This window comes from Dysgonomonas sp. PH5-45 (genome assembly GCF_029893235.1).
GTDB lineage: Bacteria > Bacteroidota > Bacteroidia > Bacteroidales > Dysgonomonadaceae > UBA1309.
Map to the genome: position 1 here is coordinate 1 of NZ_JARXWE010000023.1, position 49,122 is coordinate 49,122.

Genomic DNA, 49,122 nt, shown 5'->3' on the forward strand with positions numbered 1-49,122 from the left:
CGTGGGAGATATTAAGTTCTTTATGTACAGACTGGCGATGCTATATTCGTGATATGTGACAAGGTTTATCAACCGGGAAAATCCGCTGACCCCAAAAGAGTCTATCCACCCTTTCAAAAAACATACTTACAATTACGATGAATCGGGCAAAGTAGTAGGCCGCAGTGTTTACTCATGGAATCCTTTCAAATACAAATGGGAACTCAAAGCCGAATATGGCATTACAAAACAAGAGCTAAGCAATGCTACCGTAAGCCAAACAACCAAAACAAACTCGACCTTGCAGGCAAACAATAACAAATAGAGTAAGCCATAAAGACTTTTGACTAGTCCTAAAAAGCCGTTATAGGTTTTTATTTGCTAAAGTTGATACTCGATCATACAATTTCTACTGTCAGATGAAACTCAACCTCAAAATACATTTTTTTCTTTCAAACCCCTCCCCAAAAGCCCTTAGAGGGCGTTTGGAAGAGAAAAACGCTATCAGATAGCCAATACCATAAATCAGAAAGATGAGAGGTCCTTTATGATCGAACAAATCGCGGTATGGCAACAGCCCATTCATCCATCCTTTGCCTATTGTGAAATATACATTTATGTCCGACCACGCATTAAAATCATAAAGCGGCGACATCCGCGAACACAAAAAGAGTAGTAGGGCGTTATACACAAACAGGCATAAAAGAATGCCTTTTTCCGATAATATCTGTTCCCTGAACGAAATACCCTTTTGTGCCATTATGCAATAATATTATCTTATTTAAAATTTCAGACTTACGCCGCCCATAACGTGGAATTGCTGATGAGTATATCCGTAAAATGTTTCATATTTCTGATTCAGCACGTTATTGAACGAGATATTGATGCCCAGCCACTTCAGCAATTGATATTCTCCGCGTAGGTTCAATTCGTTGATGTCGTTCATTTTTACATCCTTTCCGAAATATGTTTTGCGTCCGCCTTGCAGAGTATAGTTAAGTGAGAATAACAATTTTTCGAAAGGACGGATTTCGGCATTCACGTCTACCGAGAATGTGGGCCTGCCCCAAGCCTTTTTTACATAAGGAGTCCTGATTAAACTGAAAGGATGGTCTACATATTTTACATCATAGAAATAGCCCTTTGCCCTTACCGAAAGGTCAACATACGGAATGAGCGATGTTTTAACGGCAGTGCCCACATGACCCTCGCCCATATTTGCATACACAAGCATTGGGATATTTCCCCAGCTGTATGTTCCCATATAACGGGTACGTCCAACATACAAATGATTGTCTTTCGTATATTTATAGCCTCCAAAAATATCGAATTCAAATCCGCGCACAACACCCGATTTTACACCTACCACAGCATCGTAGAGGGTATTTGAATATCCTACCCGCGCCAAAGGAGCCAAGTAGCGGTTCTCTTGCAGTGTCTGCAAAAAGTTGTTTTCATTGATTCCTCCCGTCACACCGGCGTAAACCCTGCTTGTGGGGGCAAAAGTGTACGAGGCCTGCACATCGGGAGCGATGGCGAACTTATTTTTATGATCGAAGGCATAGCTTATCTTAGCGCCCAAGCTTACCTGCCAGTCGCCTCCGTCCATCGCAAAGAAGGCTCTTCCTTTAAGTACTGTCAGATTATCATAAAGCCCATCAATAGAAAGGCTCTCTAACTTATCGAATGTTTGGTGCATAGCCCAAACATCTACTCCTACTTTTTTATCTTCTACCAAAGCCCCTAAAAACAGGTGTCCGTCAAGGATGCCGCCCGAAGTTCCATCTTCATTCAAGAACAAACCATACTTATTGTTGAAATGATTGTATCTGGCATCTACTGCGTATTGCACTCCTTGCAACGACTCTAAAGACTTAATCCCGGCATCCACCCCGAATACATTTACAGTTTGTTGTTCTTTCGGATCAATCCGGGGAATGTATAGTGAAGGATATTGTGGAAAGTCGTTTCCATAATAATTATAAGTATTATTCAGATAATTACCGTTCACGAAGAGCGATAGCTTATCAAAATCGTGTTGGTATTTCACCTTGAAGAATCCATCCGAATATTTAGCTTTTTCTTTCTTCGATAAGAATTCCTTTTCGGCATAATCAACATCACTGTTTGCCGAGTTGTAGCCTGCAAAAACATCCAGACGGTCGGTCTTTGTGTTTAGCAAACGATAGCCTATACGGCCATCCAGATTCAGATTGCTACCTACACCCAGTACCAGATACCCGCGGTCTTTGCTGTAATCTATTTGCGAGCCGATAGTAGCCGCACCGGTATCCATAACCGGATATCGCGACAAACTGAGGCGGGGTATATCGGTTGCAAACCGCACATTTGTATTCGGCTTTGCCGACTGCTGCACAGCGGGCAGGGTATTGATTTTTGAGGCATCCTGAATGACGGGTGTATAGTCTCGCTCGATAGAAACCTGCCTGTTCAGAGTAGAATCTTTTTGTGCATTTGCATCCAAGCAGAATCCTGCCACGGTGCAAAGGCTTAACAGTATTGATTTATATATTATCTTCATTTTCGGGTTGTTTAATTAAAATGGAAATCAGTAAAACAGCGCCTTACTTCAAGGCAGCCAATCGTTCGTTAATCATTATCGTAATATCAACTTCGGCTGTCTTATAGTTTGCCTGCAAGCTTTCCAGATATTGACGGGCTTGGAATTTATCGCCTTTAGCGGCATATATATCCGAAAGCAGTATCAAGGCTCGTGCCATCCAATATTGGTGGGGTGTTCCGGCTGTCATGAAATCTTGTATCTGTTTCTCAGCTTTATTGTACGACTTAGCTTCGTAATACGATTCAGCTATCAGGTATTGTGCTTCGGCTCCGTAGACGCTGCGAGTATCTTTTGCAAGAATCTGCAAATCGGTAAGCGCTTTATCTTTTTGTCCCAAATTCAGATTTGCTTTTGCACGCAGGAAGCGGGCTTCGCTCGCAACCTCGGGCAACAGTTTTACGTCCGTAAGCAGGGCATCGGCTGCCGATACCACTTCCTTATCTTTTTTCAGGGCAGAAGCGCATTTTAGCATACCTGCCTGCGCGGTTTGTTTTTCTTCGCTGTTTTTGGCCGAAAGCTGTAACTGACGGTAGAGGTCGTATGCCTGCTGATTGTTTCCGGTTTCGAGTTGAAGTTTTGCCGCATATTCGAGCGACTGGCTCCGGTAGCGCGAATTACTGTTTTTGATTGCCTCCATAAACTCCGGCAATGCCGTTTCATTATCCTTCTGGTTATAGGCCAAGCTTCCCAAAACGAAGTGGGCATCGCCCACAAAAGCACCTTTAGGGTACGATTGCAGATATGTTTGCATAGCACTTCTGGCAGCATCGGCCTTACCTTTCATAAACACGTTTTCGGCTGCCATATAAGAAAGTGAATCCTGACGGGAAGGCGATATAACCACCGCACCGCCCAACGAATTGACGTACGCTACATATTCGTTTACGTTATTCGTTTCCTTATAGATATTTTCCATGCTTTGTATGGAAGTGCGAGCCTCTTCGCTGTTGGCGTTTGCGGCAACCACCCGTTTGTAAGCGGCAAGTGCCTTCGATGTGTTGTTGTGATTGTAGTATAACTGCCCTAACAAAACTCCCGCTTGCTGAGCAAGATTTGTTTGTGAATTTGTTTTCAGCATACCTTCCAGAACGTTTATGGCATCGTTATCTCTGTTGAGCATAACATAAGCGCGGGCTTTTTCGTACAAGGCATTTTCTTTATACTGCGAGGCAGGGTATTTTGCCATCATGGCATCCAATGCCGATATCTTACCTGTGTAATTACGTTGAAGCCCCAGCACAAACGCTTTCTGAAAGTCGGCATAGTCGGCTACCGATTGCCCACTGGCGGCCGCTTGCGAGTATGACTTTTCGGCTGCCGAGAAATTACGGTTATACAGATAACAGTCGCCCAAACGGTTGAGGCCATCGGCATAAGTTGTTTTTGTTTTATCTTTTTCGGCTGCCGCATACTTCTGAAAGTTTGCAAGCGCCGAGTTATAGTTTTTGAGCTGGAAGTGAGAATATCCCAGATTGTAAAGGGCAAGACTGTGGTTGGGGTCGCTAACCGGTGCTGACGACAGAAAGCTGTTGTAGTCGCCGGCGGCAGCACTGTAATTGCCCATACGGTAGTAAGTCTCTCCACGCCAGAAGTAAGCCTGACGGCGAGCCGTAGCATCGTGGCTACCCATATTGATACTTGCCGAGAAGTTGTTTAATGCCGAAGAATAGTTGGAGTTCACAAAATCGTTATTCCCCAGTTGAAACAAGATTGATTGCTTGGCGGCAAGAATCTGGCTGTCGGGCGACTTGATTCTGCCGATAGCCTCCAAAGCCGCTTTATAGTTCTTGGTAGACATGAAGGTAGAAGCCAACAAACCGTTGATTTCTTTCTTGCGTGCCGATTGCGGATATTCGTTTATGAAGCGTTCGAGAACGGTTACCGATTGGTCGAACACCGAAAGCGATGTGCGATGCACCAGCACGGCATAGTTATAGAGCGCCGCTTCGCTGACGGAGGTATCATATTTCTCGCGCGAAGCCGCGTCGAATGCCATTAGGGCATTTGCGTTATCGTTCAAGGCCAGATAGTTTTGCCCTAAAAGCAGATAAGCAGCCTGCCCCAGTTGGTCGGTTGTGGATGCCACATTTTGTAGGACATTGGCGGCCTTTGCGTTTTCGTTACGGGCAGAATAAGAACTACCCAACAGGAACATATCTTCGCGGATAGGTTTTTTATCTCCTAAAAGCGACAAATACTTCTCGTAATGCTGAATAGAAAGCTCTACCCGTCCTGTGCGGTTATAACCGTTACCCAAAATACGCTGAACCTCAACCGCATTCTTACTGTTCGGGTATTTTTTCAGATAGGCGTTCCCTTCGGAGATAGCCCCTTCGAGGCGGTCGTTCAAGAAATCGCTCTGTATGAGGTAAAATGTAGCTTCTTCTGCATATTGCGGATTATTCTGATATTCTCGGAAAACAGAAACCACCTTATCGTAATCGCCTCTCTGAAAGTCGATATATGCTAAATAGAATTTGGCCGGGGTTTTGTATTTTTCGCTATTCTGAGAAAGAAGTCCAAAAAGCTGGCGGGCAACGTCGGGCTTCCTGTTCTGCAACTCGGCATACGCCCTGCGGAAAGCATAATCTTCCTGCTCGTTGGTTGGCAGGTAATCTACATCCACATCCGAAAACCAAAAAGCGGCTTTCGCCCATTCTTTTTGTTCGTAGTGGGTGGAGCCAATGTAAAAGCAAAGCTGGTCGCGATGGTAAGTTTCGGGGTTAGCATCCAGAAAATCCTTCAGCATCAAACCCGCTTTTTCGTTCCCCTGGAAGTATTCCGAGCAAACGAGCAGATAATCGGCCTCGGTAAGCAAGGCAGCATCGTCCGATGCGCGTTTAAACTCTTCCAGATAATTCTGACTACCAACATAGTTTCCGTTCATAAACATTTCCTTCCCTTGTAGGAAAAGCCTATCGGGCAAATCGTTGGTTACCGGTTTTTGTGCGTGCACAAGTTGCAGGCTACATGCTGCGGCTAATGCTATAATTGTTTTTTTCTTCATCATATAGAGTCTCTATTTTTTCTTTTTGTCATTTCAAAATACCTTCGTCTATAGCCCTGATTATACCCTTACGAACGGATACCAAACCGAATTTATTGGGGTCGAGGTCTTTTATTTTCACAAACTCCAGCTTAGCCACATCGTCTTTGGCCTGAAACGAACCGGTATCATCAACTTTGCAAAGGAAGAAAGCATCCACCGTTTGCACTTCGAAGTCCGAATACACGTATCTGTTGGGGATAGAAAACAGATACTCTGCCCGGGCAACTGTTAGCGAAGTTTCTTCCTCCACTTCGCGAACAACGCATTCCTCGAGCGACTCGTCGAGGTCTACAAAGCCCCCCGGCATATCGAGCGTTCCTTTAGCGGGGTCGAAAGCCCGTGTGGCAACAAGTAATTCTCCGTTTCGGTTTACGATAAAGGCTACAGTAGCCGACGAGGGATTGAAGTAGTAAATGAAGTTACACTCCTCACATTTTTTTGATTTAAAATTGTTTTCCACAAAGCGGGGCGAACCACACTTGGGGCAAAACCTGAACTGCGCAAGCGGATGCATCTGTGCTGTCTGTTTATATTAAGAATATATAATCCACAAATATAACAATATTAACGAATTATACCTCTCGAATTAACACTCCTTATTGTTTCGGCACAAAACGAAGCCCCCAAAAATGAAAAAGCAAAATAGGGTAACTTGTGGTGCATTTAGAAAAAAAACCGATTGTCTAAAAAATAACATATATTCATTTTGTCATCCTAAGTGAAACGAAAGATCATAAGTAAAAATACAGAGATTCTTTACTTTATTCAGAAGCAACGTTCGAGGAGCGTAGGCAACTCAATGATGGATATTATAAATATTTTATAATAAGCTATTTGATATAAATTTTCTAAATGCACCACCAGTATATTATTATCGTAAATTAAGCCATACGGACGGCGAGGGAGCATCTTTATTTATAACGGACATCCACCTTTTGGGTAGGAGCCATATCTGTGTTGCGGCGGCCTACGGCTTCCACAAAGTTGTTGGCAAAGGCCGAAAAAGCAGCTCCTGTTACAGTGTTTTCGTTCAGAGCTACGGGAGTGCCCTTGTCACCCCCTTCGCAAATGCTCTGCACAATAGGTATCTGTCCTAAAAGAGCGATGCCCATTTCCTCAGCCAGATTTTTAGCCCCGTCTTTGCCAAAGATATAGTATTTGTTTTCGGGCAATTCAGCGGGAGTGAACCATGCCATATTCTCGACCAAGCCAAGGATAGGTACATTTACCTTTTCGTTGGTAAACATATCAATCCCCTTGCGGGCATCGGCAAGCGCTACTTCTTGCGGGGTACTCACCACCACAGCTCCCGTAATGGCCAAGTTTTGCACCAGGGTAAGGTGTATATCGCTCGTGCCGGGCGGAAAGTCTATCAGGAAATAATCCAGCTCGCCCCAAGCGGCATCTGTTACCAATTGCTTCAAGGCATTGCTCGCCATTGCTCCACGCCACACTATGGCACTTTCTTTATTCACAAAGAACCCGATGGAAAGCATCTTTACGCCGTATTTTTCTACGGGGATAATCAACTCCCGGCCATCAACGGCTTCGAGCATAGGGCGGGCATCTTCCACACCAAACATTTTGGGTACGGAGGGTCCGAATATATCGGCATCCAGCAATCCCACTTTATACCCTTTGGCAGCTAAAGCCACAGCAAGATTTGACGTCACGGTACTCTTGCCTACGCCCCCTTTGCCCGACGATACGGCTATTATATTTTTAACTTCGGGCAGCAACTTAGGCGGAGCCACCGGTTCTACCTTTTTGGTCACAACCTCGATGTTCCCCTTTATGTCTATACCGGGGTCGGCAAATGTAAGGATGGCTGTTTCGCAAGCCTTAACAACCGACTTGATGAAGGGGTCGTTTGGTTTATCGAACACCAAAGAAAAACTAACTTTATTGCCGTTTATATGGATATCTTCCGATACCATTCCCATCTCTACAACGTCTTTGCCCGTGCCGGGATAACGAACATTGCGCAAGGCATCGAGAATCAGTTTAGGATATACTTTTACACTCATTTCTATCTTATTTTTTCTTGTTTTCTGTTTAGTAAAAAATTATTCCTTAGGCAGTTGGCGTGTGTTGTTCCGTCCGTAACTGCGATAAGGGTCTTGTTCTATTTCTATATCGGGTTCAATCCAACTTTGGCGGTCTTGGCAAGCAAATTTCAGATATTTGATAGTTAAACCACGCGATAGCCACTGTTGTTCGTAATAGGTCTGTATTTTTAACACATCGTCGGCCAAGTCCGAATTATATAAATCTTCCGTTTTATACATAACCGGAAGGTGGTTTGCTTCGACCATCGCTGCCGTATATGTGAACATAAAATTACTGTCCGACTTCAGGTGTATCACCCCATCGGGACAGAGTATCCGCCTATAAAGCCGCATGAAGCGGGTAGAGGTCATGCGCTTGTTTACCTTGTTCATTTGCGGGTCGGGAAAAGTTATCCAGATTTCCGAAACCTCGCCTTCGGCAAAAAAATGGTCGACCAACTCTATGTGGGTTCGCAAGAAGGCAACATTGTTCAGCCCTTCGGCAAGCGACTGCTTTGCTCCCGCCCACATACGTGAGCCTTTTATATCGATACCGATAAAATTCTTCTCCGGAAAAAGCCGGGCCAACCCTACCGTATATTCGCCCCGTCCGCAACCCAGTTCAAGAACTATCGGATTCTGGTTCCCGAAAAATTGCTCGTTCCACTTGCCCTTCATATCAAAGCCTTTTTCTTTCAGAGCCGCAAAAGGGAATTGAAATACATGGCGGAAACCCTCCATATCGGCAAATTTAGCCAACTTGTTTTTACCCATATCCTGAATATAAATTAATCTCAAATTTGTATGGCAAAGATAGAGATAAGCCCAAACATCGGCAAATAAGTGTTGTATATACACTGCAATGCAAAGCAAAAGAAATTAAAAAAAGAGAAAATATATACGATTTTACACTTAATACGATATTTATTTGCGATATTTGCACCGCACACGCAAAACATGTCAAGACCCCTTACCAAAAGCTTAACTCTGCTTTTGGTGTATGTATAAATGTGCAACTAGTATAATATAGCATTATGGATATTGCTGTTGTACATAATCTGGCAAAGAACAGATTTGAAGCGATTGTTGGAGAAAGAACCGCTGGCGTTCTTAAATACGATTTTAAGTCAGGTTTTGTTATGTCTATCAGTCTGCTGAAAGTGAAGAGTGATTTCGATGTGAAAGAAGTAGAAGACAACCTCGTTGAAATTGCAAGTAAGTACATCATCACAAATGGATATCGCATACAAGTTGATTGTCCGCGTTTTAGGGAGTATATAAAAGACCGGGACGATCTTCTGGAATTATTGGTTACCGCCGATAATGATGAATAAAAATATATTTATCTTAGCAGGTCGAAAAAGCGTCCATCTGCAAATGAAACTGACATTCAGGCCCTATAACCTGCAATTGAAATACCCTTTCACGATTGCAAATTATTCGCGTACCACAACTCCCGTTGTTCTTACACAGATAGAACACAAAGGCTTTGTTGGTTACGGCGAAGCTTCCCTGCCTCAGTATCTAGGCGAAACACAGGAGTCGGTCATGCAATTTCTGCGAAGGGTTAACCTCAAACAATTTGCCAATCCTCACAACATAGAAGCTATAATGCGTTATGTCGACTCTTTGGCGGAAGGGAACACAGCCGCAAAAGCCTCTGTGGATATAGCCTTGCACGACCTTGTGGGGAAAATGGAGGGTAAACCATGGCATCGTATCTGGGAGTTAGACGAAACCCAAACGCCAAACACCACCTATACCATAGGTATAGATACGGACGATATTGTTTGCAAAAAGACAGAAGAAGCCGCCTCTCTGTTCAAAATACTGAAAGTGAAACTGGGTGGACAGAACGATAAACAGATGATCGAAACCATCCGTTCGGTTACGAATCTGCCTTTGGCAGTAGATGCCAATCAAGGATGGACAGACCGCGAGGAAGCCCTCGACATGATTCACTGGTTGAAAGAGAAAGGTGTGGTTATGATTGAGCAACCTATGGACAAAACAGATTTGGAGAACAATGCTTGGCTGACGCAGCACAGCCCCCTGCCTATCTACGCCGACGAGTCGGTGCAACGGTTGAACGATGTAGACCGCCTGAAAGATGTTTTTACGGGAATAAACATAAAGTTGATGAAGTGTACCGGCATGAACGAGGCGTGGAAAATGGCGCAACGGGCAAAGCAGCTCGGAATGAAAACGATGCTTGGCTGCATGACCGAAACATCGTGTGCCATATCGGCCGCATCTCAACTGTCTCCGGTAGCCGATTTTGCCGATTTAGACGGAAATCTGCTTATCACGAACGACTGTTTTGCAGGAACAAAAATTGTAGACGGAAAAATTACTTTAACCCGCTTGCCGGGCATCGGGGCAGAACCGATAAAGGAGTAAACAAAACTTGTTTCAGAAAGGGAGTTTGTCCATTATCTTATCCACCGTTTTCATAACCCCCGGATATGAGTTGAAACGGTGAATATAGCTCATCATAAAACTACCATTGAGTTGGTTAACCTCCTTCTTGTCGATATCCTGAAAAGATATCATATTACCCAAAAACGAAAAACGCAAAGACCAAGAACGTGCGTTGTATCCTGCCGAAACACGAGGAAACGCCGTTGGCGATACTTCTATCTTGCGAAAAGAATGCTTGATATTATCCGACCCGAAGTTAGCACCCACCGTAATGCCGCCCGACAAATAGAACCCTTTGCCAAAAACCCAGTTATAAGCATATCCACCGCTTATGCCCACCTGCAAAATACGGCGTTTGGGGTTGTTTTCAAAAATCAAAGTACTATCGCTGTTTATATAACTGTAATTTATACCTCCTCCTGCCTGAAAACTCCCGGCCGAGATGCGCTGTATTTCGCTCTGGTTGAAGGCCGCACGGTAAGAAAACTTACGATGATTGAACACATACTGGGCATGCACACTTATCTGCTTGAGGTGCAAGTCGGGATACAGGACATATTTTTCGTCGCTAACCTCATCGTAAAATCCTTTGTAATCTTGATAAAAAATGTCGAAAATAAATTTCCGCCCGTAATAATGGTATTGAAAGTCAATAGATTTTGTTTTCCCCTTTTTTTTATCGCGCATAAAATCGAAACCATAGCCAAAGCTGAACGAATAATTTTTCCATGTTACACCCAGTCCCAGACTGACCGGATTGTTAGGCATATACTCGCGGCTAATACCTAAATCTTCGTTATCGTGGTGCAAAAAAATGAAATTCTTTGCCACGTACGTCTGTGCCGATAATTGCTGCGGAAAACGTTGTATATATGTGCTGTCAACATCGGCCAATGCTTTTTGGCAGAACAGTAACATTACAGATATGAATAGAATGGAATACCGCATCTGCTAACAATAACGCACATTGGTGCTTTTAATTATAACTTTTTGATGATTTTCTTGAAAACGGACAGCTTCCGGGGCAGGCCAATCTCATAGAGATTGCATCACCGCCACGTTACCCTTGCCGCACAGATTACACGGTCGGGTTCTTTCATTTCGAGCTGATATACGCTTTCGGTCGTTTCCTTGCCCATTACGTTGAGCTGAGTGCCGTAACGCCCTTCGTGAAGATAATTTATCTCGAAGAGACTGATTTCTTTTTCAACAAACAGTTCGATAGGAAATACATCTACAAAATGCTCTATATACTTCATGCTGTTGAGGTGTTTGTTGATGTCGATGTCGCTATACTGTACCTTAAACGAACCTAAAACATCCGACTCTTTGAGTTGCGGAATCTTTACAGCGTTACCCATCGGGCATTCCTTATCGTGTTTATACTCTACCAAACCATCCAACTCCAACACGTTGGCCGGGCGGCGGGTTTCTAAGTCGATAGAAGCCCATACGGAGCGCGCGAATCCCAATTCACGCCCGCTGCTGTCTTCGATCGAAAAGCAACGCTCCGTGAATAGTTTATTGGCATCCAATATCCATGTACGCAAGTTTATGTCGGTATCGTTCTTCGGATATTCGCGCATTTCTATTGCCAGCCTTGTCAGCACCCACGCCCGTTTTTTACGGGTCATGGCCGAATAACCAAACCCGCGCTCTTCGGCATGGCGGGTTGCCGCCTGCAACATAAAACCGCCAATCATGGGCAGGGTGGCTTTCCCTCTGAAATCGGTCAGGTAAGCATCTATACGATAAGGGTATGTACCTACCGGGGTTATCTTCTTTTCTGTGTGCATGTAATTCTTATTTTATTTCGTATAGCTCTAAAGGTAAACCATCGGGGTCGGCAAAGAAAGCAAACCTGCAACCGGTAAGTTCATCCAGCCGTATGGCCTCCACCTCTATACCTTTCGCCTCAAGCTCTGCTATTGTTTTTTCTATATCGGCTGTTTCTAATGCCAGATGCCTCAATCCGCATGCCTCTGGGAAGCTAAGCCTACGGGGCGGCTCAGGAAAAGAAAACAGTTCTATCTGTCCTCCTCCTGCCAGTGTCAAATCCAATTTGTAAGATTGTCGTTCGACTCTGTATGTTTCGGCTATAACTTCCATACCAAGTTTATTCACATAAAAGTCTTTCGACCGCTCATAGTCCGAACAAATAATTGCCACATGGTGTATTCTTTTCAAACTGCTCATAGTACAAAAAGATTATATCCCCTTTCGGTTAGTGAAGAAAATGCTAAGATAATAAAATTATTTTTTAGTTAAAAGCTACAATCAGAAGCCTCCCGTTAACATCATCAAGCCTCCCAGTAGCAATATCAAGCAGATTGGTATCAGTATATTAGAACCACCTCTGATAGACAAAAACCTTATCATCCTGTTTTCATCCTCACACTGTTCCTTTGCCATGGCCACAGCTTTTTTGGCTTTCAGTATATACAATAAGTTGCCCGAAAATCCCATCACTAAAGCAAATATAAAACTCAGTAGCATGTCTCTGCGCATGTCTGGCATCATGCCTTTGTTTACGATTGCCGTAATCAGCGTCATGGGGATGATAAAGAGAATAGCTTCCTTATACATCTTTTTGTACAGCATCCAGAGTATGCCGAACAGAAAAGCATAAAAGTTGAAAATAACCCTCGCTCCGCCATCTATCCTCTCCATCACGGACAAATAATAGTCTTTTGCTCCGCCAAAATAAGTATCGTACAGCTTTTTCTCTCCTTCTTCCATCCGCAGGTTTTATTTCTCTTTTTCAACCTTTACTACTTCTACCAACCTTTGCATGTTTTCAGGAACGGGCGATTTGAATTCCAAAATCTCGCCTGTGGCAGGATGCCTGAACACCAACTCGTTGGCATGCAGTGCCATTCGCTTTATAGGGCTGATGGTTGAACCATATTTACGATCGCCCACGATGGAGTGGCCTACCGACTGCAGTTGCACACGGAGTTGGTTTTTCCGTCCGGTTTCGGCTTCCAAACGGAGCATTGTGTATTTGCGGTTGTTTTTCACTGTTTTATAGTGCGTTACAGACCTCTGTCCGCCATTGTCGGTTTCGGACGAGTGCATAATCAGTTTTTTATCTTCCGTGAGCCAAGATATAATAGTTCCTTCGGGAGGTGTTATTCTACCCCGAACCACTGCTATAAACGAACGGGTTATGATAGCATCGTTCCACGTACGCTGAAACAGCTCCTGAATCTGGGCGCTTTTGGCAAACAGCATCAGTCCCGAAGCATCGCGGTCTAAACGGTGAAGAACAAACACCCGCGAGCCTCTCCCGGCTTTTATCTTTATATAATCGTTGATGATGCTATAAGCCGTTTCACTCCTTTCCCTGTCGGTAGCCACCGACAGCAGTTTGGCGTCTTTTTCCACTACGAGCAAAAACTCGTCTTCGTAAACGATTTTTACACCTTTCAGCAGCTTGGTATCGTAGGCCTTATTTGTTTTGTGGATGGTAACCACATCGCCAACAGCAAGTGGGTGGTCAAACTGGGTTGTTGTGCGCCCATTTACCTTTATTTGCTTATGGGCAAACAACGATTTTATGGCATTGCGGCTCTTACGTATTTTTTTTTCAACCAGATAAGTCATAAGAGGGGTCGCCTCTTCTACTTTCAGTGTTTGCAGGGGAGCTTCGGTGTTTTCTTTCTTCATTTTCTTTTGGGCTCAATAGATTTCAATTCCTCAAAGGTATGATTTTTTGATGTGCCTCCCGTTAAGCTATGCCGAAAAAATAGCCGGACAATCCTCTTGCCCGGCTATTTCCTCTCATTTATCTGTAATATTTATAATCTACGGTTTCACTTCAACCCACATACCTTGGCTGCGTGCCTGCTCTTGGGGCTGATACATAGCCTCGCAGGTAATAGCCGGCAGATAGAAGCGTCCGCAGTAGGCTGCCTGCAAACGTATGCGGAATGCGGTTGAATACCCATTGCTGAGGTTGAAGTAAGAGTACACACGGTCGTCGCGGATATCCTGATAGGTATATACCGGATTTTCGGACTGGTTGTTCATCAGGCGGTCGTTAAATATTTCCCAACCCGATGCAAATATCTGGTTCAGCGTCAAATCGGTCAAATACTCGCCCGATACGTTCTGCACAATAACAGTGGCAAAGAATTCCGTTCCCTGCCTTAGGGACGAAACATCGAGGTCGTGCCCGTCAAGGTCGTGGTATTTGATATAGAGGTTCAGCCCTCCTGCCGAACTTGGCGGACGGTTATCCACAAGCGGCTGGGTGTATCCTACCAGACGGACAAACAGTTCACCCTGCCCTTTGTTTGTGAAGTCAACATTTATGTTTTGCCCGGCTTTGATAGCAATTTCCTGATACAAGGCTCCGGAGTTTGCACCCCTCTGAGGCACTCCGTTTAACGACCAATCGTAAGCAATAACTCCCTTACCCATCTTTTCGGCCAGTTTAGACATGGCAATCAGCCCGAACGATGCCGTTTGCGTGGAGATATAATCAGAACTCAAGCCTTCGGATACGCTTCGTGAAAGTTGCAAGGCTTTTTCGGTACGTCCCAGCAACAGGTAAGTTTCCATTATCATGGCCTTATCGCGAGCCGCATCGCCGTACGTATTATTGCTATGCGGATAGGCTTCAATAACATCGCTGGCTTTGGATATGAGCTGAAGAGCTGCATTCTTCTTGCCTGCCACGGCGTAGGCTGCCGCTAATCGCCAGCGTGCCTGTACGGATATGCCCGCCATCTCTTTCAGACGGTTCATAGCTCCCATTTCGGCTTTGCCGGCAAGGGCAAGTGTATAGAGACGGTAAGCCTGTTGGAGGTCGCTCATCGAATAGTTGTAGTACGACGAATACAGGTCGCCTCGGTTCCATGTTTGAGCCGATTTTTTCTGGAACTGCTCCCACTTGCTTATAACCGATTCGGGCACGTTATAGCCTGCCTTCTTGGCTTCCAGCAGGAAGTGTCCGGCATAGGTAGTTACCCATTCGGTGGGGTAAGAACTGCCCGGCCAATATACGATACCACCATTGCTCAACTGGCGCGCAGTGATTATCTTGATAGCCTCGTTGATGTTGTTTTTCATCTTTTGGGTCTGGCTTTCGGTAAATTTGGTGAACCTGCCCACATACAACAACGGGAAAGCTTTTGATGTAACCTGTTCGGAACATCCGTGCGGATACTGGAGCAGGTACGCAAGATTTTTGCTGAGGTCTACGGCAGGCATACGCGATACTTCGAGCTTCACCCAGTCGGTTGCCTGTGGGGCATCCATGGCTATTTGCAGATTTTGCGTCATACCCGACGAAACAAGCGCCTGCGATGTAAGCAATACAGGAGGATTGGGGTTGCGCACCTCAATATCTATTACCTCGGACGACACCTCGCCACCGCCTGTCGCTTTCACCGAAATTTGCTCGGCTCCCGTTCTGCTGCCGGCTTTCAGTTTAAAGTAAACAACCTTATCGCCTTTCCCGGTAAACGTAACCGTTTGGCTTGTTCCCTCGGTGGGTTGCAACAGCCCCTTGGTCTTTATGTTTACCGTCACGGTCTTTATATTGTCTTTAGTTACAAATACATTCACAGGCAGCACTATATCTTCGTTTGGCCCAGCCACACGGGGTAGGGTAGAAAGCACCATCAATGGATTGTTGACAGGTACAGTCTTTTCGGTTGCGCCATAAGCACCACTCTCGGTTCCGGCAACAACCATAACACGCACCGAGCCTATGTAGTTAGGCAGTTTTATTTTATGATTCTTGGTCGATCCGGCTTCCAGTGTAAATGGCCCCAGATACTTCACCACAGGTTTGAAGCGGTTGAGCGGGTTGTTAGACGGCTTCAGAGCCTCGTCTCCACCGATGCTCAGCAGCGGCCCCATTTTTCCGGCATGTGCGCCCACAACCATATCGAACATGTCCCATGTGCGGACACCAAGCGCCTGCCGCGAATAGAAATCGGCCCAAGCATTCGGTGTACGGAAGGCTGTCAGATCGAGCAATCCTTCGTCTACTATGGCAAGTGTATAGGTCATTTTTTTGCGGTTCTTTTCGGATACCGAAACCGTAAACTCTTTTTCCGGACGAAGCTCTGCCGGCATGTTTATGACAGGTTGCAGAACCGTATTTTTGTTTTCCACATTGATATTCTGCACTCCATACATACGGATAGGCAACCCGTTGACGGTCTGCGCATGCGGTTGTAAAAGGGTAGCGAAGATGTAGAAGTTGGGCGTCATCTCGTCCGTCACCGTGAAAGTGTATTTGGTGTCTTCTTTCTCGCTGGTTTTTATCCATTCGCGTTGAATAACTTTCGATCCGTTTTCGATACTGATAAGAACCCGCCCTTGCGAACTTTTAGGAATGATAACGGTAGCTTTTTCGCCTGCGTTGTATGTACGCTTGTCGGTCGAAAAAGACAGCATCGTCAGCCCATTGGGGTCTTGCTTATCCGAACGTCCCCGCCACGAAGGCCAATCCACGTAAACGACTTGCCCTGTGGTATGTCCGCTCTGGTTGTCTTTCACCAAAATCAGATAACGGCCATAATCGGGATAATTCACACGGAAGTTTACACGCGCCTTGCCGTTGGTGGTCGATACGTTTTTGTTGAGTATAACCTCCGTTGAGGTATTGTTTACGTACGACGACAAATCTTCGTCATTGTTGCTCCACCACCACGACCAGTTTATTTTGTACACCTTCACATTGATATCCGTCTTGCTCACAGGCTTCCCTTGCGGGCTTAACGAAACGATGTCGATCGGGTTTTCGCGGTCGGTTTCGAGCATTGTATATTTATCTTCAGCGGGAGTTTTAACCCCCACATACGACGAGTATGGCGAGTATGCCACGGTTTGCGTGTAGAAACTGGCATCACCGCCCGATTCAAATACCCGCGATATGATATTAGCCCTTAGCATTCCCGGCGCAGATTCGGCCGGTGGAAGTTTTGCCGAGAAAGTGGCATTGCCCCCCGCGTCAAGCCTGCCGTCGTATATGGTATAAGTGTCCGACTGGAATTTGTTTGCCGGATTGTTGAACGAATATGCCTCATACCCTTTAAACGGATTGCTTGCCGTGCTTAGAGTCATTTCTACTTTGGCTTTCAGATTCGATGCAGGCGCACCGTGCAGCCATTGCGAAGAAAGCGATGTCACGAACGAACCTTGGGCGGCATTGACCAATTCGCCAATATTCAGCCTTACTTTCAACCGGTTGGGTTTCACGGTTTCTATCCTTATTGTTTTGCGGAAGGATGTTCCGCCCACTTTCACAACGGCCTGCCAATTTCCGGTCTGGGCATTCACATCGGTTGCCAGCTTGAAGGGGTAGAATCCGTCGATGCTTTGGTTCTGTACATACTTCTGGTACAATTGTCCCCGGGCTGTATAAAACTCTAAGGTAACGGGATGGTCTTTAGGCAGGGTTTTGTCTCTGTCTTCCAGAATAAACGTCAGATAAATAGAGTCGCCCGGACGCCATACGCCACGTTCGCCATAAAGATATCCTTTCAGCCCTTTTTGTATTTCCTTGCCACCCACATCAAAGTTACTGAGCGACAGGGATAGGTTTTGTGTTACTTTCAGATAGCCTTTTTGCTTGTCCTTCGAGGCTATTATAACGAACGGAACACCGCCCTTGTAATCGACCGAGGCAAAACCCTCGCTGTCTGTCTTTCCACTGCCAATGCGTTGCATCTGGAAGTTGTACACATCGACCGTAGCGCCCGACAGGGGTTCTGTGGTCAGTATATCGGTAAGAGAGGCGTGCACCTTCTTGTCGGAACCTATTTTTGCAACTATACCTATGTTCGACGCAAGCACAACGCAGCTCACATTACGGCTCGTACCCATATAGTAGCTGTCTTTGCAGGGGTTATCGCGTTCCGACCAGTTATATTCGTCCCAGTCCATATCACCTTGGTCGTAATAGTATGTTTCGGGAACATCCCACTTGGCCTCGTCTTCGTCCGATATCTGGTTAAAGGTTTCGAGGCTGGCATTTTGAGGTATTTGCGGAATTATGCCATCGCAGGGATAGAGCGAATACTCTTTTTTCATCGAAAATTCAATCCGGTATATTGCTCCCGGGTCTTGCTTCATCATCTTCGACAGATCGAGGTTAAACGTGTTCCATTGGTCAAGGCGCATGCTTGGGTCTTCGTCCAAACGGATGCGTTTTTTGAGTATCAACCGCCCAAAACGGCGCAATTCGCTATCTTGCCCAAAGTTGTTGGACTGCAAATAGCCCATAATGTTGTTCTCGTATATCTTCACCACCTTAACATCTACCGCCCATAGGTTTACGGCTTGGAAGGGTATGTTCAGGCTCTCGGAGTCGGGCAGGATATTGCCTGCATTCAAAAGCTTTATTTCGGGTTTATTTTTGGTTAGCGAAAGCTCGTACGAATAGGTTTTATTCAGCGGTTTGCCGTTTATGTTTTTCAATTGCTCAAAAATCTTGAGACTTACGGTTCTGCTTTCGGACGAAGGGTCGAGATAAAGTTTCAGTACATTCTTCTGAATATCGTATGAGAAGTTTTCTATACCGTTGGGAACAACCAATCCCTGAATATCCTGATTGACCGACAGCGGGTCGCTGAATGTAATGCGGATACATTCCTGCGGGTCATAACTGCTGCGGACATCTATCACCGAAAAAGTTTTGGTTGTAAATGCCGGTATTTTTATGGTGAGCGATGTGTCGCGCTTTGCTTTGATGGGCGCGCCTTTTATATTCAGTGTATAAGACATGTCTTTGCTGTAACGCTTCAAACTGTCGATAGTCAGTTTATAACGCCCTTTGACGGGGGTAGGCGCAATTTTTATTTTAGCCGTCTTGTCTCCTCCCGAAACAGAAAGCATCTTGGCAACATTGTCGATAGGGGCTTCGTCGGCAAGGTTAAGCGTACCTTCAACCGTGTTCCACGTCAGGTCATTGTCTTTGGTTGGCGAATAGGGTAGTATTTCTACACTATAATTCTGTGGGGGAACCCTGAAGCTGAATTTAAACTCCTTAAATTTTTTCTCAACCTGAAGAACTTTCCCCAATTTAAAAACAGCTTCATACTGTTCGCCGGGTTGCAACTCGCCGGGTTCGGGCACAAATTTAATGCTACGGCTGCTTGCCCAGTAGGCTTTCCCTTTAATGGATGGCGAAAACTCGAAGAGTTCGTCGTCTATTTCCTTGTTCAGTTCAACGGCGGGCATGTCTTGCGTCAGTTCTATCTGTATGCTCGATGTTGACGAAATATTCCCATAGGTAAAGGCCGCGATATAACGGGCAAACTCAGGGTCGACCTCTACCGGGCCCGATTTTTTGCAGGAATTGAAGAAAAGGACAACCAGCAACATCAGTCCTGTTGTCAGTTTTATTTTATTTATAGTTTTCATAGCAAGTGATATTATAGTTTTGCCAAAAGGCTGTATTAGAGCAAATGTAATGAAAATTATGAGATTTGATAGTTTTACTTAATCCTTTTTATTGAGTGGTTTTTATATCTTTGGTCTTTCATTATATCCTCTGATAATATAATTCATGGCAAAAGCGTCTACACAGTCTTTCAGCAAATGGAAAATCATAGTCCCCACGATACTTGGTTTTGGGGTGATAGTATATATGTTTGCAAAAGACTTTTTGGGGGAAACAGGCCCCGAAAATATGGCAAGCCTGAAGCAGGTGTCGTTCTCGTGGAGTATGGTGCTTTGGTTCGCTGTGGCTTTGTTGCTTATGGTGGGGCGCGATTTGGGCTTCACTATTCGCTACCGATACCTGACCGACAAACTACTTACATGGAAGCAATGCGTCAAGGTTACCCTTCTGGCCGAATTCGGTTCGGCAATAACCCCTTCCACTATTGGAGGGTCGAGCATGGCAATACTGTTTTTGACGAAAGAGAAAGTGCCCGTAGGTAAGAGTACAACCATCGTTTTTGTTACATTACTGCTCGATGAAATGTTTTTTGTGGTGACTTTTCCCATACTATTGCTGTTCATTCCATCGGAAACCCTTTTCCAAACAGGTTCGGCAATCGAAACGGGAGTTTTTGGGCTGTTTATGGCTGCTTACGTGATTAAACTATTCATCTGCTTGGGATTGATTGTAGGGCTATTCTTTAAGCCGCAAGCTATCCGTTGGTTGCTCATTGCCATATTTAAACTTCCATTTCTGCGCAGATGGCGCAACGCGGCCATTAAAGCGGGCGACGATATAATAATCAGTTCGCGCGAAATCAGAGGGAAACGCCTCAACTACTGGTTCCCGCTTATTGTTGCCACCATCCTGTCGTGGTGTTCGCGCTACTTAGTGGTGAATGCCATTTTTATGGCTTTCTTTGCCGTGTCGGACAATCTTCTGGTTTTTGCCCGCCAGTTTGTTATGTGGATTCTGATGGTGGTGAGCCCTACCCCCGGCGGGAGTGGTTTTACCGAAGTCATCTTTAACGGATATTTAGCGGAATTTATAGCCCTACCCGGACTTGTGCCTGTTATTATTCTTATATGGCGTTTGCTGACCTATTACAACTATCTTTTCATTGGCTCTATACTCGTTCCCCGATGGGCGAAGGATGCTTTTGGGAAGAAAGAATAGTAAGCCTGTTGGGCGATTTTTTTTAATTGTGGAAAACCTTTTTATCTCTTATATTTGTATTCATGCACAATTAAACACAAAAAAATGAGGATTAAGACAAATCTACTGGGTGTTTTTTTCTGTTTGCTGTTGGCTACATCGTGTACAACAATGAACTATATAGACATAGATGTACGTAAACCTGCCGAGATAACTATTCCTACCAGTGCGGAAAATATCGCGCTTATAGATATAACCCGCGCAGAAGGTGTTGCCGGCATGAGCACGGTAATGTGCGATGCCCTGTCGCAGTTTTTGGGCGAAGCTCAAAAATTTAATTCGGTTGTAGTATTTAAAGATACACTGTCGATGGGTAAAGAGACTTATCCTACCCAGTATGAAATAGCGGGTATTTGCAACGAAACCGCATCCGATGCCCTTTTTGTGCTGAACAGATACAACTTGGAGGTTAAGGAAACTTCTGCCGCAGACATGAGGTTTTTTGGCTTAAACCGAAATACCCTCACCCTTACGGTTGATGCTTTGTTGTCTGTTTTTCATAAAGACGGAAACATGATTGTCAACCCCATACAGGTATCAGATAGCCTGCGGTGGATAGAATTCAGGCGGGACAACAATAACGATGTGCTTGGCGATTCGTTGCCGCTGCTCGATGAGGCAAAGACCGAGATGGCTGTTTATATGGCAACCCAAATGGAGAAAAAGCTTGTTCCCTATTGGCAGCAGCAGGAGCGCTGGTATTATAGTGATGGTACAACCCAAATGAAGAGAGCAAAAGCCTTTGTAGAGGGTGACGAATGGCAGGAGGCGTTAAGTGTTTGGGCAGAAATTTATAGTAAGGAAAAAAAAGAATATAAGAAAGCTCGGCTGGCATCGAATATGGCTTTGGCTTACGAAATGCTCGACGATCTGGAACAAGCCCGCTATTGGGCAAATATTGCCGCAGAGCTGTTTCCGGTTCAGCCCCGGTTGAGCGAATACGAAGTTCTGGATAAGGAAAGGGCGGAAGCATATACAAAACGTTTAGAATTTAGAATAAAGGAATCAGATATTCTGGATCGACAGGAGAATAGATGATACCGGTAAACCGAAAAACGATATGAAAAAATTATATCTGATATTATTAATTTTAGCTGTAATAGTGCAAATGGATGCGAAAGAAAAAGAAACTCTGGTTTTAATCAAAACCGATTTAGGAAACATCAAACTGAAACTTTATAACGAAACACCTTTACATCGCGACAACTTCGTTAAAGTCACTAAAGACGGGGTGTACAAAGATCTCCTTTTCCATAGGGTAATAAAAGACTTCATGATTCAGGGAGGTGATCCCGAATCGAAAAATGCAGCCGACTCTGCTCTTTTGGGTAACGGAGATTTGGGTTATACCGTTCCTGCCGAATTCAGAGCACCCCAGCTCTTCCATAAAAAAGGAGCATTGGCAGCGGCACGTACGGCCGATAATGTGAACCCCGAGAAAGCTTCATCTGCCTGTCAGTTCTACATAGTTACGGGGCGTGTTTTTGCGGAAGCCGAATTGCAACAACTGGAAAAACAACGTTTCGAACGGCTGAAGCAAGCGGTATTTAACGAACTGCAATCGGCGCACATGAGTGTGATAAAAGACCTTTATGCAACGGGCAACCGTGAGGCATTAGCCGAACTTCGCAGCGAACTACAAACCGAAGCCGAAGCTACAGCCGAGGCACGCCGAAACGAAGCTCTGTTTACTCCCGAACAACGGGAAGTTTATACAACTGTGGGTGGAACCCCGCATCTGGACGGAGGTTACACCGTTTTTGGCGAAGTTGTGGAAGGCATCGATGTGTTGGACAAGATACAAAATATGGAAACCGACCGTAACGACCGTCCTAAGCAAAATATCAAGATGACTGTCAGTATCGTAAAATAAAACACAAATCGCCACTTCGGCAAATGTATTATTCTGAATAGTGATTGTGGAATTTATGGCTTCATCCTTCTCTATTAAAGAAACAATTTAAGTTTATGTTAAGGATTACGAAGCTTTTTTGGCTGGTTCTTTTTTTACTGTTGCTCCCTGCTTTGTCGTTTGCCCAGCGAGGGACGATAAAGGGCATCGTGTATTCCGATAAGGACAAGGCTCCGGTTGAATATGCCTCTATACAGTTGATGAAGGGGTCAGACAGTACTTACCTTGAAGGGGCTATAACCCCAAAATCGGGGGCGTTTTCGTTTAAGGTAAAGCCCGGACAGTACATTGTGCGCATATCATACCTCACGCTCAGAGATTCGGTAATAAATACATCTATAAGTCCTAACCATCTGCATTGCAACCTCGATACCATATACCTGCCCGAAAAAATGAACGAACTGGAGGGCGCAGTCATTGTGGGGCAAGCCCCCGATGTGGTAGTACGAAACGATACCATAGAATATAATGCCCGCAACTTTAAGGTGGGCGAAGAGGCCATGTTGCAAGACTTGGTAAAGAAACTACCCGGCGTGGAGTTCGATGCTGATGGTAACCTCACGGCAAATGGCAAACCTGTAACCAAAATATTGATAGACGGTAAAGAGTTTTTTGGTAGCGACATTCAGGTGGCGTTGGTTAATCTGCCGGCAAATATGATAGACAAGCTCCAGCTTTTTAAAGAAGAATCGGAAATGACTAAGCTTACAGGAATAAAAGATGGTGACGAAAAACAGGTTATGAATCTGAAAACCAAAGCGGAAATAAAGCAAAGCATTTTCGGGAATATAGAAGCCGGGTACGGAACCGACAACAGGTACCACAGCAAGGGTATGGTAAATTACATAACGGATGCCACTCAACTGGCCCTTATTGGCAATGCCGGCAATGCTACCGATAACATGAGCCTTCCGCAAGGGGCGGATTTTATGCTCCTGAGCGAAGGTAAGGATACTAATAAGAACATAGGTGCTAATTTCAGTTTGGGTAATGGAAAGAAGTTTTCTACAAACGGAAGTTTGATGTACCGTAATAACGAAAATAACACAACGAGGCACAGTAGTAACCAAACATTTCTGAACACCGGCGACAGGTTTAGTCAGTCTAACAATTTGAGACATAGGCGAAACAATACTCTGAATGCCGAATTCTCGTTCGATTGGAAACCTGACACACTGACCACTATCTTTTTCCATTCTTCCTTTGGGCATTCGGTACAGAATAGTGGTAACAGGTCTTCGTCTCTGTCGTACGTCAATGCCGATACAACTACCACGGCGGGGCATTCCTCCAATCGTTTGGTGAGCGATAATGGCGATTTTTCGCTTCACGCTGGCCGTAAATTCTCGAAAAAAGGCCGCTCGCTGAATCTTGCCCTAAGAGGTTCTTTCCGCAATGGAGATTCTGATGGAACAAACAAAACCACAACCATCTATCCGCATTCGGATGGGGTGGAGGTAAGCCTCGACCAGATAAGCAACACCGAATCGAAAGGAGGGAGTTTTGGGGCAACATTGTCGTACGTGGAGCCACTTACCGAAAAAGATTTTCTGAACGTATCTTATTCTTTTAACAGAAATACGTCGAAAAACGACCGTAGCACCCTGAAAAAAGATTCGGAAGGCAATTATACGTTGATAGACACGGCATATACCCGCTTCACGAAAAACGAACAAGTGAGCAATAATATAAACCTAAGCTTTCAGAGTATCAGGGAGAAATATAATTATAATGTAGGTTTTTCTATCAGTCCGTCCGTTTCAAAAAGTTTAGTCAGGATGCGCGATTCGTTGATTGAAGACGCAAGGCAATCGGTGGTTAACTTCAGTCCTTCGTTGGGTTTTTCTTATCGGCCTAACGAAAAAACGTCTCTCGATTTAAGATACAGCGGAAACACCGTGCGCCCGTCGCTCGGTCAGTTATCGGCCGATACTTTGGTGCATTCCACACAAAGCATGTCGTACGGAAATCCGGATCTGAAATCGGGGTTTAATAACAGCCTTAACCTTAACCTTATGAAGTCTAATACCGATAAACACTCTTATCTTTATGCTTCATTGAGTTTCAGTGCCAACATGAATACGATAACCAACTATACGATAATTGATTCGCTGGGAAACACCGAAACATCATACCGCAACGTAAACGGCAACATGAACGGGTCGCTATTCATGTATTATAATGCACCCATGCGCAACAAAAAGTTTAGGTATATGCTCAATCCTTACGGAAACTTTAGTCGTCGGAAGGGTTTTACTAACGGCCAACTATCTACAACAAACTCGTTTACGTTGGGGCAAACGTTGAGTATTTCGTTTCTTTCCGACAAATTAGACTGTGGATTAAAGACTTCGTTCTCGCACACCTTTGCCAAAAATAATCTGACTAATGCTCAGGACTTATCATCGACAAATTGGAGCATATCGGGCAATTTTACATGGAATCTCCCTCTCGATTTCGAACTCCACAGCGATGTGAAGTTTTCTCAAAACAGCGGTTATTCGTCCAGCTTCAAGAATAGCAGTATCCTCTGGAATGTTTCTGTTGCCAAAAAAATGCTGAAAAACAAAAAGGGATTGCTCAAATTTGGCGTTTTCGATATTCTGGACGACCGCAATACCACCACCCGTTATGTTTATGAGGACGGCATCTCCGAATCGCGCACTAATACGGTGAGCCGCTATTGCATGCTTAGTTTTTCGTACAAATTCAGTATATTTAAAGGAGGCGAATCTTCGGCAAACGACGATTTTGGAGGGATGTATTATTAAAGCAATCTGAAATACTAAAAGGCCGGATATGATATATGGATTTTCACATACCTTCCGGCCTCTTCTGTTTCTTTATATAGATTCTATTTTTTCAGATAAGCGAACGCGATTTGTCTCCCAGATACCCACCGTGATGGCGGGCGGCATAGTCTGAAGCCTTGAAGTTTATTTTCTTCATAGTGTTTACCACCAACAAATCGCCTATCACAGTCATTACGGTAGTAGATGTGGTTGGAGTGAGCCCAAGGGCACATACCTCGCCGGGGTTTCCTGTGAGCAGGCAGAGGTCGGCTTTTTGAGCCAGAAGGCTTTCGCCGTCGCTCGTGATGACAATAAACTTAATGGCGGGAATCAGAAGTTTCACCAAACCCAATAGTTCTATTATCTCGCGTGTTTTGCCCGAATTCGATATAACCAACATCACATCGTTGGGTTGCAAAACCCCCAAATCGCCGTGTTGGGCTTCGCTGGGATGCAGAAAAATGGCTGGCGTTCCGGTAGAACAAAAGGTGGTTGCAATGTTCTGTGCTATCTGCCCCGCTTTGCCCATACCGCTTGTAACGAGTTTGCCGCCATGGCGGTGTACTTGCTCAGCAATCAACTCTGTGGCTTCATTATAAACATCAGAGATAGGAATGTTGAGTATGGCTTCGGCTTCGGCCTTGAGGATATCTTGCATTTCTTTTTTTTCCATATCTGTTGGGGAAATAGTTGTGATTGCGCCTTATTAATTTGTTTTGTATTTGTACGATATTTTAGCCAGTTCGTCGTTGGCCTGTACTATCTTGGTTTTTAAGCTTTCTTTGTAAGCGGCAAGTTTTGCCTGCAAGGCTTCATCGCCTGTGGCAATCATTTGCAGGGATAGGATAGCGGCATTCAAAGCTCCGTTGATACCTACGGTGGCCACGGGTATTCCGGGAGGCATCTGCACTATTGCCAAAAGGGCATCCATACCGTCGAGCGACGAGTTGATGGGTACGCCAACAACGGGCAACGTGGTCATCGAGGCAATAACTCCGGGCAGATGTGCAGCCATTCCTGCTGCCGCAATAATAACTTTAATGCCTCGCGATTGGGCATTCTTTGCGAACGACTCTACCTGAGCCGGTGTTCTGTGTGCTGATAGGGCATTGATTTCGAATGGAATTTCCATCTCGTCAAGAAACTTGGCTGATTTTTCCATAACAGGCAAGTCGGACGTACTGCCCATGATTATACTAATAACAGGATTCATCGGGTTATCCTTTTTTTTGAGTGTTGAAGAAGAAAAAAATGACAAAATACAGGAAAACAACTGTATATATCAATCTCGTTTTTTTCCTGTATTTGTACGAATATTTTTACGAAACGCAATGGTAAAAATTACATTCCGATCAAAGCCTTATAATCGGCAGCCGAAAGAAGTCCGTTTACTTCTGCGGCATCAGTAAGCGATATTTTTACGATCCAGCCTTTTCCGTATGGGTCTTCGTTTACCAATTGAGGAGCGTCTTCCAATTCAGGATTTACTTCCAAAATAGTTCCGCTTACCGGTAAAAACAGGTCAGATACAGTTTTAACAGCCTCTACGCTACCAAAAACTTCATCTTTTGCAATAGTTTCGCCTTCGGTTGTGATGTCAACATACACAATTTCTCCAAGTTCGCGTTGTGCAAAATCTGTGATACCAATAAAAGCTTCGTTACCTTCTACACGAATCCATTCGTGATCGTTTGAATACTTCAAATTTTCAGGAAAATTCATAATTCTAATTTTTTTTAATTATTGAAATTGTTGTTATATTTTCGTTATTTAAACAGTCATTACAAAATAAACGCTTGCCCAAACCACCAAATAGGCTGCTACAAATCCTATGGCAAATCCGGCATATATCTGGCCATGTGTGTGGCGTTTCTGATACAGAAGCGAAACACCCAAACATCCTGCGAAGATAAACAATACCATGAACAAAAGAAAGGGGTTCTGCTTATTAACATTAAAACAAATTGCCATCATGGCGCCCAAAAGCCCTCCTATGCCCATCATGTGGACGCTTATTTTCCAGAAAAAGTTAATTACGATGGCCAGCAAGTGAACCAATACGGGAGCCGATATTAAGCCCAAGAACCATATTTGTACGTTGATGCCGTAAAAAAAATACACCAGACTCATGTTCGACAGCAGGCTCACAAAAAGCGGCATGACCCGTTCTTTGCGTTCGGGCATATCGAAGCTCGATATAAGCCTGAACCCTCTCATCACAGCAATAAAAAGCCCCGGAACGATAAACGTGAATAGCAATACATTGATGATTACTTTCCACTCCTGTCCTTCGAAGTAGTAAAAGAAATGAGAGTATGTCCACAGCATTATAACGCTATAGAACGACATCAGTAACGGATTTAGCGTCACCGTAAAGAATCGTGCTGTAATACTCTTAAAATTCATCCTTAAAAGATATGCGGCAAAATTAAAAAATATATTTCAGACAACGGACGCAATATTCAATTCCTTTCAGAAATCGTTTGTGTTGGAACAGGAAATGTGTCTGCTCCAGATGGTTGCGTATCAGAAAACGCTTATTCCGGCTGTATATTTTTTTGCTCAAAGGCAATTGTGATTTTTTAATATACCGGGCAAAGGCTTTGCGCATCTCTATATGGGGTTCTTTATAGACGGTGTGTCCTTGTTCTTTTTTTGTCAGCACATTTGGTTTTAAGTGCCGTCTGAAGCGGTTGAGCTTTTGGGTAGTAAAGGCAACCTTGCCTCTTGTCAGTATTTTCAGCCAGCAGAGCCAGTCGGTTATGTAGCCTACGTTTCCGTCCATACATCCTGCTTCGATAAAAGCATCTTTGCGGAACAGTACTGCGCTGGTGTTGGGGATAAAGTTTTTAATCAGAAAACAGCGTTCGATGAATTCCGGTCCTTCCATTACAAAGTCGCGGCTGAAGAGTTCCGGCTCATAACGGCGTGTGTATTCCTCCCAATCGCCTACCACATCTCCTTGGGCATCTATGTTGTACGACTGACAATAAGACAAAACAACCCCTTGGTTGCGGGTCATGTTGTTGTACAGCGTTTGCAGAAGGGTTGGTTCGGCCACATCGTCGCTTTCGGCAATCCAAATGTATTCTCCCTTGGCAAGGTTTATGCCTTTTGTCCATTGTTTTATGGTAGAGCCAGAGTTTTGTTCGTTGATAACGATGTGCGATACATGAGGGTTGTTGCGGTATTGCTCTATAATCTGGCGGCTGTTGTCGGGCGAACAATCGTCAAGAATAATAAGTTCGAAATCGTGGAAAGTCTGGTTCAGTATAGAGTCTATCCGCTCTTTGAGAAAAGCGGCATGATTGTAACTGGGAACGATAACTGAAACCATATGTTTTTTGTTGTGTGTATTTTTGTTTTCAAATCTCTTTGCGCAGGCGGGCAACGGGTATGCCCAGTTGCTCTCGGTATTTTGCCACTGTGCGACGGGCTATGAGGTAACCTTTTTCTTTTAGCAGTTCCGATAGCTTGTCGTCGGTGAGTGGTTTTTTCTTGTTTTCGTGCTCAACACAGTCTTTCAGTATGGCTTTTATTTCGCGCGAAGAAACCTCTTCGCCTACATCATTCTGCATCGACTCCGAAAAGAAATATTTCAGCGGATATACCCCAAAATATGTTTGTACGTATTTGCTGTTGCTGACGCGCGACACGGTCGAAATATCGTAGCCCGACAGTTCGGCCACATCTTTCAGTATCATCGGGCGCAGGCGGGTTTCGTCGCCTGTCACAAAAAAGTCGTATTGCAGCTCTATAATTGCTTGCATGGTGCGTTGCAGCGTTTCCTGCCGTTGCCTTATGGCTTCGATAAACCATTTTGCGGAATCTAACTTCTGTTTTACGAATAGGACGGCGTTTTTGGCATCGGCGGTCATGCTTTTTTTATTTCCGCTGTACCCTTGCAGCATATTGGCATATTGGCGACTGACCCTTAGTTCGGGTATATTGCGGTTGTTCATCGACAGAATTACCTCTCCGTTATGTACTTCAATGATGAAGTCGGGCACGATGGCATTGTTGCCAAGAGCGAACGAACTGTCCCATGCGTTGCCCGGTTTGGGGTTGAGCGATGTTATTTCGTGGATTATTTCCTTGAGCGTGCTTTCGTTGATGGAGAGGGTTTTTTGTATTTTTTCGAAGTGTCTTTTCGAGAACTCATCAAAATAATCGGTCAGTATCTTCTTGGCCAATGTATTGATTTCATTTTGCGGCAAACGTTCCATCTGCAACAGCAAACATTCTTGCAGGTTTCGGGCGGCTATACCCGCAGGTTCCAATTGCTGGATGATGTGCAAAACATGATTCCTTTTCTGTGGAGTGGCATCAATGTTTTGCTGGAACAGCAAATCGTCTGATATTGCGCTCAGTTCTCGCTCCAGATACCCGCTTTCGTCGATGCTACCGATAATGTATTCGGCTATTATCTGTTCTTCTTCGTTCAGGTTGCAAAGGTGCAGTTGGGCAAGCAGCGATTCGTTGAGCGACTCGGCTACGGCAAAAGGTATTTCTTCACGATGGTCTTCGTACGAGCGATTATTGGCGGCCAGCCTGTAATCGGGTATATCTTCTTCGTTCAGATAATCGCCAAGTGCTATATCGTCCTGTGTTATGCTGTCAGCATCGCTGTCGAAAAGGGTTTCATCGTCCGCATTCGGGTTGTTTTCGTCAAACCCTTCTTCAAGGGCAGGATTGTCTTCGAGCTCTTGCCTGATACGGTCTTCCAGTTCCAGATACGGAAGCTCGGTCAGTTTTATCACCTGCATTTGCAGAGGCGATAATTTCTGTTGTTGTTTTAGTTGTAGCTGTTGCTTTAAAGCCATGACAAGGGTCGACAATTTGTTCCGGTTACAAAGATAAAAACAAAGATGAAAAGAATATTGTTTCGTGTGCTTCAAAATAATATCCGTAAATTTATGAGATTTCGCCGGTTTTTAGGGTTGTATGGAAATATAAAAAGCAAAGTTTGCACTTGTCGCAAATCGGAGTTACTTTTGTTATTGATTGTATGATTTTTAATATATAAAGTGTTGTCCCTCTATGAAGAAGTTTCTGATTTTTATAATCGTCATGGCAACAATGCTCCCTGTTTCGGTACTGGCTCAAAACGTGGAATATAAGTTCCGTATCTACCTTACCGGCAAGGAAGGGGTTGATGCAGGTTCAGTAAAAGCCGGGGATTATTTGTCGCAACGCGCTTTAGACAGAAGGCAAAGACAAGGAATTGCTTTCGATGAAAAAGACCTGCCTGTAAGCGCGGCCTATACCGGTGCTGTTGAAGACTTGGGCTGTACTGTTGTGTCAAAAAGCCGCTGGATGAACACATTAGCCGTTCATTGTGCCGATTCGATGGTGGTAGATCGTCTCAAGCAATTACCCTTTGTGAAAGATGTTGTTTTGGTGTGGAGAGGTGTTCACAGAGCTAAAAAAAGAAAAGAGGAAAAAGACTTATCGGATAGAGCAAAGAAAAACTCTAACGAAGATTATTACGGATATAGCTTTAACCAGATAGCCGTCAATAACGGGCAACATTTGCACGAAGAAGGATACCGGGGCGAAGATATGCTGATTGCCGTTCTGGATGCAGGCTTCACTAATATAGATACGGTAAGGCAGTTTTATAGAATGAATGTTGTTGACACAAAAAACTTCGTTTATGGTGAGGACAATATGTTCAAGAGTAGCCAACATGGGTTGAATGTATTGTCGTGCATGGCGATAAATCAGCCGGAAGTTTTTGTAGGAACAGCACCTGAGGCCAACTATGTTTTACTGCGTACGGAAGATGATAACTCGGAATTTCCCATAGAAGAAGATTATTGGATTGCCGGAGCCGAGTATGCTGACAGTATAGGAGCCGATTTGATAAACTCGTCGTTGGGATACACACACTTTGGGAACAATGGATATACTTATGGCTATACAGTAAACGACTTGGACGGAAAAACGGCTTTCACCACAAAAGCTGCCGATATTGCCATACAGAAAGGAATGTTGGTAGTATGCAGTGCCGGAAATGAAGGAGCGAAAGAATGGCGAAAAATGTCTGTGCCCTCCGATGGCGAGTGGGTGCTGGCGGTAGGTGCTGTTGATAAAGACTCGCTTTTAGCGGGGTTCAGTTCGAGAGGCCCCTCGGCCGATTTCAGGATAAAACCCGATGTTATGGCCGTAGGAAAAGATACCCATATATTGTCGTCTAGTGCATATATTATCAGCAGTAATGGGACTTCTTTTTCCAGCCCCGTGCTTTGTGGCATGATTGCCTGTTTGTGGCAGGCGTGCAGGGGGGCAACCAATTATCAGATAATTCAGGCGGTTCGTGAGGCGGGCAACCGTTTCGACAGCCCCAACAACGACTATGGGTATGGCATCCCCGATATGGAAAAAGCCTTGCAGATTGTACAAGACAAGATGGGTGTGGTGCAGGCCGATAAGACAGGGAAGCAGGCAACCTTCCGTATCACATCCGACAGTATAGGCTCTGTCAGGGTAGAAGATATATCCGGCAGGGGCGACGTTTATACTTTACAGATAACCGATTTGCTGGGGCGGGTACTTGTTTCGGAACGATTTTCGGAAAGTAAAACCTATACCTTAAAGGCCGCGCAAAAAATGCTCTACATAATAAGCCTTACCGGACGGGGAGAAAAAGAAACATACAGATTCCTGTTCTGACAGGGTAACCCTCACCCTCAATATTTATTCTATGGACAACATACCGTCAATATCCCTCCACGAACTGAATAGTCTGATACGGACTGTTGTAGACGAGTCTTTGCCCCGGTATTTGTGGGTAAGAGCCGAAACGAGCGATGTACGTGTGAACCAGAACGGGCATTGCTATCTGGAGTTCATAGAGAAAGATGCTTCGGGCAAAAACGTAGTAGCTAAAGCCAGAGGTGCTATCTGGAGTAATATTTTCCGGATGCTGAAGCCTTTCTTTGAGCAGGAAACAGGTCAGGCGTTTACTTCGGGGTTGAATGTGTTGGTGCAGGTGAGTGTTGACTTTCACGAACTGTATGGCTTTAGCCTTACGGTACAGAATATAGACCCCTCATATACTTTGGGCGATCAGGCTCGTAACCGGGCACGGATAATAAAACAGTTGGAAGACGAAGGTGTTCTGGATATGAATAAAGAACTGAAATTGCCTCAGCCAACTAACCGGATTGCCGTAATCTCGTCGCCCACGGCTGCGGGATACGAAGACTTTTGCAATCAGTTGCAAAACAATCAGAGGGGATTTGTTTTCTACACAAAATTGTTCCCTTCCATTATGCAAGGCGATAAAACCGAGCCGTCGGTAATAGCCGCATTGGAGAGCATATATGAACACAGGGAGTGTTTCGACGCCGTTGCCATTATCAGGGGAGGAGGGGCGACTTCCGATTTGAGCTGCTTCGACTCTTACCTGCTGGCAGCCAATTGTGCACAATTTCCCTTGCCCGTAATTACAGGTATAGGGCACGAGCGCGACGAAACGGTTTTAGACATAGTGGCTCATACCCGCGCAAAGACGCCTACCGCCGTTGCCGAATTCCTGATAGGGCAGATGGAATCTTTATCGGGCCATTTGCTGGATATCCAACACAGTTTATCGAAAACAGCTACGCAAAGGCTGCACGAGGAAGAAATGCGGATAAATGCAACGCTGGCACATCTGTCTTATAAGTATAAAGAAACAATGCAGCGACAATCGGCAGATATAACTAAACTATCCGTTTTGTTGAAAAATACTGTAAACAGCAGCTTATCGGAAGAGAAACATTTTCTGGAAATGAAAGAACAGCACTTGCGGCTTATTTCGCCTCAGAATATATTGAAAAAGGGCTATACCCTTACCCTCCGCAGTGGTAAGATTGTGAAATATGCCGGCGATCTGGATATTGGCGACGGAATAACAACCTTATTTGCCGATGGCAGAATAGAATCGATTGTTCAGAAGAAAAATAAATAAACGCAAATATGGCAAAAAAAGAAAAAACATATACAGAGGCTTTGCAGGAATTGAAAAACATACTTGCGGAGATTGAAAACGATGATGTTGATTTGGATATTCTAATAAAAAAGACCAAAGATGCAACCCAACTGATTTCGTTGTGTAAAGAAAAACTTTACAAAGCCGACCAAGAGGTTCAGAAACTGCTGGATGATATAGAGTAAAATATTTAGAGAATTGTTGTTTGTGCTGTAAGAGTTGTGTATTAGTTGTTGTTTCTGCCCCATTTATCCGTATATTTCGTTGAATGGGGAATTGAAAAATTCGTCATCACCATCGGTAAATTCTTTTACTGTATCTATAAACAATTGCAATCCACCCTCTTCCACAAACACCAACCATACTTTTTGGCTGTATTCTTCGTCCTCATAAAAACCGTTGAATAGCTCTTTCAGATAATCTTCCACTCCTTTGTCGATAGTCAGGTATTGTTCGGGATCGTATTTTACCTTTATCAAATAGAAATCTCCCCGTTTTTTTATTTCCAGATAAGTTCCAAGTGCCATATTTGTCTTTCTGTCGGAAAGCTGTAAGCCAATGCAAGGAAAATCTACGCCCTTTCGCACTTCTAAGTTAACTGTTCCGTTAAGGATGGAAATTTTTCGCGGACTAAACGATGTGTTGTTTTTAGCGTCTTTCTCTTCGATATTGGTAAAATTTTTCCATACATATTGTTCTTGGTAGAGAGCCTTTGTGTTTTTGGGAACTACAAGTATAACGTCTTCAAAGTATTGCTCTCCAAAATCGAAAATAGACTGGGCGGTGTATGAAATATCGTAGCAAGTAGGGTACTTTTCTTCCATATCCTTTAAATTCAATGGGTTTTCCCATTTAACTTCAATTCTTTTCAGCGCACTGCAACTGCGAAAAGCATTTACTCCAATATATTTTACCGATTTAGGAATTGTTATTGCCTCAACTCCGCTTTCCCTGAATGTTTGCTCGCTAATGCCCGTTACCCGATATTGTTTGCCTTTGTAACGGATAGTTTCGGGGATAAGAATATCATCGTAATAGTCGCCTTCGCCGTCAAAATCGTCGCCCCTGTAATCGATAAGGTAAGTAACTTCAACTTCGTCTGCTGTTCCTTCTACGAAATTATAGTAAATCCCGTTTTGTTCAAAATGATATGCTTTGGCCTGCATAGCACCGAAAAGAACGGCAAACAGAACTATTATTGCTTTTTTCATACCATCTTTATTGTTGTTTTTCAAGGAAATATATCAATGTAATAAATTGTCCAAATTTAGCAAATATTTGATAAACAAGGATGATTATAGATTAAAAACCCCCTCAGAACACGTTCCGAAGGGGCGATTCTCGTTTTTATTAAAAAGACTATTGTTCGATAATCTTTTGGGTTATAGTAGTAGAATTACCTTTAATGGAAAGGAGATAAACCCCTGCGGGAACGGAGGAGGCATCTAACGTGTTATGCCCTTCATTAAGGCTGCCTTGCATTATTATTTTTCCTGTCAGACTAAATAGCTGATAGCCGGTCGCTTTTTCTGCAACCTCAACAAATAATTGGTCTTTAACAAAAGTGGGATAAACTTTGAATGGAGATTGTTTCCCTCCTTCTGCAACGATGCTCGATGGTGTTGTTGAGTTGCCTTCAGTTATTATCAGGCTATAATCCTGATGGTAGGGTTCTTCCGAAGTATAATCTTCGACAAGAGTACCTTTGTGCGAAACAGTTATAGTATATTTGCCCAAAGGGTTGGGTACATCTATCCGTTCAAAATTATCGACTTCGTTATTGCCCGTTGTTGCTGCATTGGCCGGATTTTTCCCATCCAATTTCCAAGGGTAGAATTTGTTTCCGGCTTCATCTTCAAGCACAACGTCCAAATCGTTTACCAACGATTTCTCTTCCCAGTCTACTATCCTGTCGGCGATTGGTCCTGCCGGATCGGTCCACGAAATGGAAACCCTTAGCGGAAGGCCGGAATCGACATATATGTCTTTCGTATATATCTGTCCGTTGTCCAGAGTGTTTTCTTCTATAACGGAGCCTTTGTCTTTGCTTATGATAGCCGATGCCGCATCTTCTATGTTAGCCACACCCCAGCCGAAACCGTAGTCGGGGCCATCGTCTGCTCCTGCTTCGAGTGCTGTATGTTGCAACAGCCCCCTAACAGTAGCCGAGTTCATATAGTTGCCATACAGGTCGTTGTAAAGTTGCTGAATGAGCAATATGCCAGCCGTAATAGCGGGCGAGGCCATTGATGTTCCATCCAGTTTGCTGTATTCATCATATCCCGTAGAGGTGGAAGAATATACCGATACGCCTTTGGCTGCCAAGTTGGGCTTTATACGACCATCGTCGGTGGGCCCTGTGTTACTGAATGCGGCAAGTCGCACAGTTTCGGGCGTATAATATGCTATCGGCTCTATGGCTGCTATTGTCAACACGTTTTTCGAGTTAGAGAAGCTTATAGTCAATTCATAGCCATTCTTCTTGGGGTTGAGCACCATAGCTCTTTCGCGGTCGTTGGCTGCGGCTTTCACAACCTGATATTTTGGGAAAGTGTATGCAATCTGGTCGGTTATGCCTGCTTCTCTGTCGTATGCACCGAAAATCCATACCTGAGCCCTGAACGTTGAAGGGTTATAAGAATGGTTTGAAACCAGATATCCTTTGGCTGCAAATTCGGCCATTTCTGATTTGTCGTTGTTCCATTGGTAATTCATTATACTGGATTTGGAGGCTAATCCTTTTGCCTCGGGGTCAACGCCCATAGCGGCAATAGTTCCGCAAACATGGGTGGTGTGGTGCGATAATGACCCGAAAGTCTTTTCCATATAATGAATCTTAGATTCTTTGTCTTCGCTCTCTTTAAACTCCTGATGCTTGGGCGAGGCCATGCCTGCATCCCAAACTCCGGCCACCATATCTTCTCCGTTGATATCCAACTCTAAACGACCTCCTTTGTACAAGGCATCTGTGCGGATGATTGCAGCCGATTCTCTGTTTGATGTTTGATAATACACGGGGTTGCCGTCTGCATCGATGTCTACCAACTGATAGTCGCCTCCTTGGTCTGATTGCAACGAACGCTTAACAAGCGGGTGCTTAGTCAAATACTCGGTGATGCGTTTGTCTCTTTCTGCTTTTTGTGTTTGTAGTCTTTTCAGTAATGATGATACTCGTTGTGGATTTAATTCGTCTATATTTTTTTGTCTATCGTTTGCGGTTTGCGAATTTAATGTAAGGCTAAAAAGCGTTATTGTGGCTAACAGTAAACTTCTTTTAATCGTCATTAGGGCATTAAGATTATTCAATATTAAGTAATTACTGTCAAAAATACTATAAAAAAAGGTTATTGGGTACTGTTTATATATGTTTTAGAAAAGAATAATACTACGCCCGGATGGATTTTTACGTTGATCCTCTATTTTTTTATCTTTGACATAAAAAAGCTATGCATCAAGATGGTTATAGTCTATTAAGTATTCAATAAAAATTAATGACGTATTTTGATTTTATTTTATGTAAATACTAACATCGATTCATTATTAACGTCTTTTTTATCCCAATTCTGTATATCTTCAAACTTTTTGCATTTTTCGGATAAAACAAATGCTTCTATTCTATTGAAGATACTTTGTACATTCTTCCGGAGTATGGCACCATTGGGATGCTTTGAACTTATAATTGTTCCATCTTTAGTATGATGTTCGAAGAGTATCTTTACATTGGTAGGAATATACGTTTTTTGATTAGTGACTGTATCTCTAACCTCAATATGTATCATCGCTTTTTTCTTTGGATCTTTTTTCGCCTTCCCTTTTTGGTCAAAAACTATCCGCAATGTAAGTGTTTCCATAAACGCTTAATGATTAGTGTTTTTCCAAAGGTAGAAAATTTTTCTACCACTTTTTCTACCAAACATCAAAACAGTAGAAAATTAACGAAATAACATGGGATATTGTGGGATATAGTGGGACAGTTAAAGACTGAGGAAAACAGTATTCCAAACCGTATTAAAACAAGAAAGCCCGCTGTTTAAGCGGGCTTCTGAGTACTCGGAGCGGGAGTAGTTCAGTATTCAAACTGCTTTTGACGGTTTTTAACTCATTGATGCTCAATACCTGTACGTTACGATATTTATTTTTTATCCATTTTAATTGTATATAATTGAAAAATTATCCCTAATTTTATCCCTGAATCAATTTTAAGGGATAATGGAAGTGCCATGGGAAATCAAGGGATGGAGAAAGATATACAATTTCGTTTAATTGCAGTAAGACCATTAAAAGAATGTGCAAGACACATTCGTAAGATATTGAAAGAGGATAAATTATATTTCTTCTATCAAGACTATCAAGAGTCAGAAAATGCGATTCCTGAAAAGAGAAAAAATAGTCAAGGTATCCCTAAGGACTTTTACACTCTACGAACAAACTCAAATAAAATTAATATAAATATATCTGCTATAGTTGGGAAAAATGGTGATGGGAAAAGTTCTCTGATAGAATTAGCCATGAGAATACTTAACAATTTTGCATGTGTTACAGGATATAAATCAATTCATGATGATTTGCATTATGTCGAAGACGTATATGCGGAACTTTATTATGAAATACAAGAAAATGACAAAGAAAACAATAATAAGCCAAAAATCTCCCTGTACTTAATAAAGATAAAAGGAAGGCAAATATATTGGGCAACTATGTCTAGCCAAGAAGAGAAGTTAGGCAATTGGACTTATAAAGAATTTGAGTCAAATGAAACAAATTTACAAGAACTAAAAAAACATGAACATTTACTTTTTTACACACAAGTAGTAAATTATTCTCTATACGCATATAATGTAGTTGATTTTGCTAAAGAGTATATCGAAACTAGCTATTGTTGGCTAGATGGAATATTTCATAAAAATGATGGTTATCAAACACCCATTGTTCTTAACCCATTTAGAGATAGAGGAATAATTGATATTAATAAAGAAAATAATTTAGCAAAAGCACGATTAGCAGAACTGTTTTTAAATGATTGTCAACACGGAGAAAAAATTGAAGAAAATTCATATAGAAAGGTTGATGATAAATTATATGCAAAAACGATTAATACAAAATTAAAACTGCACAATAAAGAACAAGAGTACGTATATGATTTTATAGGAAGGACTTTATATTCTGACACATCTTTTGGTACTGTTGCTGATATTGATGGAAATACAAATTCTCTTTTGCGCAAAGATGAAGATTATGATGTTAAGAAAAGTCTAAAATTTATTGAGAGCATTGTATCTCAATTAGATGGATTAATTGGGAAACGGAGTCCTCTTAATAAAACAGATAGACTAAATAGATGGAGTGACATTTTGAAAGACTATCTAAGTATAGAACGAATACAAAGACATGAATCTGAAATTGAAAAAATATTAAACTCAATACTTCGGTATATAGACGTTTTTTTAAGCATACTAGAAAATACTGAAAAATCAAATCTTGAAACAGTTGAAAAAATCCAGAATATCGCAAAAAAACTTAAAGAATCTAGCCTTTCAAAACTTAATTTTATACAATTGCAGAGATTAGCTCTTGTAAACTATTGTGAAACTAAATGGAATTATCGATTACCAAAAACTAATGTTCATACAGAGATAGACAATTACATAAGGTCTTACATAATATATAAAACAATATCAATAATAGATAAATATCCTGATTATAAGGAATATACAGATATACACAAGGGACAACATCATTTAAATTTTTTAGAGGAACACGATATCAATCAAGAAATAAAAGATGAGTTTGATAAAGCTTTTAATTTACTATTGGATGATATTAAGAACGATAAAACTCATGTGACATTGAAGTTAAGGCGTGCTCTTGTATTTTTATATATGAATCCTTATCGAAAGGATATTGATTTTATTAATAAACATTTGAATGATCCTGATAAATGGAATGGAATGCCCTCTTCTATTCCATTGTATGATTACTATAGTAATGTAAAAGATTTAGTGGGCAGTGAGTTATGCCTAAAGAAATTCGCAATTAAAGATATTAATTTACAAGAATTATTACCTCCGCCTATATTTAATTTTGATATTGGATTCGAGCTACATCAAGAAACAATTGGAACAGAATTGAAACGAAATAATCAAAGTAGTAATATTTTATTATCAGATTTAAGTTCAGGACAGCGACAATTGTTATATTTTGTAAGCTCTGTTATTTATCACTTGAGGAATCTTAATTCAGTAAAAAGCAAGAAATCAAATAAAGTAGCCATAAAATATTCTCATGTTAATTTGATTTTTGAAGAAGTCGAACTTTATTTTCACCCAGAGTATCAAAGAATTTTGATTAATTATTTGTTAACTAGCTTAAACAAAGTCTCATTACCTGATATTTCTAGCATAAATATTTGCTTTAGCACTCATTCTCCTTTTATTCTATCTGATATACCTAAACAGAATGTGTTAATGCTGCAAGAGGGAGAGATGGCATCAATGGATATAAACACATTTGGTGCGAATATAACAGACTTACTAGCCAATACTTTTTTTCTAAATAAGAGACTTATTGGTGAGTTTGCTTATAATAAAATTAGAGAAATAGTTGAGTGGCTAGACGAAAAAAATGAAGATAATAAAAATAATGCCATTTATTATAAAAATATTATAAAACTAATAGACGAACCCATTGCACAAAGAAAGTTATCAGAAATGTATGATAAAAAAATGGGAGAATATTTAGAGGTTGAAATGCTAGAAAAGCAAATAAATTATTTAAATAAATTAAAAGAAAATGCTTCACATAAATTCCAATCTAATCAAAATAAGAAAAGCTGAGAAAAAGTATTATGATTCTATGTCTAAGACAATTAAAGATAGAATTGCTAACTTAGCTAATAAACCAACAAAAAAACTGAAAGAAATATACAATATTTATTACTATATAGGCTTCTTTGAAGAATGGATTGAATATGATCTTAAAACAATTTTGATAGGTAGACCAGATGTTTTGTACGAGAAAAGTATTTCAATTACTCCATTTATACGATCATGGAAAGATTTAAGAATATGTATCGAGTATGTATTTAATTATGAATACTTATGCGATAAAGTAGACTCTAGATATGATGCTTATGATTTAGCTCAAAGTTTAGGGATTAATACTTGCCCATATTGTAATAGGAATTATACGAGCACAATAATAACTAAAGATAAAGAAAAGTTTTGCCGACCTGCATTTGACCATTATTTTGCCAAAACTAACCATCCGCTATTAGCTATATCTTTTTATAATCTAATCCCCTCTTGTACAACATGTAATTCAGGAAGAAAGGGCGATGTCGATGTGAGGTTAGAGACTCACTTGCATCCATATGTTGATAATTTGGTTGACAATATAGTATTTTCCTATAAATATTCAACTCACACTGTATCGGGATTAGAAGTGAAAATCAAATCTTTGTCAGAAAAAGAGGAGAATACATTAAAACTTTTTGGAATCAAAGAAATATACGATACTCATACCAATGAACTACAAGATATGATAAGAATGAGATATTATTTTACAGATAACTATTTAAATATCTTAAAATCAAATTTATTAGCAGGTATTTATATGTCAAAAAAAGAACTTTATAGGTTAGCTTTTGGTACGGAATTACTCTCTGAAGATTTTATAAACAAGCCTCTCAGCAAGTTTAAAAGAGATATATTAAAGGAATTAGGAATAATAGATTGAAATACTATGGAAGTATCATTTTACCTACGCAAAGAGCTACTAAATAAGAACGGGCTAGCACCAATACGTATGCACATTACATTCAACGGGCAACTGATAAAGAAATCTATCAAAGGCGTAAACACAAAACCCGACCAATGGAAAGATAAACGAATGCGTATTCGTGCCAATTATAAGACCGAAGAATATAACTTTCATGTTGAGTACAATCAAATATTAGATGACCTAGAAGAACGTATTCGAGATATAGAACGCTATGCTTTACTCAATAAGGTAGAATTGACCAAAGAATTTATCTTAGATAAATTAGAACAGAAACAGAAAATCAATATCGAACATGATTTCTTTGATACTTTTAATGAATATATCGAATCTCAAAAACCTATATCTGCAAAAAACACAACAAAAGGCAGGATTACTGTAAGAAATTTCCTAAAAGACTTTTCTAGTTACACAGGAAAGCAACTGTTGTTAGATAACATTGACATATCCTTTTTTGAAGAGTTCAGAAAATACTCTTATGAACAAAAAAATATAAATAATAACTATTTTTCAAAAATTATTTCCATTCTCAAAACGTTCATGACATGGGCGTCCGATAGAGAATATCACAACAACCATAAATATTTAAAATTCAATGCACCTGAAGAGGAAATTGAAGTCATTTGTCTTACTCCTGATGAATTATTAATGCTATATAATTTTGAATTTGAATCAGACCGATTGGATAAGACTAGGGATTTATACTGTTTTGGATGTTTTACAGGGTTAAGATTTTCTGATCTACGAAATTTAGCGAAGTCTAGCCTTTACAAAGATTACTTAAAAGGGAATATTATAAAAACAAAAAATAAAGACCATTTTGTCCCTCTTAATAAATACAGTATTGCAATTTTAGATAAATATAAGAATACACCATTTCAACCGATTCCGATAATTTCTTCACAAAATGCAAATAAATATATCAAAGAATGTTGTAAAATTGTGGGGATAGATACAATAACAACTATAACTCGCTATAAAGGAAGTGTTCGACAAGATGAAACGCGTCCCAAGTATGGCTTCATCACAATGCACACAGGAAGAAAAACATTTGCTACGGTTTCTCTAATCCTTGGAATGGGGGAACGGTTTGTAAAAAGCATTACAGGACACAAACGAGACTCTTCATTTAGGCGTTATGTGAAATTTTCGCAACAAGATATTCAAAAACAAATGGAAAACACTTGGGATAAGTTATGAGCCAGTATTTGTTACAGCCAATCATAGAAGAATACCTATCGGAGTTAAAAAGTAAAATAGAGTATGTATTTTATGCCAAAGCATTAAGTTCTTTAGTGAAAGATAGATTGAGAATTGAGGCCAATCTTAAAGAGGCATCTATTGATATAGAAAAGGAAATATACAAAAGCCTAATAGCAGAAGTCAACATACTTATTTCAAGATATTGGAATCTTCAATTCAACTTATTAAATGGAAGAACAAATTATGACGTGGTAGATGCTTTAGGTGCATTGATGATTTTAGACATTAAGCAAGCTAAGAATGTTTTATATCATGCCTCGATTTATTCAAATAATTCAAGGCAAATAAGTTTTCAGACGCTACTGGATGATTTAATGATTATCCATAATAAAAAAGTTGTTATTCCATGTTTAAACAAAAGACTCCAAAATGGAAATTTTGAAATCTCTTTTATAGAAAAAGAAACAATAGAAAAAGACTTACATGAAACTCATTTCAAAGGACATGACTATACACCTGAATATACCCTAAAACACGGAACGATTAATAATTATTACGAAATAGGAAAAAGGTTACTGCGTTTTCTCAAGCATTTCGATTGGGGTATTACTAAAAAAGACTTACTAATTCTCTACATAACCCTGACTCAAATATCTAAAGAAAAAACAACTCCATTAGAAATAGATTTAGTAAGAGATAGAATCAATGGTATATTTTTAACGAACAAAGGCTCCAATCGGAAGTTTTGTGTTTTATTGGCCTTGTCAAGAAACTACATTACTTCAATGATTGATTTACAAAAATCATTATCCGAATACTTTACTCAAGGCACAGGATTATCAAGTTCCACATTAAGGACATATTTAAGTGACGGATTTTCTCTAAAAGATAATATAGAAAAATATGAGGATGAAGTAAAATATATCTGCAAAATTTAAATGCTCATTTTCAGCAGATTAATAAACAGATTAAAGATTTTACATGCCTGTACATTTCTTCTTTTCATACGTTTGCCATCAAATCACTAAAATTGAATAAAAATGGCAAAAACAAATTTCAAACAACTTAAAGCGGTTGAAAATATACAGCTTAACACAGATGGTTCAATTATAATAAAATTGAATCAAGAGAATGCACCTCAAGAAATTCAGCACAAAAAAGAAGTCCAATTCGAGAATGACAGAATATCTCAATTGGATGCAGCGAATTTATTCCGAGTTACAGTTCAGACAATAATAAATTGGTCAAAGAAAGGAATAATTAACAAATATAAACTTGGAAACCGTGTATTCTATCTTAGGTCAGAATTATTAGAAGCAGCAAAATCAAGCTATAATCTTTCTCAAAATCAAAAAGCATAAGGTTATCCGACCTTATGCTTCTTATTTTATTACCTTATTGTATAACAGGTATCTTTTGTAATTGAACAAAACAAAGGTACGCAAATAATTTGTATATGAACAAAAATCCATATATAAGAATAGGCACATCTTATAATAAGACAGTATTCAAGCCAACAGTAGATGGAGAGTTAAACGAATGCCTTGTTCCATGGAATTATGAAACAATTATTCGAGATTTAAAGGAGCAGCAAATAGATATTACAAATTTCATGAAAGAAATACCCAAGTACGACGGTATGGTTTGTATTCCAAACCACATAAATTATAAAAAAGTGTACGGAACTTTCTATAATACGTACTCTCCGTTGGAATACACACCCCAAAAAGGAGATATTACGTATACCTTGAAATTTTTGAAGCATATTTTTGACTTCCAATTAGAAATAGCCTTAGATTATTTGAAATTAATATATGAACAACCAACCCAAATATTACCAATTCTTTGTTTGGTATCAAAAAAAAGGCATACAGGCAAGACAACATTTCTTAAATGGCTAAAAGCAATCTATTCTTCAAACATGAGCTTTCTGGATAATCAGAATATTGGGAGTCGGTTTAACAGCGATTGGATGGGGAAGCTTATTGTCGGAGTAGAGGAAGCTGCTATACAAGACGACAGTTTGATTGAGATTCTGAAAAATATATCGACCGCAGATAAATATAATAGCGAAGCAAAGGGGAAAGACCGAGTAGAGGTTGATATGTTCTTAAAAATAATATTGTGTAGTAACCGTGAGACTGATTTACTCAAACTGGATAATGACGAAATAAGATTTTGGGTAGTTAAAGTCCCTGTTATCCAAGAGGAAAATTTGGATGTGGACATTTTGTCCAAATTAAAGGCCGAGATTCCTGCTTTTCTTCACTTCCTTTTGCATAGGGATATGTATGTACCACAGGCTTTAAGCCGAATGTGGTTCAATCCAAGTCAGTTAGAAACGAAAGCACTTCGCAAAATGAGAATAGCAAGCCGTAATAAATTGGAAATAGAGCTGGCTACTGCCTTATACACAGCCATAGAAGATTTAGAACTGAATGAGATTCTCCTTACGGCTAACGATGCTTTATATATTATTGGAAAACCGAAGTCGTATCTAATTGAAATACGCCGGATTTTGAAGAATAACTGGCAGTTAGAACCACAAAGTAACTCAAATTCTTATAAGAGGCTACTTGTAAATGATTTTGGTTATCATCTTCAAGAAGGAGCAAAAGGACGATATTTTACAGTAACAAAGCTTTTCCTATATTCTAATTTTGATGAATTGATGAATTAAGTATATAGAAACCCGAATATCAATAGAGTAGGTTTTCATCAAAACATCATCAAACTGTCATCAAAATTATAAATGATGATGAAACATTTCATCGGGAAATCAAATTTGATGAAATGATGACAAGTTGATGAGCATGTAACTATTTAATAAATAGTAGTACTAAGGGGTGTCTTCATCAAATCATCAAATTTTTGAGCTAATCGCTCTCCTTAGGTAAAGGATAAGTAAAAAGGTCATTAACAAAAGGGAGAAAAGCATAGCATATATTCTTTCCCTTTTGTCAAAAAAAGTAGATAGGTTTGATAATCTAAATATGCCGTCTCCTAAGCGTTGCAAGATGTGTTTTTGTACGTACAAAACATCTTGTCCGACTGACATCGAGATGAAAAATAATACTATTTTTTAGGATCGCAACTATGAGAAAGAAAGAGATAAAAAACAAAACTAAAAGAATTGAGTTTCGTTGTACAGAGGAAGAATTTAATGTAATTAAGGCAAAGGCAAAAGAGGCGAGTTTTAATAAAATTTCTGACTTCGTGCGGGAAAGAACGATGAATGATAGTAAAATTGTTTTGGATGCTACTAATTTTGTGGAGAGTCTTATAAATTGGCATAAAGAGGCGGGAAGAGTGGGTAATAACTTAAATCAGATCGCAAAAGCTATTAATGCCGATGTGAAAGGGAAAGGTTATATTCAAGATGCTAATGCAAAGGCTATGGTTGCCTGTATGGGCGAATATGCAGCGATGAATCAGACTATAGACCACAGTCTAAAGAAATTACTCCGTCATGCGAGCAAGAAAAAGAAAAAATAATAATGTTAAAATGAATTATGACTATATTTGTATGTCAAAAGGAAATAACATTATTACAATGAACTACAAGCAATTACTCGGAAAGTTAAAACAAAAATATCAAGCCCGCGAAGTTTCAGCTTTAGTGGGGGCTGGCTTTTCAAAAAATATCGCAAAGGAATATCCTTCTTGGCAACAATTATTATATGATATGGTTGTTTGGTTGTATAACTATGAAATCGAACAATCCTACATAAATCATCTTCACATAAGGCGTGATCGCAAAGCCATAATAGATAAAATATCTTTTGAAAAAGATATTGTTAAAAAAATTATTGATAGAGAAGGATATTTAAATATAGTATCTCAATATATAAAGAAAAAAGGTTATAGAGAGGCAATTGAAATTTATATTGAGGAAAGAATCCCTTCTATTCGTCACGATAAAAGAGACTTATATTTTCAAAAAGAACACAAATCTATCCCTTTAAATCCTGAAGGAATAGAATTGTTTAATATTTTTTTAGACGGTTTTTGGGAGAATATATTTACTACTAATTACGATCATCTTTTAGAATATATTAGTCGATTGAATAACAAGCAATGGAAAAATATTATTACAAATGACTATGAATTAACTTCAGGGAACAATAAATCTATCATTAAAATTCACGGACATCTTAGAACAAATGAGGATTGTTTGTTTGGCTTTGATAATGACTTTGGCATCAGATATATTATTTCAAAAGAAGATTACGATGTATATCCAAATAAACATGAAGCCTTTACTCAATTAATGCGTATTTCATTATTAAAAGGAATATTCTGTCTTTTTGGATTTTCTGGAGATGACCCTAATTTTTTAGCATGGATAAGATGGGTTCGAGATATAATTGTTAAAAATCCAAACGAAAGAATACAGAACACGGATGATTTTAAAATCTTCTTATTATCATTGGATGAAAATGCTCCAACAGAAGACAAGTTGCAATTCTATAAAAATCATAGAATTATTATTATTCCACTAAAAAGTAAAGAAGTCAAAGAGATTCTTAAAATTCCTCTTGATGAAACAAATCCTGTCGTATTATTCAAATGTTTCTTTAATTACTTGTATTCTACGGAAAATAGAAAAAACATTTTGATTGAAAAGGAGTCATACTCTTCTTTATGGACAGCTGTAGCAAAAACAGAATACTCTAAAACTGTTAAAAACGGATTCGACCACCATACCAGCATAGACAAGTCAATTTTGAATAATTTAATAGAAGCAAAACCTTATAATAGATTTGTCAAAAGCACTTTTAGACAAGAAGATATTTTGTTAGACCTAAATGTGGAAAATTCTCTAACAATAGATAAAGCAAAGCTTGCTATATTGGCATTTAAAGATACTTTATATCTTCCAGAATGGCATCCTAATATTGATGAAAATATTTCTAAGTTTTTAGATGATTCCGAGGAATGGAATGTGAGATATTTGGAACTAAAAGAAAGAGAGAAATCTCTCATGATAAAAGATCCTTCAAAAAAACAAGAAGTATCTTTTTCTTATTACGAAAATGTATTACGAGCTGCATTTACATTAAACTTCAAAGAACTTAAATCGTTATTAGATAAATGGAATCCCAATAATGAAGAGGCGCAGAAAAAAGCAGGATTCTACTCTGTTTTTGATAACGACAAATCAATCTTTGTACTAAATGAATATATAGAAAAAGAAATTGATAAAAAAGAAAGAAATTACGCACAACAACAGTTAGATTATTTAACTGGGCAGCGTATTTCTCCCGACAAATCAGACAATATTATAGATTATCGAGATCTAATATTAAAGGGACTTTCTAAAAACGAATCGATAAAGCCTTATGGAAGCACATCCAGTCAAGATAATAGCGAACAACAATTTTACAAAACATCATTTAAGGCAATGCAATTTCTGATTGAAACAGGATGGCAAAACTCAAGAAATGGGCTGACATTTATCAATGCGGAAACATTTTATGTAATATCTAGGAATTTGTTTAAGGACTATCCTTATCCAATATTGTATTATATACTTCAATATGATGGTTATAAAGATATTTTAAAAAGGATAGGTCAGGATTTTGCTTATTCTAATTTTATGCAAGAAGAAAATGTTGAAATTCTAGAAATGTTATTTTTAGCATATCTGTCAAGTAATACCCCTAATGCATATAAAAGAAGTATTTTGTGGATTGCTTCTGAACTATTAATATCTGTTTCTCCTTCTAAGTGGAGAAAATATTTCATACAAATATGGACGGAAAATGTATTAGATATTTGGGAAAATATTAGGAGAAAAGACTCCCTTGATTCTTTTATAAAGAATGGGTTGCCTTATCTTGATTTTAAAAATTCAAAGCAAGTTATTATTGACTGTATAGAAAATAAAAACAGAAAGCCAGACACAAGTATTAAATATTTATACTACAACTATGATTCTCTGAAAAGAAATTTATCAAAATTGAAAAAAGATGCAGAGTTAAAAGGCGTAGTTGACTCTTTTATTGATACTATTAGCGATGGGGCCGATTTTGTTATTGCGGGAAATATCTTTAATTTATTAACAAAAGAGCAATTGAAAAAAGTTGCGCAAAAGATTGAAATAATTGATACTCAAATAAAACTAAAACCATTCAATTTAAAATCCATGTCTTTCTTTGCAAAATTAGATTCACGAATATGCAAAGTTTACAAAAAAATTATTTTAAATAGTCCATACTTGTGGGATAATGGATTGAACAGTGACGAATCTGCTTCACCACCTGATTTTATCGAAATAAATAAAATCAGTTACAATATAAAATGGGATAAATCAGAATTATTGAAAATATATAACTCTCTATGTAATAGATATACAAAATTAAAAAATAGCAAATTCCTTAATGATAGAGATGACACATTTTTCTCCAATATGTATGTTTCATTACTTGAAGAAATGCTTTTTTTTCTTATTAAAAACAAGAATCTTTTAGAAACACAAAAAGACTATCCTCAAATAATGACAGAAATTAATCAGGATTATATAAATAAAAGGGGTTTTGTTATAATAGATGATGCCTTAATCTCGGATAGCTACGGAGTTATAAAAAACGGCACTGATTTATTGATTCGTGAGATAGAGCTATGGGGTTGGAAAAACTATTCAGCATCATTCAATTTATTAATTAATGCGAATCAGTAGTTGAAACAATTCGCTGATTTGTTTAGTTAAATTATTTATTATCAATGAAATAAGCGCGTTGAATATTTGCTCAATCT

At 40.7% G+C, this 49,122-nt stretch carries 39 protein-coding genes; 18 read left to right on the plus strand and 21 right to left on the minus strand.

Features of this window, described 5'->3' with window-relative positions; all coding sequences use genetic code 11:
* The first annotated feature begins 55 nt into the window (after nt 1–55).
* Nucleotides 56–304 (plus strand): DUF3836 domain-containing protein, encoded by a 249-nt coding sequence (locus tag M2132_RS08890; RefSeq protein WP_280673045.1) that lies wholly within the window; start codon nt 56–58, stop codon nt 302–304.
* 90 nt (nt 305–394) lie between these two features.
* Here the strand turns inward: M2132_RS08890 and M2132_RS08895 are convergent, their stop codons facing one another.
* From M2132_RS08895 to trmB, 6 genes are all read right to left on the minus strand, one after another.
* On the minus strand, nt 395–739 hold the full coding sequence (locus tag M2132_RS08895; RefSeq protein ID WP_280673044.1) for a hypothetical protein: 345 nt from the start codon (nt 737–739) through the stop codon (nt 395–397).
* Nucleotides 740–760: 21 nt separating this feature from the next.
* A complete protein-coding gene (locus tag M2132_RS08900; protein ID WP_280673043.1) occupies nt 761–2,521 on the minus strand; it encodes a hypothetical protein in 1,761 nt (586 codons plus the stop codon).
* 43 nt (nt 2,522–2,564) lie between these two features.
* Complete coding sequence (locus tag M2132_RS08905) at nt 2,565–5,573, minus strand: tetratricopeptide repeat protein (protein WP_280673042.1); 3,009 nt, start codon at nt 5,571–5,573, stop codon at nt 2,565–2,567.
* Nucleotides 5,574–5,598: 25 nt separating this feature from the next.
* Nucleotides 5,599–6,126, minus strand: coding sequence for an NUDIX domain-containing protein (locus tag M2132_RS08910; protein ID WP_280673041.1), 528 nt, complete (start codon nt 6,124–6,126; stop codon nt 5,599–5,601).
* A gap of 397 nt (nt 6,127–6,523) precedes the next feature.
* The gene (locus tag M2132_RS08915; protein WP_280673040.1) at nt 6,524–7,639 is read right to left on the minus strand and encodes an Mrp/NBP35 family ATP-binding protein; all 1,116 of its coding nucleotides are present in this window, start codon (nt 7,637–7,639) and stop codon (nt 6,524–6,526) included.
* A gap of 39 nt (nt 7,640–7,678) precedes the next feature.
* A complete protein-coding gene (gene trmB / locus M2132_RS08920; RefSeq protein ID WP_280673046.1) occupies nt 7,679–8,434 on the minus strand; it encodes a tRNA (guanosine(46)-N7)-methyltransferase TrmB in 756 nt (251 codons plus the stop codon).
* A gap of 260 nt (nt 8,435–8,694) precedes the next feature.
* Between trmB and M2132_RS08925 the strand changes: the two genes are divergently transcribed.
* Both M2132_RS08925 and M2132_RS08930 read left to right on the plus strand, forming a co-directional pair.
* Nucleotides 8,695–8,994, plus strand: coding sequence for a hypothetical protein (locus M2132_RS08925; protein ID WP_280673039.1), 300 nt, complete (start codon nt 8,695–8,697; stop codon nt 8,992–8,994).
* Nucleotides 8,984–10,060: a dipeptide epimerase gene (locus M2132_RS08930; RefSeq protein ID WP_280698267.1), complete on the plus strand. Its 1,077-nt coding sequence runs from the start codon at nt 8,984–8,986 to the stop codon at nt 10,058–10,060. Before M2132_RS08925 ends, M2132_RS08930 begins: the two co-directional genes overlap by 11 nt.
* 12 nt (nt 10,061–10,072) lie before the next feature.
* On the opposite strand, the gene M2132_RS08935 is transcribed toward M2132_RS08930, so the two are convergent.
* The 6 genes from M2132_RS08935 to M2132_RS08960 all read right to left on the minus strand — a co-directional run bounded on the left by M2132_RS08935 (nt 10,073) and on the right by M2132_RS08960 (nt 19,465).
* Nucleotides 10,073–10,999, minus strand: coding sequence for a DUF4421 domain-containing protein (locus tag M2132_RS08935; protein ID WP_280698268.1), 927 nt, complete (start codon nt 10,997–10,999; stop codon nt 10,073–10,075).
* Between the two features lie 131 nt (nt 11,000–11,130).
* Nucleotides 11,131–11,877 carry an acyl-[acyl-carrier-protein] thioesterase gene (locus tag M2132_RS08940; RefSeq protein ID WP_280673037.1) on the minus strand — a complete coding sequence of 249 codons (747 nt, stop codon included), beginning with the start codon at nt 11,875–11,877 and terminating at the stop codon, nt 11,131–11,133.
* A gap of 7 nt (nt 11,878–11,884) precedes the next feature.
* Nucleotides 11,885–12,277 (minus strand): VOC family protein, encoded by a 393-nt coding sequence (locus M2132_RS08945; protein WP_280673036.1) that lies wholly within the window; start codon nt 12,275–12,277, stop codon nt 11,885–11,887.
* 81 nt (nt 12,278–12,358) lie between these two features.
* Complete coding sequence (locus tag M2132_RS08950; protein WP_280673035.1) at nt 12,359–12,820, minus strand: DUF2628 domain-containing protein; 462 nt, start codon at nt 12,818–12,820, stop codon at nt 12,359–12,361.
* A 9-nt stretch (nt 12,821–12,829) separates the two neighbouring features.
* Nucleotides 12,830–13,750: an RluA family pseudouridine synthase gene (locus M2132_RS08955; protein ID WP_280673034.1), complete on the minus strand. Its 921-nt coding sequence runs from the start codon at nt 13,748–13,750 to the stop codon at nt 12,830–12,832.
* A gap of 138 nt (nt 13,751–13,888) precedes the next feature.
* The gene (locus tag M2132_RS08960) at nt 13,889–19,465 is read right to left on the minus strand and encodes an alpha-2-macroglobulin (RefSeq protein ID WP_280673033.1); all 5,577 of its coding nucleotides are present in this window, start codon (nt 19,463–19,465) and stop codon (nt 13,889–13,891) included.
* 145 nt (nt 19,466–19,610) lie between these two features.
* On the opposite strand from M2132_RS08960, the gene M2132_RS08965 reads away from it, so the two are divergent.
* The 4 genes from M2132_RS08965 to M2132_RS08980 all read left to right on the plus strand — a co-directional run bounded on the left by M2132_RS08965 (nt 19,611) and on the right by M2132_RS08980 (nt 25,385).
* A complete protein-coding gene (locus M2132_RS08965; RefSeq protein WP_280673032.1) occupies nt 19,611–20,663 on the plus strand; it encodes a lysylphosphatidylglycerol synthase transmembrane domain-containing protein in 1,053 nt (350 codons plus the stop codon).
* A gap of 84 nt (nt 20,664–20,747) precedes the next feature.
* Nucleotides 20,748–21,740 carry a DUF6340 family protein gene (locus M2132_RS08970; protein WP_280673031.1) on the plus strand — a complete coding sequence of 331 codons (993 nt, stop codon included), beginning with the start codon at nt 20,748–20,750 and terminating at the stop codon, nt 21,738–21,740.
* Between the two features lie 22 nt (nt 21,741–21,762).
* Entirely contained in the window at nt 21,763–22,575 is an 813-nt protein-coding gene (locus M2132_RS08975; protein WP_280673030.1) for a peptidylprolyl isomerase, read from the plus strand.
* A 95-nt stretch (nt 22,576–22,670) separates the two neighbouring features.
* Complete coding sequence (locus M2132_RS08980) at nt 22,671–25,385, plus strand: outer membrane beta-barrel protein (protein WP_280673029.1); 2,715 nt, start codon at nt 22,671–22,673, stop codon at nt 25,383–25,385.
* Nucleotides 25,386–25,476: 91 nt separating this feature from the next.
* Here the strand turns inward: M2132_RS08980 and M2132_RS08985 are convergent, their stop codons facing one another.
* The 6 genes from M2132_RS08985 to rpoN all read right to left on the minus strand — a co-directional run bounded on the left by M2132_RS08985 (nt 25,477) and on the right by rpoN (nt 30,229).
* Nucleotides 25,477–26,079, minus strand: a complete 603-nt coding sequence (locus M2132_RS08985; protein ID WP_280673028.1) for an SIS domain-containing protein — start codon at nt 26,077–26,079, stop codon at nt 25,477–25,479.
* 33 nt (nt 26,080–26,112) lie between these two features.
* Entirely contained in the window at nt 26,113–26,619 is a 507-nt protein-coding gene (gene purE / locus M2132_RS08990) for a 5-(carboxyamino)imidazole ribonucleotide mutase (RefSeq protein ID WP_280673027.1), read from the minus strand.
* A gap of 128 nt (nt 26,620–26,747) precedes the next feature.
* Nucleotides 26,748–27,128 (minus strand): glycine cleavage system protein GcvH, encoded by a 381-nt coding sequence (gene gcvH, locus M2132_RS08995; protein ID WP_280673026.1) that lies wholly within the window; start codon nt 27,126–27,128, stop codon nt 26,748–26,750.
* A 48-nt stretch (nt 27,129–27,176) separates the two neighbouring features.
* Nucleotides 27,177–27,812, minus strand: coding sequence for a hypothetical protein (locus M2132_RS09000; protein ID WP_280673025.1), 636 nt, complete (start codon nt 27,810–27,812; stop codon nt 27,177–27,179).
* A 22-nt stretch (nt 27,813–27,834) separates the two neighbouring features.
* Nucleotides 27,835–28,743: a glycosyltransferase family A protein gene (locus M2132_RS09005; RefSeq protein ID WP_280673024.1), complete on the minus strand. Its 909-nt coding sequence runs from the start codon at nt 28,741–28,743 to the stop codon at nt 27,835–27,837.
* A gap of 28 nt (nt 28,744–28,771) precedes the next feature.
* Entirely contained in the window at nt 28,772–30,229 is a 1,458-nt protein-coding gene (gene rpoN, locus M2132_RS09010; RefSeq protein WP_280673023.1) for an RNA polymerase factor sigma-54, read from the minus strand.
* Nucleotides 30,230–30,446: 217 nt separating this feature from the next.
* On the opposite strand from rpoN, the gene M2132_RS09015 reads away from it, so the two are divergent.
* The 3 genes from M2132_RS09015 to xseB are packed head-to-tail and all read left to right on the plus strand — an operon-like array spanning nt 30,447 to nt 33,569.
* A complete protein-coding gene (locus tag M2132_RS09015; RefSeq protein ID WP_280673022.1) occupies nt 30,447–32,081 on the plus strand; it encodes a S8 family serine peptidase in 1,635 nt (544 codons plus the stop codon).
* A gap of 31 nt (nt 32,082–32,112) precedes the next feature.
* The gene (xseA, locus tag M2132_RS09020) at nt 32,113–33,363 is read left to right on the plus strand and encodes an exodeoxyribonuclease VII large subunit (protein WP_280673021.1); all 1,251 of its coding nucleotides are present in this window, start codon (nt 32,113–32,115) and stop codon (nt 33,361–33,363) included.
* 8 nt (nt 33,364–33,371) lie between these two features.
* Nucleotides 33,372–33,569 (plus strand): exodeoxyribonuclease VII small subunit, encoded by a 198-nt coding sequence (gene xseB / locus M2132_RS09025; RefSeq protein WP_280673020.1) that lies wholly within the window; start codon nt 33,372–33,374, stop codon nt 33,567–33,569.
* Nucleotides 33,570–33,632: 63 nt separating this feature from the next.
* Here xseB and M2132_RS09030 read toward each other — a convergent pair whose 3' ends face one another.
* From M2132_RS09030 to M2132_RS09040, 3 genes are all read right to left on the minus strand, one after another.
* The gene (locus M2132_RS09030; RefSeq protein ID WP_280673019.1) at nt 33,633–34,595 is read right to left on the minus strand and encodes a leucine-rich repeat protein; all 963 of its coding nucleotides are present in this window, start codon (nt 34,593–34,595) and stop codon (nt 33,633–33,635) included.
* 148 nt (nt 34,596–34,743) lie between these two features.
* Entirely contained in the window at nt 34,744–36,669 is a 1,926-nt protein-coding gene (locus tag M2132_RS09035; RefSeq protein WP_280673018.1) for a S8 family serine peptidase, read from the minus strand.
* Nucleotides 36,670–36,896: 227 nt separating this feature from the next.
* Nucleotides 36,897–37,235 carry a hypothetical protein gene (locus tag M2132_RS09040; RefSeq protein ID WP_280673017.1) on the minus strand — a complete coding sequence of 113 codons (339 nt, stop codon included), beginning with the start codon at nt 37,233–37,235 and terminating at the stop codon, nt 36,897–36,899.
* Between the two features lie 369 nt (nt 37,236–37,604).
* Here M2132_RS09040 and M2132_RS09045 point away from each other — a divergent pair, with 369 nt between their 5' ends.
* The 8 genes from M2132_RS09045 to M2132_RS09080 all read left to right on the plus strand — a co-directional run bounded on the left by M2132_RS09045 (nt 37,605) and on the right by M2132_RS09080 (nt 49,045).
* Nucleotides 37,605–40,217, plus strand: a complete 2,613-nt coding sequence (locus M2132_RS09045) for an AAA family ATPase (protein ID WP_280673016.1) — start codon at nt 37,605–37,607, stop codon at nt 40,215–40,217.
* A 19-nt stretch (nt 40,218–40,236) separates the two neighbouring features.
* A complete protein-coding gene (locus tag M2132_RS09050) occupies nt 40,237–41,118 on the plus strand; it encodes a hypothetical protein (protein ID WP_280673015.1) in 882 nt (293 codons plus the stop codon).
* A gap of 6 nt (nt 41,119–41,124) precedes the next feature.
* A complete protein-coding gene (locus M2132_RS09055; protein ID WP_280673014.1) occupies nt 41,125–42,360 on the plus strand; it encodes a phage integrase SAM-like domain-containing protein in 1,236 nt (411 codons plus the stop codon).
* Nucleotides 42,357–43,301, plus strand: a complete 945-nt coding sequence (locus tag M2132_RS09060) for a hypothetical protein (protein ID WP_280673013.1) — start codon at nt 42,357–42,359, stop codon at nt 43,299–43,301. Before M2132_RS09055 ends, M2132_RS09060 begins: the two co-directional genes overlap by 4 nt.
* A 102-nt stretch (nt 43,302–43,403) precedes the next feature.
* Nucleotides 43,404–43,724: a helix-turn-helix domain-containing protein gene (locus M2132_RS09065; RefSeq protein WP_280673012.1), complete on the plus strand. Its 321-nt coding sequence runs from the start codon at nt 43,404–43,406 to the stop codon at nt 43,722–43,724.
* A 95-nt stretch (nt 43,725–43,819) separates the two neighbouring features.
* Nucleotides 43,820–45,043 carry a primase-helicase family protein gene (locus M2132_RS09070; RefSeq protein WP_280673011.1) on the plus strand — a complete coding sequence of 408 codons (1,224 nt, stop codon included), beginning with the start codon at nt 43,820–43,822 and terminating at the stop codon, nt 45,041–45,043.
* A gap of 416 nt (nt 45,044–45,459) precedes the next feature.
* Complete coding sequence (locus M2132_RS09075) at nt 45,460–45,858, plus strand: plasmid mobilization protein (protein WP_280673010.1); 399 nt, start codon at nt 45,460–45,462, stop codon at nt 45,856–45,858.
* The gene (locus tag M2132_RS09080; RefSeq protein ID WP_280698269.1) at nt 45,833–49,045 is read left to right on the plus strand and encodes an SIR2 family protein; all 3,213 of its coding nucleotides are present in this window, start codon (nt 45,833–45,835) and stop codon (nt 49,043–49,045) included. The genes M2132_RS09075 and M2132_RS09080 overlap by 26 nt, the downstream gene beginning before the upstream one ends.
* Nucleotides 49,046–49,122 lie beyond the last annotated feature (77 nt).

Coding starts and splice junctions, on each gene's coding strand:
- M2132_RS09000 (WP_280673025.1), bottom strand. CDS start 27,812: ATGAATTTTAAGAGTATTACAGCACGATTCTTTACGGTGACGCTAAAT.
- xseB (WP_280673020.1), top strand. CDS start 33,372: ATGGCAAAAAAAGAAAAAACATATACAGAGGCTTTGCAGGAATTGAAA.
- M2132_RS09065 (WP_280673012.1), top strand. CDS start 43,404: ATGGCAAAAACAAATTTCAAACAACTTAAAGCGGTTGAAAATATACAG.
- M2132_RS09060 (WP_280673013.1), top strand. CDS start 42,357: ATGAGCCAGTATTTGTTACAGCCAATCATAGAAGAATACCTATCGGAG.
- M2132_RS09050 (WP_280673015.1), top strand. CDS start 40,237: ATGTCTAAGACAATTAAAGATAGAATTGCTAACTTAGCTAATAAACCA.
- M2132_RS08925 (WP_280673039.1), top strand. CDS start 8,695: ATGGATATTGCTGTTGTACATAATCTGGCAAAGAACAGATTTGAAGCG.
- M2132_RS08950 (WP_280673035.1), bottom strand. CDS start 12,820: ATGGAAGAAGGAGAGAAAAAGCTGTACGATACTTATTTTGGCGGAGCA.
- M2132_RS08960 (WP_280673033.1), bottom strand. CDS start 19,465: ATGAAAACTATAAATAAAATAAAACTGACAACAGGACTGATGTTGCTG.
- gcvH (WP_280673026.1), bottom strand. CDS start 27,128: ATGAATTTTCCTGAAAATTTGAAGTATTCAAACGATCACGAATGGATT.
- M2132_RS09075 (WP_280673010.1), top strand. CDS start 45,460: ATGAGAAAGAAAGAGATAAAAAACAAAACTAAAAGAATTGAGTTTCGT.
- M2132_RS08910 (WP_280673041.1), bottom strand. CDS start 6,126: ATGCATCCGCTTGCGCAGTTCAGGTTTTGCCCCAAGTGTGGTTCGCCC.
- xseA (WP_280673021.1), top strand. CDS start 32,113: ATGGACAACATACCGTCAATATCCCTCCACGAACTGAATAGTCTGATA.
- M2132_RS08935 (WP_280698268.1), bottom strand. CDS start 10,999: ATGTTACTGTTCTGCCAAAAAGCATTGGCCGATGTTGACAGCACATAT.
- M2132_RS09055 (WP_280673014.1), top strand. CDS start 41,125: ATGGAAGTATCATTTTACCTACGCAAAGAGCTACTAAATAAGAACGGG.
- M2132_RS08900 (WP_280673043.1), bottom strand. CDS start 2,521: ATGAAGATAATATATAAATCAATACTGTTAAGCCTTTGCACCGTGGCA.
- M2132_RS09070 (WP_280673011.1), top strand. CDS start 43,820: ATGAACAAAAATCCATATATAAGAATAGGCACATCTTATAATAAGACA.
- M2132_RS08955 (WP_280673034.1), bottom strand. CDS start 13,750: ATGAAGAAAGAAAACACCGAAGCTCCCCTGCAAACACTGAAAGTAGAA.
- M2132_RS09080 (WP_280698269.1), top strand. CDS start 45,833: ATGCGAGCAAGAAAAAGAAAAAATAATAATGTTAAAATGAATTATGAC.
- purE (WP_280673027.1), bottom strand. CDS start 26,619: ATGAATCCTGTTATTAGTATAATCATGGGCAGTACGTCCGACTTGCCT.
- M2132_RS09015 (WP_280673022.1), top strand. CDS start 30,447: ATGAAGAAGTTTCTGATTTTTATAATCGTCATGGCAACAATGCTCCCT.
- M2132_RS09045 (WP_280673016.1), top strand. CDS start 37,605: ATGGGAAATCAAGGGATGGAGAAAGATATACAATTTCGTTTAATTGCA.
- M2132_RS08940 (WP_280673037.1), bottom strand. CDS start 11,877: ATGCACACAGAAAAGAAGATAACCCCGGTAGGTACATACCCTTATCGT.
- M2132_RS08970 (WP_280673031.1), top strand. CDS start 20,748: ATGAGGATTAAGACAAATCTACTGGGTGTTTTTTTCTGTTTGCTGTTG.
- M2132_RS08975 (WP_280673030.1), top strand. CDS start 21,763: ATGAAAAAATTATATCTGATATTATTAATTTTAGCTGTAATAGTGCAA.
- M2132_RS08945 (WP_280673036.1), bottom strand. CDS start 12,277: ATGAGCAGTTTGAAAAGAATACACCATGTGGCAATTATTTGTTCGGAC.
- M2132_RS08895 (WP_280673044.1), bottom strand. CDS start 739: ATGGCACAAAAGGGTATTTCGTTCAGGGAACAGATATTATCGGAAAAA.
- M2132_RS08985 (WP_280673028.1), bottom strand. CDS start 26,079: ATGGAAAAAAAAGAAATGCAAGATATCCTCAAGGCCGAAGCCGAAGCC.
- M2132_RS09030 (WP_280673019.1), bottom strand. CDS start 34,595: ATGAAAAAAGCAATAATAGTTCTGTTTGCCGTTCTTTTCGGTGCTATG.
- M2132_RS08965 (WP_280673032.1), top strand. CDS start 19,611: ATGGCAAAAGCGTCTACACAGTCTTTCAGCAAATGGAAAATCATAGTC.
- M2132_RS09040 (WP_280673017.1), bottom strand. CDS start 37,235: ATGGAAACACTTACATTGCGGATAGTTTTTGACCAAAAAGGGAAGGCG.
- M2132_RS08980 (WP_280673029.1), top strand. CDS start 22,671: ATGTTAAGGATTACGAAGCTTTTTTGGCTGGTTCTTTTTTTACTGTTG.
- trmB (WP_280673046.1), bottom strand. CDS start 8,434: ATGGGTAAAAACAAGTTGGCTAAATTTGCCGATATGGAGGGTTTCCGC.
- M2132_RS08905 (WP_280673042.1), bottom strand. CDS start 5,573: ATGATGAAGAAAAAAACAATTATAGCATTAGCCGCAGCATGTAGCCTG.
- M2132_RS09005 (WP_280673024.1), bottom strand. CDS start 28,743: ATGGTTTCAGTTATCGTTCCCAGTTACAATCATGCCGCTTTTCTCAAA.
- rpoN (WP_280673023.1), bottom strand. CDS start 30,229: ATGGCTTTAAAGCAACAGCTACAACTAAAACAACAACAGAAATTATCG.
- M2132_RS09035 (WP_280673018.1), bottom strand. CDS start 36,669: ATGACGATTAAAAGAAGTTTACTGTTAGCCACAATAACGCTTTTTAGC.
- M2132_RS08915 (WP_280673040.1), bottom strand. CDS start 7,639: ATGAGTGTAAAAGTATATCCTAAACTGATTCTCGATGCCTTGCGCAAT.
- M2132_RS08930 (WP_280698267.1), top strand. CDS start 8,984: ATGATGAATAAAAATATATTTATCTTAGCAGGTCGAAAAAGCGTCCAT.